We start from the raw sequence: 53539 nt of genomic DNA on the forward strand, positions 1-53539 counted from the left end.
CTCATGGAGCTTGACCAACGTGCTATTCATCCAGCCAGCGACGACAGCAAATGCTTTACCGAATAGACTTCGAGGCATTAAACCCGGAGGTGCCATGATCGACCCGTCTTTAATCGACCCACTGTGCCCAGTCGTTTCAGATCTTGACCCTGAAGAGCAAGCCGCGAGCTATGACCGCTGGTTAATCGCCAAAGTGCAGGCTTCAATGAATGATCCACGACCGAGCATTCCAAATGATCAGGTTATGGTCGAGATGCGTGCCCTGATGGAAGCAAAGCGTAAAAAATACGATGCAGGTTGAGTGGCAGCCCGAAGCTCGGGCTGAACTCCTGAAAATCCTTGATTACATCAGTGACCGGAACTTAGTAGCGGCTGACAGACTTTCCCAAGCTATCGAAGGCGCTACGGTTACCCTTGCTCAACATCCACACCTCTATCGAATAGGTCGAGCGCCCGGCACTCGCGAGATGGTTGTGCACCCCAATTACCTGATCATTTATCAAGTGGTGGGTCGGATAAATATTTTGAGCGTTTTGCATGCGCGTCAGGAATATCCATAACGCAGACCGAAAAATGCCGGCAGACCAACGTAATTATTTTGTTAACGACAAAAACGCGACCTTTTCGAGGGTCGCGTTTTTTGTTTCCCATCCTTCCTGAGTTATGGGGAACTCTTGGATGGTGATTCCGAGCAACTCAAAGAGTCAGCCCAGTCCTGCACTGCTTGATCATCAATAAAGCGACCAGCATCCACATCGGCCAACGCTTCCAAGGTCAGACGGCGCTTTTCTACTTCCTGATCGTTTTGGATCTTCGGGGAATTAGCCATCCTTCAACTCGACGTGATCCAGCGCTTGATTGACTGCCAGTTCACCCAGCATCACGACTTGTGCGATACCGAGCGCGGTCTTGCGGTGTGAGGGCGGCAGCGAGGCGGCGAAGTTGTTGAGCATTTCACTGGCCGAACCGAGGGTTTCGCTGGCATTGGCCAGTAGAGACTCGGTGTTGTACCTGGGGTTGGCGAAGTACATGGGCTCCGGCTCGTTAGTGCTGGACATGATCGGAGCGGAAGGATTGAGGTAGTAATCGAGCGCACGGTCGGCAGCATCGTGGAGTTTTTTGCTGTCGACTGAGGCGTAGGGGGATGTGGTGTCGGTGGTGATTTCTGATTCTGGCGGATTGGGTGTTGGTTTTTTCATGATTATTTACCCTGTATGACGGTTATAGCTGGCCCCCCATTCGGTTTCCAAGCGAATAGGTGGCAGCTGTACGCAGGTTGGAAACCCGGGACAGAGGCAACCCGGCAGACACAAGGTCTCCCACGCACAGCCGCCATAACAAAGTGCACACAGTGAAGGTGCGCAAGGATACGTTATGAATGGCGCTTGTGCGCTCTGTAGTTACTCGGGTTTCCATGCCCGGCCGCTGAATTGGCAGCGACGAACACAGGCTAGAGACCGGACGTCCGACGGACAACCTGAAAACATTGTGGGAAGGTTCCGCCGATTCAGACACTTTTTTAAACAAACTTCAGATCGTAACCCTCACCCTAGCCCTCTCCCGGAGGGAGAGGGAACTGACCGAGTGGTTTGGTGGAAGTACGCCGACGTGCGCTATCGCGTTGAACTCGGACTTTGAAAAGCACACAAATCGGCCCCCTCTCCCTCCGGGAGAGGGCTGGGGTGAGGGGCAAATCCACCACAAATCCAAAGCCGACCACCCTGTGCTCCTCACCACTCAACAGGATGAGCGTTAGCTCGGCTGCTGCTTTTGATCTTGATCCACCGGCCCCGTCGGCAGGCTGAGTGGAGGGATTTATCCGGGGGGGGGAGCGCAGCGACTGTTTGGCGAAGCCAAACACATCGAGAGGAGGTGCAGCGAAGCAAACCGGAGGCGATGCCCCCGGATCAATCCCGGAGCGAAGGAACCCCGAGCCTCAGCGAGTGGGCCGAACGTTGGGGCAAGCCTTTTTTTGCTTACTTTTTTGAGGCGTTTGTCAAAAAAGTGAGTCGCCGTCAGGGCGAAACCCTAAGCAGCCGTTACCGCAGCAACGGATATGTACTCAATCAACAAGAACCTGGTCGGCCCAAAGGCCGCCACGTTCACTCAACGTCAGCCTCAGCCTCAGCCCCCGGATCAACCTTGTTCTGACTCAAATACCGATTCAAAACATCATCCTGAGAAGGCGAAGAACTATCCCCCGCCACCTGCCACAACCGCCGCTCAATCCCCTGCGCCACCATATGCCCCACCGCCGCCTCAATCGCCGACAACACACACAACTGCGCCGGCTCATTCGTCGTATAACCCACCTCGGCCTCGAGCAACTTCTTGAACTCGATAAACTTGAACACCCCGGCACTGCGCGCCACCGAATAAATCGTCTTGCTGGTCATCACATTCGACAACACCTGCCCACTGCGCACATCCACCGCACGCAAGTTGACGGTCACCTGATCCACCCGATACTCCCGGGAAATATCAATCCCCAGATACCGCGCCCCTTCCCCACCGCTACGCACATTCGTGTCGTAAGCGATGATCCCGCCTTCAAGCATCATGTTCGCCGCCTGCAACGGTGGCAGCTCACCCTGAATATTCACCGGCGTATTCGGCTTCTTCTGCGAGGCGCGAATAATCTTGCGCTCGGTCAGAAGGTTCTGCAGCCCTTCGCGCTCCAGCACCACAAACCAGCCACTGGCCTGCATCGCGTCCATCAACATCGAGGCCGCGCCCTGGGTCACGCTGGTGGAAAACGAACTCGCCGGCGTCGGCTTGTACTGCCCGGTCTGGTCACGGAAGCCGTACACCACCGCCATCAAACGCCCCTTGGGTCGCGGCATCTTCAGCAAGTCGTAGTAGGTCGAGGCCCTGGGGGTCAGGGTCGGGGTTTCGGTGTCCTGCTCGGCCGACATCGGCTCACGCAGACTGCACCCTTGTAATGTCGCCAACATCAGCCCTAGCGCGATGATCTTTTTCATGTCCGTCTCTCCCCGGAACCGTCAGCCCGTCATGGGTTGAGGCCGTTCACCTGAATTTCCGAAACTTCACCAGTCGCTCGGTCGGTCACTTCAATGCTCAGTGCCCCGGAGTCGTCGATGACGTTGACGATAAAAGTGTCGGTGGACAGGCTCCCCGTGTTGCCGGTGGAGATGTTGTCCAGCAACTGCCCTAGCAACCGCGATTGCAATTGACTGGTGAAGCGCTCCAGCGCCGAGGTGCCGGCCACGGTCGAGCGGCTTTTGAGGTCCGGATCGTCGTGATCGTTTTGCGCCTGGGCGTTGTTAAGCAGCCATGTGCCGTTGAGCGGGTTGCCGCCGAATGACGGGTTGACCGGCGTGTAGACCAGTTCGGTGGCCTGGACGGCGGCAGCGCTGGCAAGGCCGATCAACAACCCCGAGATCCAGAATCCGCTGCGCCGTGAGAACGTTGTGGTTTTCATAGTTCGTCCTTCTCAAGGTCGGTGGTGTCCTGCAACAGAGCCTCCAGCTTGCGCTGGACAACCTGGCGTCGAACCCAGTCAGCGGCCGCGTAGGCCTCTTCCTTCAGTTCCACGGTGTTCGGCGGCAGGAAGCGCCGATACACCAGGCGTTGCTGATATTCCACGGTCACCAGGCTGCCCCAGCGCGCGTCGGGCCGCTCGCGCACCACCAGGTTGAAATCCATCCGGCTGGTGTCGCGCAGGCGTTCACTGAACGAGTAGTAAAAATCGTGGCCGATGTGCGAGATCGTGTCGTCGACAATGAAGCCCATCAATTCATCCTCTTCAGCGGCGTGAGCGCAGCCCACCACGACACTGAGGATCAGCGCGCACATCCACTGGCGGCTCATGGCTGCAACGCCTGCGGCAAGACCGACTGGCCTTTGGCCGGGCCGTTGGTGCCGTCGAGGAAGGCTTTTTCGGCAACGAACTGCCAGTCCGAATAACGCTGCATGCCTTGAAAATCCGACCACTGCGTGGGGAAGTCCGCCTGCTTCAACGGCACCTCGGTCGAAGGGCTGTTGAGGCCGGTGATGCGTCCGTCAAAACCCCGTTGCAGTGCCCATTCACCTTTACCGATCGGGTCCGGATAGAGCTGACGCAGATGATGCCGAGCCTCCGGAAAACGCTGATCGTCGAGCAGGTCAGCGAGCTCTTTCGGGTACTGCGCCAGCCCCGGCGAACTGCGGTAGTAGCTGCGCAGCGCCTGGGCATATTGCGTGCCGACCCAGAGCAATTGCTTCTCGCGGTCGCGGCGCGAGGCGGTCGACCACAACTCGCCGGCACTGGCCAGGCCCATGCCCATCACGACGATCAGGAACAGCACGCCCAGGTAGGTGAAGCCACCCTGCTGCGCGCGGTTACCACTCGGAATACTGGCTGCCATCACGCGCCCTCCCGTTGGCACCGCTTTTGATATCGGCCACGCCGCCCGCGACGCCTTCCGGTGGCGCGATCAGCACCCACAGGTCTTTGCGTTCGGTGATCGGGTCCAGTGGCGCGTTGCGCAGGTAACGTTGTTCGATCAATTGCTCGATGGAATCGGGGTAGCGCCCGGTGTCGCCGTAAAAGTGATCCAGCGCTTCGCGCATCGCCGACAGGCTCTGGCGCAAAGTGGTTTCCTTCGACGCTTCGAGGCTGCTGAAGTAGCGCGGCAGCGCGATGGTCATCAGCGTGGCGATGATCGCCATCACCACCATCAACTCCAGCAAGGTAAAGCCTTTTTCCCGGCGCATGAGGTTCACCACTCGCGGTAAGCGATGCCGTTGAGGCCCTTGCCGCGCGCCGTGGAGTAGACGTCGAACACGTCCTCGCCATCGCGCGGGTTCTGAGCCGAACTGTTGTAGGCGCGCACGCCCCAACCCCCTTCGTCATCACGTTTGGCCGGCACCAGCGGGTCACGCGGGATACGGCGTAAAAAGTAGAACTTGGCCCCTTTGGCGCTGCGCACATCACGCACGCCTTCGACCAGCACTTGCAGGTTCGGCGGGTAGCCGCTGCTGTTCATCGACTTCTCGATATAACCGGCATCGAAGGCACGTTTGTAGGCGTCGATGCCATCGCGAATCTGATACAGCGCGGTGCGCAAATCCTGCTCCTTGCCGCGCCGCACCACGGTCTCGGTCAGTGGCGCGGCCATGCTCGCCAACAGGCCGATCAGGGCCAGCGTCACCACGACTTCGATCAAGGTAAAACCGCGCTGGGAGGCGTTCATGATCAAGGCTTCTCGACGGTGACACGGGTGGTCGCCACGGCCGAACTACCGACTGCGCGAGGCTGCACAACAGGCGCTGGCGCGGAGTAGGTCTGCATCGAGCGGTCCGGGGCCTGAATGTGCATGCTGGTTTCGGTGCCGGTAGAGAACTCCATGTCCGACGGGCTCTGATACGGCAGGTTGCGCACGATCCGTGGGGTGATCGACAGCACCAGTTCGGACTTGCCGACGGTGTCCTTGTTGCTGCCGAACAGCCGGCCGATGCCAGGTATGTCGCCAAGACCCGGAATCTTGTTGCCGGTGGCGCCGTGGTCATTGCGCATCAGGCCGGCGAGGATCTGGGTTTCGCCGTCATGCAGGCGCAGCGAGGTCTGCGCGTTGCGGGTGTCGACCTGTACCGGGATCGTGCCCTGGCGGGTCGGTTCCAGCGGCGTGGCGTTACTCACTTCCAGGGCAATCTTGATCGCCACTTCGTTGTTCAAATGCACGGTCGGTTGCACTTCGAGTTTCAGACCGACATCCAGATACGTGACGCTTTCAGTGATCACCGGGCCTTGGGTTGAAGGCACTGAGGTGGCGCTGATGATCGGCACGCGCTGACCGATGTGGATGCGCGCCTGCTCACGGTTGCTGACCCGAATCACGGGGCTGGCGAGGGTGTTGATGTCGTTGTCCTGCGCGTTGATCTTGGCCTGTGGCGATGGCGAGATGCTGATGCGGCTGGAGTTGATGCCTTTGAGTTGATCAAGCAGGGTCACCGCCGAACCGTCGCTGTTGACCACACCAAAGGTGTTCGGCCATTGCAGGCCAAGGTCGAGAATGCGCTGGGTGGCGACTTCCATCACTTCCACTTCCAGCACCACTTCGGGGTTGGACTGGTCTTGCGATTGCAGGAGTTTTTCCGCCATGCGCACGGCGTCTTCGGTGTCGCGCATGGTCAGGGTGTTGAGGCGTTCGTCGACGAACACGTCGCGGGTCTTGAGCATGGTTTTGACCATGTTCAACGCGGTGTTGGCATCGATGCTGGTCAGGTAGAAGGTGCGCATCACCAGCTCTTGATAGTCCTTGAGCTTCTGTGGCGAATCCGGGTAGATCAGCAGCGTGTTTTCGTTCACCACTTTCTGGTGCAACTGGTTCTGTTGCAGCAACAGTGTCACCGCGTCTTCGATGCGCACGTCACGCACGAAGATCGTCGCTTTCATGTCCGGGCGCAGGTCTTTGTCGAAGATGAAATTCAGGCCGGCGACCTGCGACAGCACTTCGAAAATGGTTTTGAGGTTGGCTTCGCGAAACTCCAGGGTTACCGGGCGGTCGAGCTTGGTGCGCAGTTGCGGATACGGGATCACGTTGCGGCTCTGCACCAGGCGAATGTTGCCTTGCAGCTCCAGCGCACCTTCGTTGGTCGGGTCGAGTTCGAGGATCTGTTTGACCTGGCGGTCGGCACCGTAGATGTCACCCCGGCGCAAGTCGCCACGGGCCAGTTCAAGCTTCTCGTCCATGCTGCGCAGGTAGTCGAGTTGGCGCAGGGCATCCTGGGCGCGGCGGTTGTTCGGCTCGATGGTCAACACGCGGTTGTAGGCGGTGCGCGCCGAGGCGAAATCGCGGCGTGAGCGGTCGGTGTCACCGGAGGTCAGCAATGCAGTGATCGCCTTGGCCCGGCCGCTGTTGAGCAGCAGGTGCAACTCGGTGTCGCGAGGATCCTCGCGCAAGCCTTCCTCGACCCGGGCCAGCCCGGCCTCGTATTGGCCCTGCTCGATCAGGTCGGCAGCTTCCTTGTTGGCCACCTGCGCAGAACTGCACGCGGCCAGCCCGGCGCAGAGGCCCAGGCTCATCAGTAAAAGGGATCTGTTCATTGCGTACTCCCCACAGACAAGGTCTGCGACAAATGCAAAGGCAGGTAGACCAGACTCAATTCCAGTTCGGAAATGCCGGTGATCTTCCAGGTGTCGTCGATCACATCCCCGTTGCGCACGACGTAGATCTTTTCGCCGCTCTGCAAAAACACTTGCAGGTCGCTGCGGTCATGCAGCTTGCCGACGAACTGAAACGGCACCGGTGGCAGGCTCGGGGCAGGCACCACCGGGGTTGGCGTAATCGCTTGTTCAGTGACCGTGGCCAGGGTTGGCGCGGCCTTCCAGCTCTTGGTGGCGAACAGATCACCGGCCGGGCTCAAGTCCTTGATCGGCGCCGCTTTGACTTTGCCGCTGCTGGCCGGCAACGCACCACGGCTGGCGCTTTTTGCAGGCGTCGCTACGGCCACTTCAGCCGAATCGGCGTCTTCGCTCGGCGAGAGAAATTCCGGCAACCAGGCCAGCGCCGCCGCCACGCCGAAGAACGCCACCCAACCTGTCACGCGCTTGGTATTCATCACGACCTCGACAGGTAAAGGGTCATACGGATCCGGCCGTTGAGGTCGGTGTCGCCAATCTTCTTGCGTTGAAACTCGACGTCTTCCACCACCACCGCCGGCAACTGGCCGAGCAAGGCGTGCAGGAAGCGGCGCAGTTGCGGATAGCTGCCGCGTACCGGCAGCAGAATCTGGTAGCGCGCCAGATGGGTTTTCGGATCGACGCCGAGGGCGTATTCACCGCGTGCCAGGGTGATGTGTTCCTGGGCGGCGAGCGCGTAGATGCGGTCGATGGCCACGGTGGCTTGCGGCTGCGCCGGCAGCTTGTTGCGGAAATCGTCGAGCTGACGCTGTGGCACCACCGGCGGCGCGATGCTGCCGTCCTCCACCTTGGCCAGATACTCGCTGGCTTCCTGAGTCTGCTGGCTCAGGTGCTGCAACGATTGCCAGCCCGGCAGCAAGCCGCCCAGCGCCCAGATCAGCGCGATCAACAACAGCGCCAGCCCGGCCAGACCCGGCAGGCCAAGGCCTTGCAGGTATTCGTGGACGATCAGTCTAGGGATTCGCATCGCCAATCTCCCAAGTCGCCGACAGGTTGAATTGCACCGGTTGTTCCGGCGACTTGACGACAATTTCGTGGCTCAGCAGCGACACGTCGGACAGCTCGTCGCTGGCTTCCAGACGCTTGTGGAAAGCCAGCATCGCTGGCAGATCCCGCGCTTCGGCGCTGATGCGTAATTGGCCCTTGCGCGCATCCGGGGTCAGGGTCAGCAGCGCGATGTCCTCGCGGGGCATGGCCTCAAGCATGGCGAACAGGCGTTCCCACGGGCGGCGCAGTTGCTGCGAGACCTTGCGCATTTCCGCAAGGTTTTGCGCTTGCTCACGGGTTTCGGCCGGGCTCAAGGTGCTTTTGCTGGCGCTGTCGCCGGTGAGCTGGCGTTGTGTGGTTTGCAAATGACCTTGCTGTTGTTCGGCCTGGGCATCGAGGTGCTGTTGCACGCCGAAGCACAGCAGCGCCAGCAACGCGCCGCCGCCGAGCAGGCTCCAACCCAACAGGCCGGAGCGTGGACGTGGCTGAAAGTCGAGGTTGAGGGCGCGCATGTCAGGCCACCGCCTGGGACATGACGTACAAGCCGTCACGCACGGTCATCGAGTCGTCTTCAAGGGTGCGCAGTTGCACCCCGGCCACGTCCGGATGCGCATCGAGGCGCGCCGGGGCATGCAGATAAACGTTGAAGGCGCGTTCGCTGGTCGACGCCTGCAACTGCCGTTCGCGACCGATCAAGGCACTGAGCGCTGCATCGCTGTCGCTGCCACCCGCCGAGCGCACGCCGGCCCAACGCCCTTCCCGGGCCAGCAGCAACACGCTGCGTTGCGGCTCGGCGACCACGAAGAGGAAGTCGCCGGCGTCGAGGCTTTTGTCGAAACGGTTGAACGCCGTCATCAGGTATGGCTGCACCGAGCGCAGGCGCACACCACGGCCGCTGACCAGTGCCCGCAGGCGATCGAGCAAGTCTTGCGGCAAGGCGCTGGCGATGCGGTCGTACCCGGCAGGCTCGGCAGACAACACCAGAGTCCAGGCCTGCGTCGGCACGCCGAACAGGTCTTCAAAGCACAGTTGGGCGAAGCCCCTCAGCTCATCCGGGCTGCTGATTTGCGTGCTCCACGGCACCAGACAGAAACGGCTGAAGTGGCCGGAGATCACCACGCTCAATTCGGCACCGGCGCGGGCGTGTTCACCGAGCAGACGGTCGAGGGTGTCCAGCGCCACCGCGTAGCTCTGGAAGCCTTCGTCGATGTAACCGACGCTGCCCAGCCACAGGGTTTCACTGCCCCGCCGCTGCCCCAGGCCAACACCGCTGGCGCCGAGCACGGCGACAAAATGTTCACGAGATAAAAGTGACACGATTGATCTCCTCCAGCGTGGTGCGACCTTGTTCCACCAGCTCCAGCGCCGATTCGCGCAGCAGGCGCAAACCACGGGCACAGGCCAGGGCTTTGATTTTTGTGATGGGTTGACGCTCGACGATCATCTGCCGCAGCTCGTCGTCCAGGTGCAGCAACTCGGCAATCGCCGTGCGCCCGCGATAACCGCTGCCCCGGCAGTGGCCGCAGCCTTTGCCGTGAACGAAGTGGTAGTGGTCGACTTTCTGCGGGTCGAGGCCCGAGGCGCGCAGTTCTTCATCGCTGGGGTTGACCGGCGCGCTGCAACTGCTGCACACCAGCCGAATCAGGCGTTGGGCGAGGATCGCGTTGAGCGCCGAGACCAGGCTGTAGGGGTCGATTTCCATCTGGGTGAAGCGGCCGATCACGTCGAAGACGTTGTTGGCGTGGATGGTGGTGAACACCAGGTGCCCGGTCAGTGCCGATTGCACGGCGATCTGCGCGGTGTCCGGGTCGCGGATTTCGCCGACCATGATCTTGTCAGGGTCGTGACGCAGGATCGAGCGCAGCCCCCGGGCGAAGGTCAGGCCTTTTTTCTCGTTGACCGGGATTTGCAGCACCCCCGGCAACTGATATTCGACCGGGTCTTCGATGGTGATGATCTTGTCCACGCCGTGGTTGATCTCGGTGATCATCGCGTAGAGCGTGGTGGTCTTGCCGCTGCCGGTCGGGCCGGTCACCAGGACCATGCCGTAGGGTTCGGCGGCGAGGCGCCGTAACTGGCGCAGCGTCTCGTCTTCAAAGCCCAGCGCTTGCAGTTGCACGCCGCAGACCTTGTCGGCCAGATCCTGTTTGTCGAGCACCCGCAGCACCGCGTCTTCGCCGAAGATGCTCGGCATGATCGATACCCGGAAGTCGATCTGCCGGCCACTGATGCCGATCTTGAAGCGACCGTCCTGCGGTACGCGTTTCTCGCCGATATCCAGTTCGGCCATGACTTTGACCCGCGAGATCACCTGTTCGGCAAACTCGGCGCCCTGGACTTTGCTGATGTTGTTGAGCACGCCGTCGATGCGGTACTTGATCACCAGACCGTGGCCGGTAGTACCGAGGTGGATGTCGCTGGCGTGCATTTTCAGCGCGTCGTAGAGGGTCGAGTTGACCAGCTTCACCACGCTGCTGGCGTCTTCGCTGATGCTGGTCAGCGACAGGCTTTGCAGGGTGTCGATCTCGCTGTGGGTGTCGCCCTGGGCGTTCAGCGACTCGACGGCGTGGAAGCTCTCTTCGTGGCGTGCCAGGTAGGCCTTGAGGTCGTCTGCGTGTACCAGATGCAGCGGCGCGCCGTGCAGGCAATCGTCGATCCAGGCCAGCCGCGCCGAATCAAAGGGGTCGGCAAACACGCCGATGACTTCGTCGTTGTGGCGCAGCAGGATGAACTCACGTTTGAGGCATTGTGCGAGGGTGACCCGGTCGAATACCGGCGTCGATTGAAACAGGCTGTCGGTGTCGAGCACCGGGTAATGCAGGGTGGCGCCGAGGCAATCAATGAACGGCATCGGCGCCAGTTCGCACAGCACGCCGAGCGCATCCAGTACGCGTTCCCCGGAACTGGCGGCCCGCGCCCGGGCCTGGGCCAACTGCTCACTGGAAAAGCGTTGCGGTGCGCTTTCCACCACCAGCGGTTCGACGACAACGGACAGACGTTCCATGGTTTGCTCTCCAACCGGGGCTTAAAGCCCTGTCGGCGCGACAAACCCTGGCGGCAAATGCCGGAACGTCTGATCGCGCCACTACTCCCCGGTGAGCATTTGATCGTCGTCCGGTGCCTTGGATGGCGACTGTCGTCGTCGATCCGCCAGCACCCAACTGCCATCGTATAACTGCAACGGGAAGCTCTCGGTCCTGCTCTGGCGTCGTTCGACGAAACCCTCGGAAGGGTTCGCACCGGGTTTCGCTTCGCGCTTGAACCCCAGAAGGTCGCAGACAGCTCGGGCCAGTTCCGCCAATGGAAACGGTTTGAACAGGATGTGGCTGACTTCCAGTTGCCGTGCCCGCTCACAAACTTCAGCGGTCGGGTGACCCGTTATCAGCACAAAATGACACGCCCTGTTCTGGCGGACCGCGTCGAGCACCTCAAAGCCTTCCATATCGGGCAAGCGGTAATCGAACACCAACACGTCGGGGGCAAACGTTTCGGCTGAACCGATACCCGTCGCTCCGTCATGTGCAATCCGGACGTCCAGCCCCTGCGCCGACAGATAATCCTGAAGATTCTGTGCAAGCAGCTGTTCGTCTTCGACAACCAGTACTTTGTTAACCAAGGTCGACTCCTTGAAACCCGCAAGTCCGAAAACTGAACCCGCTGGAGTGCGCCTTACCATGGGTAACGCACACTTCATGCCAGGCTGAGTGCCGGTAAATTTTAGTCTTCATGTCCTTGAATTTCATGACAATGCCCGCTCGTCCCGGTACCCCGTTCCCCAAAAACGGGGAAGCACCTGAATGGGCATCGAAGCCATTCCCCACTAATGGGGGGGAACCTTCAATCGTCGTCAATTCGTTCGATCCTGTTCTGCGCCCGCAATTGCGCGAGCACTTGGCGACGAGCCTGGGTCTGTTGCTGTCGGGCAAACTCGCCCGTGACTGCTTCCAGCCCCTCTGATTGTGGGACATCGCTCGCCTCCAACTGGTTCTGCAAATAAATCAGATGCCAACCAAACGGTGATCGCACCGCACCGCTGGCAAACCCCGAAGCGCTGATGATAGACGCTCGCATCTGATTTAAGCGTAGACGTGCCTGAGCCTGCGTGGCGGCATCGGCGTTCGGCGCGACTTTGATCAAGACGTGCCTCGTCTGGGTGAACCGCTGCCGGATCAGGTCGGCGAACATCTGCTGCGCGGCCAGTTCGCGACGCATGTACTCGACGTACGAGGCTTCATCGAAACCCGCCTCCTGCAAACGCCGGTTGAAGTTCTCGGTGCCGCCGATTGTAGTGCGAGTCTGTTCGACCTGTCGGCGCACGCTTTGCTCGTCAATCACCACGCCACGTTTGCGCGATTCCTGCCACAGCAGCTCTTTGTCGATCAGCGCATCGAGCGCGGCCTGACGCAGCTGTTTATAGGCTTTGGGATTGCGAATGCTCGCCACCGCGCGGCCCTGATCTTCCAGGTACTCGGCGAAGAACCGCTCAAGGCGAAACTCGGAGATTTCCTCGCCATTGACCCGCGCAGCCGCTGGCCCATTGTTGGCCAAGGCTACGGGCAACCAGCATGTCAGCAACAGCATTAACGTTCTGAGCTTCATGATCAGAGCCTCCGTTCAGGGGCTGGCAACAATCGGTTTATAGGGTGCAACCAGATAAAAGCGCTGATCCGGTAAATCCACCGTGACGACATGCGCGCCGCTCAACCCCAGGCGTCGTCCGGGGCCGAAATTGAGGCGCGGGGTCAGACCGGTGTCGAAGTCGTGCAGGCCTTCCAGCGCGGCCACCAGCTTTTCGCGGCTGGCATCGCGTCCGGCCTGTTTCATGCCTTCGCTGAGCAGCAACATCGAGGCGTAGGCGCCGACCTGCAGCACTGCGTGCTGAGCGCCAAGGCCTTGATGCTCGCGCAGCAAAGTCAGGGCCATGCGTCCGCTCTGGGTCCAGTCGCTCGGTACGAACGGATAGGCGAGGAACACCCGCCGGGAAAAGCCGTCCGGCACCTGCATCAGATCCCCGGCCACCTGGCTCGATGCGGCGAACAGGTACGGCACCTGCCCGGCACTTTGCAAGCGTGTGGCCAGGCGGCTGAAGCCAGCGCCGCTGCCCAGATAGAAGACTGAACGCGAGCCCAACGGCAGCGCATCCGCCGCCGGGTCATAGACGTGTACCTGGACGTTCTGCCAGCCGTGACCCTGCAAATACTGACCCAGGGTTTGCGCCGCTTGCGTCTGCGTGGGGTCGTCGGCACAGGCAATCAGCGTCGGCCCTTGCAGCACGCGCAGGCTAGCCGTGGCGTAATCGGCCAGGGCAATCAGTTGCTCGCGCAATCCGGGCAACGGTTCGAAAATCTGCGCACTGGCCTGCACCGAGCCGAGCAGCGACAACGGCCCGATCAGCGGCACGCCGGCCTGCTCCAAACGGGTTGCCAACGCGCTGTCGAGGGCCGGCGCCAGCGGCGCGATCAGGGCGAACACCTGTTCCTGCTCGATCAGTCGCTGCAACGCCTGTTCGGCACTGGCGCGATCCGGGCCGGGGTCGATCACCGTCAGGCGCAACTGCCGGCCATGAATGCCGCCCGCCTGATTGATCCGCGCGACACTGCCGTTGAGCACCGCCGCCACCGTGGCGCCCTCCTCGGCTAACGGTCCTTGGCTGGGCAGTAACGTACCGAGGCGCAAGGTCTCGGTATCGAGACCGGGGTCGCGCTCATCGGCCAGGCGTTTAAGGTAGGCGGTGAGGTTGCGCTGATCCTTCATCGACAGCAGAAAGCGCGGCATGCTCGGGTCGAGACGGTTGTTGCCGGGGTCACGTCCCTGCTGAATCACCCTCGCCACGCTGCTGTCGGTGTAGGCCGGATAGTGGCGGCCGTTGACCTGTTGCTGGCCATAACTGCTGGTCAGCCGCGACCAGTTCAACGCCGGCGGACGCACCCCGCCTTCGGGCCGGCCGAGGCCATCGGCGCCGTGGCAGTTACTGCACGGCAGGCTGGTGGCCGGCAGCAACACATCCGCCGCGCCGACCCGAGCCATGATCGCCTCGCCACTGGCCGACAGACCTTCGCGGTACAGGCGCTTGCCCGCCGCTTCTTCGGGCGTCAGCGGCAGCGCCGTCGCGCCAAAGCTGACGCTGGCGAGCAGGAACAGGGCGAGAACGCGGCAGCGCTTCATGGTGCGTGCTCAGCGGCCAGCCACGGGCATTGTCAGCAACTGCAAGCGCTGGGCAATGGCAGCGGCCGGGGCATCGGGGCGGATTTTGCTCCAGCGTTTGTTGGCGACATCGCCGACGATCAACTGCGTGGAGTGTTGTTCCGGTGTCGGAATGATCTGGCCGATACGGCTCAACACCAGGTCCATCTGCGCCTTGTCGCCGGTAAGAAAAAGCCAATGAGGGTCATCGGAACCCTGCTTCAAGGTGTAAGCCTTGAGCACCGCCGGCGTGTCGCGCAGCGGGTCACTGGTAAGGGAAATAAAGGTGATGTCCTGAGCCTTGTCACCCAGCAACTCGCGCACTTCCTTGAGTTTGCGGGTAATCAACGGGCAGGCATCGTTGCAACTGGTGAAAATCACGTTGAGCAGCACCACGCGGTTTTGCAGCGCGTCGCTATAGAAGCGCAGGGTTTCACCGTTCTGATCCTGCAACGGCGTATCGGTGAACCAGGTTTTAGCGTCGCGGGTGCCTGTGGCCGGTGCCGCCGCAACGCTTTCAGTTGCGGTGGCAGAAGCCTCGGGAGCATGGCCTTCGTGGGCAACGGCGACGTTGCCGAAAATGCACAAGCACGCGGTCAGGGAAATCCAGTCGAGGGCTCTCATGGCTGTTGCTCCATGGCAATGGCGGTGTGTTTGGCGTGGGTGCGCAGGCCGCTGAGCTTTTCCACTTCCTTGGACAGCAGCGCCGGATCGGTGAAGCCGTAATAGCGGGTCCAGTGGCGGCTATCGCCGTCGCCGACGAGGATCAGCGGTTGATGATTCTTCAAGTCGCCGCTGAAACTGCCCAGCCCCTTGAGGGTTTCGGTGATCGATTGAGACGAGCCGGTCAACCAGCTCCAGCCCGGGCCGCGCTGGAAGGCGCGGGCGTATTCCTGCAAGCGTTTCGGGTCATCGCGTTGCGGATCAACGCTGATCGACACCAGTTGCACTTCGGTGCCGACCCGTGCGCCCAGCTGCTTTTGCACCTTGCCCATGATCGAAGAAACCACTGGGCACACCGTGGTGCAACTGGTGTAGATGAAGCTCATGACAACGATTTTGCCCTGCACCAGATCCTGCTCCAGGCGCACGGTTTTGCCGTTTTGATCGAGCAACGAGACGTTGGCGAATTTGACTTGAGCGTTTTCCTGCGAGTTGCTGGGGACGGCTGCTTTGTGCCCGGCATGTTCGTCGGCTGAATGGGCCTGAGCCTGGTGAATGCCCACGCTCAGCAGGCACAGGGTCAACAGGCCACGGGATGCAAATCGGTTCATGTCGAAATTCCTCTTCATGAGAACGGATCAACGCGTCTGGCCCGGGGCTACCCGAACACTGGCAAAGGTCTTGTCATCGAAACCGGCACCCAGCGATGCCGCACGCACATGCAGGTACCAGGCGCCGCTGCGATCAAGGGTCACCGGCGCTTCGTACACGCCATCGGCGACTTCTCGTGCCGCCACTTCGCGGGGGTGCGAGGTCGGTGCGAGGAAGTAGCGCAACTGCACGTCTTTCACGCCGCTGCGCTGGACTTTCTGCTTGCCCTGAACGATGCGAAAACGCACCACGTAGGGGTCATTGAGCGCCACGGCAGTCTTGTCGAGCAGGAACTCGACCTTCGGCTGCCCGAGGTGTTTTGCCACCGTGCCATCGGCTTCGATTTGCGCCGTGAAGCAGTGAATGATGTTCGGTTGATTGAGCAGGAACGCCACGTCGAAACGCCCCGCTGGCGGCAGTTTCACCCGCGCGCTGTACAGCCCCGGCGACACTTCGCGCAGGCTGCGGTCGATGACCATGGCCGCCCGCGCAATCTGCCCCCGGTTGGGGTAACCGGACATTGGCGCGTTCATGCCTTCGGCGTAGAAATAGGTGGTGTTGTCCACCGGGTTGACCACGAACACTGCGTTGTCATCGCGCGATACCGCCAGGCTTGAGGCCAGCGGCAAATCCCCGGCCATGCGCGGCGGTTGGGGGCCAGCTTGAAAACCCTGGCTGATCGGCTGGCGGCCTTCACCGAGCGAGGCCAGATTGATCATGGTGACCTTCGGCGAGGCCAGTCCGCGCACGTAGGCATAGGCCTTGGTGAACACCACTTGATAGGGTTCGGCGGACACGTCGAGGTCGTGGATCGCCGAGTCGTTGGCCGCGTCGATGATCGAGGCGCGGTTTTCCACGGTGTTGAGCACTACGCCGAAGCGGCCGTCAGCGCTGAAACCCATCGGGCCGAGGCCTTGCTGGAGCGGGATAACCCGGCGCACGGCATGGCTGTTGCCGTCAATCACGGTCACGGTGCCGTCCTTGCCATCGGCCACGTAAACCGCGCCGGACAATGGCGAGTACGCGACCGACAGCGGGCTGGAGCCGGTTTTGACTTGCTTGAGGATGTTCAGGCTGGCGATATCCACCACGCTCACGGTGCCGTCGTCACGGTTGCTGACAAAGGCAAAACGGCTGTCCTTGCTGAAGCTGATTTCGTGATGGCCACGGCCGGTGGCCAGATGCTTGAGGGTTTTGAGGCTCTGAGTGTCGATCACCGTCACCCCGGACTCTTCGGCCTTGCTCGCGTTGTTGCCGACCCACAGCAGACGTTCGTCCGGTTGCAGTGCCACGCGCACCGGTTGGCTGCCAGCGGCAATCGAGTCGAGGACTTTGAATTGTTCGCTGTCGATCACCGCCACTTCGCCGGCCGTGGGCATCGACACGAATACGCGTTTGTTGTCTTTGGGCGTGACCCAGTCCATCGGCGGTTGCTTGAGTTCGATCCGCGCCATGGTGCTGGTGATGCCGCCGACCGACACCGAGGGATCGACCACGGCAATGCTCGCGTCGCGGTTCATCACCAACAGGTAATAACTGTTGAGATCGAGCAGTGGCCGCGCGCCGATGTTGGATTTGAGGAACACCCCGACCCGGGATTTGCAGCTTTTTTCGCGACCCTGGGCCAGATCGGCGGCGACGGTTTCAGGGTCGACCCACGCCCCCGGCGCCACACCGGACAACGGCTGGCCGGAGGCGCTGTCGGTGATGCGGAACTGCACGTCGGCGAACTCGCCTTCACGCAGTTTGCCGTCAGCGGCCAGCGGCTGGAGCTTGAAGTCCACCGCCACGCCATCGCGTTTCAGCACCTGGCCGGTCTCGGGTTGCGCCAGCGCCATTTCGCTGAGCGTGAGCAACGCCCCCGCGACTGTCAGCAGACAAACTCCCGTGATGTTGATGATCCTGTTCATACCGCACTCCCCTTCAAATCCAATCCAGACGATACGGTTCCTGTAGGAGCGAGCCTGCTCGCGATGGCATTTCAGCTACACCATCCAAAACCGAGTTGCTCCCAATCGCGAGCAGGCTCGCTCCTACAGGTTTTGCATTCACAGATCCATTGCTTTGCAGCTACTGGCCCTGCGGTGCCGGTTCCGGCTCATTGGTCACCCGCAGCAATCCCCACAACCCGGAAATGTTGCCGTAGGCGCCGTAGTCGCGGAACAGGTAGTCCCCCGGTATCGCGTTGCTGCCCCCTGCGCTCGGCAGCATGAAGCTGAAGTGCGCTGCCGGCAGGATGCTTTCGTGGGCACCGATGTACATCGACATCGGGTTGTAGCCGTAACGCACCGAACCCACGCCCGGCGTACCCAGCGGATAGCCACTGGTGTCGCTCTTCTCGGCCTGGAACGGGTTGACCGACCAGACATGACCGTCGAGTTGGAACGTGCTGCCACGGCTGCCACCGCTCGGCATCAGGATGTGCGTGCGCAACGGTTGCCCCGGTTTGGCGTACAACACCGGCGTCTGCGGATCACCGCCGACCAGCGCATTGCTGTAGGCCATGTGCGCGTTGGTCATGTCGCCATAACCTGCGCCATCGGCATGCCCGAACGGTGCATCCGGGGCGAGGCCGAAGCGATACCACAGCGGCTCGGTCTTGTAGTTGATCGCCATGCTCGAGTTGTCCTGCGGATCGGTCGGCAAGCCGAAGCCTTCGGCGGCAATGCCTTCGACCGGCCGGCCGTTGGCCCAACGGGTGTTCAACGCTTTGTGCCAGACCATCGCGAAGTCGCGGTAAGTCGTTTGCCCCGGCGCGGTGACCGTAGCGTTGACCTTGCGCGCATCGTCGACCCAGGTGGCGCCGATCGGCAGGATGCTCATCGCCCCGCCAAGGCCTTTTTGCGGCTGCTTGATCACGTCCGCCGGGGTGAAGTTCAAACCGCCGAACTCGACCGCCGTGGCATTGATGTTGTCGACGCTGCGACCCAGTTGGGTCACCGGTTTGCCTTCACGCTCCAGGTGCCCGGCGTAGTACTGATAAGTACGGGTCGGGTACGCGCCGCTGCTGCCAACGCGCGGCGGCACGGTCTGGGTCGGATTGACGCCGACGTTGGTGCCGTCGGATTTGGTGATGTCGTAGGCCAGCAGTTGCGCGTGCAGGCCGACGTGGCTGGACGGACGCATCAGGTTGTTGCTGAAGGTGGTCGAACCGAGGCCGCTGTTGCGGTCGCGCTTGACCATGCCTTGCATCACGGCGGTCTGGGTCAGATCCGGCATCACGCTCGGCAGACGGTTCTCCAGAGTGATGTTGATGCAGTCCCCGGCAGCCGCGCGCAGCACCAGCGGTTCGACTGGAATGCCGGGCTTGAGCTTGCCGCTGACCGGATCAAGGTCGGATTTGCGCACGTACAGGATCGCGGTCGGATCATGCAGCGGCCCGCTCTGCCCGCCGATGGTTATGGTCTCGCCATTTTCAGGGTCGGTCACCGTCACCTGTGGAATGCTCACCGTGCGCGAGTTCAGCACCAGGGTGCCGCCCGCCGGGTTTAGCGGCCCGCCGACATGCTGGCCGAGGCCTTCGGGATCGCCGATGGTCAGGCCCAGCGTATTGCCGAGGATGTCGTTGGCCAGGGCTGCGACCACTTCATAGTTGCGCTGCACAGTCGGCCGGGTGCCGATGCCGTTCGGGTTGGCGCCGTAGCGTGGGCAACTGCCTTCAAACGCGACGGTGTTGCGCATACCGGCCGGAGTCGGGTTGTTCGGGATGGCGAACAGGTCACTGCGTTTGGCGGTGTAGTTGCGCATCACGCCCCAGATACCGCTCCAGTAGCCTTCGATCGAGGCGTCCATCGAGTACAGATAGTCGCCCGTCGTTGCCGCAGAACTGGAGAGCATCGACACCGGCGCAATGAAGCCCATCTGCTCGGAGATGCCGATCATCTGCGACGCGCGCCAGCCGGAGTTGGAGCTGTTGCCGAAACCGGAACCGCTCTGCAGCCATTTCACGCCGTGCAAGGTGACGTTGTGCTCTTCTTCGTGGCCACCGGCATGCACCCGCAGCCGCACGTTGTCGCCGGTGTAGGTGCGCAGCATTGGCGTGAACGGGTCGCCCGGTTCTGCGCCGCCCTTGTTGATGTGCGGCGGGAACAGCGTGGTGCCGCCGGTAGGCCCGGTGGCCGAGGTGAGCAGGTTCGGCGCCAGGTTCATCGCCGGGATTGCACGGTCGGTACGGCTCTGCATGGCATACGCCAGGTCACCGCCGAGGCCGTCGGCCTGCATGCCGCGCTTGCCGTCCGGGCCGACCTTGTTCGGGTCGTAGACGCGCAGGGCCAGCGGCTCGTTGCGGTAGTTGACGACGAACATGCCAGGGTCATCCACCGAGATCGCCTGTGGGCATGGCCGGCTCGGGCAGCCCGGGACCTGACCACCCTGCACTTCCACGATACCTTCGAGCAGGTTGCTGGCGTTGTTGCGCACTGGCGGGTTGATCGCGTAGCGGAAGCTGTCGGCCGTGGCCGGGAACGCTTGCGGATTCGGCACGCCATTAGGCCCGGCGCCGACATACACACCGGCTTCATAGGCGTGCTGGAAGTCGCTGTATTCGAGGAAGAACTCACGGAAGCTGTCGTTCTTGCCGTCGCCATCGAGGTCGCCGGTGTTGATCACCGCCTGCCATGAAGTCGGCCCGCCATCCTGACGTGCGCCGCTGTACAGAGGCTCGCCGGTTTCGGCGTGCAGCCAGGTGGAACCGGCAGGTTCGGCCAGCACGGTGGCATACAGACCGATCTGTTGATGCGTCGATGGGCCTAAGTGGTCGTGAGTGAAAATCGTGCCGAGGCCACGGTCCACGCCTTTGATATTGACCACCGGATCGACGAACCAGCGCTGCATTGCCGTGCGCGCACCGATCCAGTCGGCACGACCGAATTGACCAAAGTACGGATGCGCCTTGGCTTTCGGGCAAGTCTGCGTGCCGTCACGCGGGTCGGTACCTTCGCACTGGTTGAACTCGCGGATCGCGTGGATTCGTTCCTGCACGGTGCCTGGGGAGAGCACGCCGTCCTCGTAGTTCCAGCCGTTGGATGAGCCGTCAGCCGAGGTCAGATCCCATTTCGGCAAGTGAATATGCTGGCCGATCACGTCGGTTGGCGTGCGGACTTGATAGTCGTCCATTTCATAGGTGGCCGGCACCAGGTTGGTTTGCTGGTATTGCACGCAATCGAAGGTGTTCATGCGCATCACCAGAGGCTCTGGCGGACGCTGCTTGGTGATCACCGGCCAGGCGTCTTCCCACAGCGCCAGAATGCGCGCCTGCGGGAAGTGGTAGCCGACTTTGTTGTACACCGCGTCGAACTGGATGTTGGCGGCTTTGTAGATCCGTGGCCGGTCGGCGGTGAAGGTCGAGGCGCCGACAAAGGACATGCCGTCAACCCGCTCGCCGCTGGCGAACTCACCGCTGCCGGCGCTGCTGGTCAGGCGTTTTTGCCGGTCATCCATGCAGGGCTCGTAGTACGGCGCGCCGGCAATCGGCAAGGCGCCGTTGGTGCGGAAAGCCTTGGCCACCACCTGATTGCCGGGCAGCAAGGCATAGCTTGGGTGATCCTTTTTCGCGTGGAAGGCCATGGCCGCCTGTTCGACTTCAGTGCCCTCTTCCGGCATATAAATCGGTTTGGCACGGGTGACTTCCTTGGAGAAATCCAGCGACGTGGTCACGGTGCGCGCCTCGCCTCCCGCCGACACGCCATCGAGTGTATGGCGCTGCAAACCACCGTCCCAACCACCGGATTGCGCCGGGTCGAGGTTGGCCCACAGCGCTTTGCCGCTGGCCTTCAGGGATTGCGCGGTGGCGGCGTCGAGCATGTCCAGCGGTGGGGTTGGCGGACGTTGGCCGACCGAGCTTTCCATGCCGCCGATCCAGAACGGATAACCAGGGTTTTTCAGGCTGCCGTCAGCATTACGGTTGGCTTCGCTGCGATCCACCAACGCCAGGGAACCGATGGCTTGCCCACCCGCGTTGTCGCCTTGGTGCTCGCCGTCGTCGTCGCCCTCTTCTTCGTCATCGTCGTCATCGTTGCCGGCCACCAGGGTTTCACCGATTTTCGGCACCACCACGACTTTGCCGGGCATCGGTGCCATGGCTTTGCCAGGCAGCGGCACTATTGCAGGAATCGGTGTGCCGGCGATGATTTCGCCATCGGGCAATGCCCGGGCACCGACCGCCGGTTTACCGCTGCGCAGCGCAAACGGTTCGCTGTGATAACCGTCCGCGCCTTGCTGCGAAACATCGAGCCGGGTGCCTTCTTCGAATACATCGTGAACCCGCCACATGGCCCACATGCCCTGGGCAAAGTGCGGATAGAAGTGGCAGTGATAGATCGCATCCCCCGCCACCCGGTTGCGGTTACCCGAACCGCCGTTGGCGATTTCATAGGTATAACCGGCGCCCGGCCCAATGCCTTGAGCATCGACGTAATCGGAGTTGTCGTCGTTGGGGTTGAACAGCCACTGATGGCCGTGCAGGTGGAAGATGTGCTGCTCGTGACCATTGTGGGTATTGCGGAATTTGACGAAGTCACCAATGTAGCTGTGGTTGACGTTCGACGGCTCCGACGGATAGAGGGCCATGGTCGCTTTGACACCGATCTGATCGGCACGAGGCGTTTGGCCCGGAAGAATATTCTCAAGTCCCGCGTTGGCCGGTACGTCCACCAGCATTGCCACGTCGCCGACGGTGTGCGAGCTGAGGAAGAATTCTTCGTAAGCGCAGGACAGGCAGTCATGCATCGGCCCTACGCCCAATCGGTTGGCAACCACTTCGGCGCCCATGCCGCCGGAGCCGTAGTTGATCATGAATGAATCGCGGGTCGGCTCCAGCACATGGGCCATCACCGGGTCTGCCCAGTAAGCGGGAAATGCTTGCGTGGCGGCGGTTTCGTCCTGGAACTGCGAGGCGAAATCGCGGAACGGTTCGAGTCGGTTAGGGATCGCCGGGTTGCGTTTGCCGACCGATTCCAGCGGATAAGTGCTGGCCGGGAAGCTGCCGTCGGCGTTGCTGCCCATGACAATCGCGTCGCTTTCGCTGGAAATGATTTCACTGCCGTCGACCATGTTGATGATCGGCGTGCCGGCCTTGCCTTCGCGCAGCCACGGTTCGCGCTGCGGATAACGCGCCTGGTAGTCGACGATGGGCTGACCGGTCGGTGCACGCCCTGTGGTGGCCAGGCGCATTTCCTCTTCGGTCAGGGTGTTGCGATAGCTGCGGCCGCCCTTGGGCACCACCACGACCTGGCCGAACAGGCCGTTGGCAACGTTACCCGCCGCGCCTTCGCCGCCAAACGTCGCACCGCGGCTGCTGACCGCAAACGCGCCTTCGCGCTCGGCGAACAACGTGTAGGAGCGGCTTGCGCCCGGCACCACCAGGGTGTTGGCGTTGCGCCCGGTGAACGAGGAAATGTCGTCGATGCTGTTCACCGCTTGCAGGCCGTTGACCTGGAAACCGACATGACGATCAGCGACTTGCTCGTCGACTTTGAATTCTTCGGCGCCGTTGGCGTTTTCACCGCCCTCTTCTTCGCCCTCGTTTTCGAAGTGCTTGTTCGAGTTGGCCTGATAGTCGAGCAGGTTCTGCAGATTGATCGTCAGGCAATCCCCCGCCGCCACCCGCAGCACCAATGGCCGCGGACGCTTGTCCGCACGCAACGACACCTTGCCCGGCACCGCCGCGCCGCCGTAGGCCAGCGACACGTCATGCTCATCGACCACATCGCGGCGCAGGGCGTACATCATGCCGTTGGCATTCTGCGCACCGAGGCGGTTGAACATCAGCGGCTGATCGAAGGCCACGACATTGGCCACCAGGTTGCGCTCGCAGCGCACGGCCGCGCTGGCCAGGTCGATGCTGAGCATCGAGGCCAGTATCAGCAACCAATTGAATGAGCGATGAGCGTGATGAAAGCCGACCATGATCGCAAACCTCGTAGTGGGTGCTCACGGGAATGATTCTCGTAAACCGGTGGAGCAATCCGCGTGCCACAAAAAATTTCATTACCGTTCAATCAGTTACCGCAACGACTTGAGATTACGGGGGATATTCCCCACCGCTTTTCCCCACTTTTCGGGCCAGCCCGATTTGCCCCGAAAGTGGGTGAACCGGGTGGGCCTACAACGGCGCATCCATCGCCAGCCCCTGCAATCGCCGGTATTGGCGCAGCACGTTGGGCACATAACGCTGGGTTTCAGCGAACGGCGGAATCACCCGGCCACGGCTGAGCACGGCTTCCGGCCCGGCGTTGTAGGCGGCCACCGCGAGCGCGATATCGTTGTCGAACAGGGTCATCAGACGCTTGAGGTATTTGGCCCCGCCCTGGATGTTGGACTTGGGGTCGTAGACGTCCTTCACCCCCAACTCCCGTGCGGTGTCAGGCATCAACTGCATCAACCCGCCTGCCCCTTTGGGCGAGGTCGCGCCGGCGTTGTAATGCGACTCGGCGTTGATCACCGCGTGCAGCAACGCTTCAGGTAATTGATGGGCTGTCGCCGCCGCCGAGACCAGTTCGGCATAGGGCTGCCTGGCGATCATCTGCGGCTGCTGATCAAGGCTGACCAGCGGTTTTTCGGCTTCCTGAATCACCCGTTCGTAAGTGCGTCCGGGACGGTGAACATTGGACAGAACGTAGCTGCCCTTGGCGTCCACGGAGATGAACACATCGGCTTGCGCGGTGCCGCCAAGCAGCACACAGCCGAGCAATCCGCTGGCAAGAAATTTCATGTCGGGCCTCCCCGGATCAGCCCCGATAAATTGGGGGAAATGCCCCAATGGCCGATCACGTTTGAGCCATACGCAAGCACTGTGCCGTTTCATGGAAAGCCCGAAATACAAGGGCTTCAGCCAATCAACCAGGTTTAAGCGGGGGCTGAGCATGGCAATTGCATAAGCCCTCCTGGCGACACGGCTGCCACTCACGGGAGGTCATCATGAAGCTGCAAATTCGTCCGCGTAGCCAACGCGGATTCACCCTGCTCGAATTGCTCGTGGTGCTGGTGGTCCTTGGCCTGTTGGCCGGGATCGTCGCGCCGAAATACTTCGCCCAGTTGGGCCGCTCCGAAGTGAAAGTGGCCAAGGCGCAGATCGAAGGCCTGAGCAAGGCGCTGGACTTGTATCGACTGGAGGTAGGCCACTATCCGTCCACCGAACAAGGCCTACAGGCATTGGTACTTGCGCCTAGCGATGAAGCGAAATGGACCGGCCCGTACTTGCAGAAAAAACTTCCGCAAGACCCATGGGGCCGAAATTACGCCTACCGCTATCCTGGCGAAAACAGCGAGTACGACCTGCTGTCGATGGGCAAGGACGGCCAGCCCGGCGGTGACGGCGAAAACGCCGAAGTGACCAATTGGCAGTAAGCGGAGCGCGGCCCATGCGATTTAATCTGAAAGCGGTCGGCAAGGCTGGCGTGGTGTCTATGAGCATCGAGGCGCCGGGGCACAGCGAGGCGCGGCACATCGCCGAAGACCAGGGTTTGCGCGTGCTCAGCCTGCACGCGGAAAAACACTGGCGCTCACTGCGACTGCGCCAGCGCGAAACCTTCAATCTGGTGTTGTTCAGCCAGGAACTGACCACCCTGATCAACGCCGGCTTGCCGTTGATCGATGCGCTGGAAAGTCTCGCCGAAAAAGAAACCGCCCCCGCTGCCCGCAAAACCCTGAGTGAGCTGGTGCGCCTACTGTACGAGGGCAAATCGTTCTCCCAGGCATTGGGCCAGTTGTCGGCAGTGTTTCCGCCGCTGTACGTGGCGCTGGTGCAGTCCAGCGAAAAGACGGGTGCGGTCGGCGAAGCACTGGGTCGTTACGTCAGCTATCGCCAGCGTATGGACGAAGTGCGGCAGAAGATCGTCAGCGCCTCGATCTACCCGCTGTTGTTGCTGGTCGTCGGCGGTGGCGTGGTGTTGTTTTTGATGGGTTACGTGGTACCGCGCTTCAGCCTGGTGTTCGAAGGACTGGGCTCGAACCTGCCGTGGCTGTCGCAGATCCTGATGAGCAGCGGGATGTTTCTGCATGCCCATCAGCTTGAGTTCTTCGGTGCGTTGGCGGCGATTGTCGTGGCCCTCGCCCTGCTGCAAAAACAGCCGGCGTTTCGCCGATGGCTGGATCGGCTGGTGGAGAAGCTGCCCGCCGTCCATCAACGGATTTTCATGTATGAACTGGCGCGGTTTTACCGTTCGCTGGGGATTCTGCTGCAAGGCGGGATTCCGCTGGTCACCGCCATGGGCATGGTCCGCGGCTTGCTCACCGTGGCGTCGCGGGCGCGGCTGGATCAGGCCTGCGAGCGAGTGCGCGAAGGCCAGTCATTGTCTGCTGCGCTGGAGCTCAACCGGCTGGTGACGCCAGTGTCCCTGCGGCTGCTGCGAGCGGGCGAACAATCCGGCAACCTCGGGCAGATGATGGAACGCAGCGCCGATTTCTACGACGAAGAAATCAGCCGCTGGATCGAGTGGTTCGTGCGTTTGTTCGAACCGCTGCTGATGACCTTCATCGGCCTGCTGATCGGGGTCATCGTGATCCTGATGTACATCCCGATTTTCGAACTGGCTTCGAGTATTCACTGACCTCGGGAACGGGTCGGATCGACGCAACATCGCTCATCGACGTTCCCAACCAAATCACAAAGATGGAGAACGATATGCACATTCAAAAGCTCATGCTCGCAATGGCCATCGGCGCAGTTCTTTCAGCGTCTACCGTATTGATTCCGGACAGCCTGTCGGGAGTAGCCACTGTTCAAGCCAAGGAAGGTGGCAGTGGCGGTGGCGGTGGCGGAAACGGTGGCGGCCATGGTGGTGGGGGCGGTGGTAGCGGCGGCGGAGGAAGTGGTGGCGGCGGCAGCGGCGGTGGCGGGAATGGTGGTGGCCACGGTGGCAGCGGTAGCGGTCATGGCGAAGGCGGCGGACACAGTGGCAGCAGCGGTCAGGGCTCGGGACATTCCGGCGATCACTCAGCCTCGGGTCGCAGCGGCAATCACTCCGAACCGGGGGATGATCACGGCGTACACCGGTCAGGTGAAGTCGGTGATGATCGCGGTGTTCACGTCGGCGGCGAACCTGGCGATGACAAACGCGCCAACTGAATCGAGATAACACCTCGATACCTGTGGGAGCGAGCCTGCTCGCGAATGCTGTGGGTCAGCCTATGATGCTTTGACTGACAGACCGCTTTCGCGAGCAGGCTCGCTCCCACATTTGAATGGGTGCAGGGCTCAGAGGTCTACGTTGCTTTTGTCCAGGCGTTCCCGCAAAAACTCCACCAGCGCCTGCACCGGCCGGGAAGCCTGACGATGTTGCGGATACACCGCCGACAACGTCAGCGGCTCCGGACGCAAGTCATCGAGCACCGGCACCAGTCGGCCATCCTTCAACGCCGCACCGACAATGAACGTCGGCAGATAGGTAATCCCCATCCCCTGCACCGCAGCATCGCGCAGCAAATCACCGTTGTTGACCCGCATCCGGCCACTGACATTAACCAGCAACGGCTTGCCCTGCCCGGCGTTGAACCGCCATTGCACTGAACGACTATGGCCGTAAGGCAGGCAGTCGTGACCGAGCAAATCTTCGGGTTTGAGCGGCGTACCGCGTTCGGCCAGATAGGCCGGGCTGGCGCAATACACCCTTTCGATAGAGGCGATACGGCGGGCGATCAAGGTCGAGTCTTCCAGCACACCAATGCGCAGCGCCAGGTCATAGCCTTCGCCGAGCAGGTCCACCGGGCGGTCGTTCAAGTCGACTTCCACCGTGACCTCGCGATAGCGCTGCAAGAACATCGGCAGCAGACAACCGAGATGTGCCACGGCAAACGACAGCGGCGCACTCAGGCGAATGGTCCCGCGTGGCTCGGCGGTTTGCCCGGCGATGCCCTGCTCGACCTGCTCCACCTCACTCAACAGGCGCAGGGCCGATTCGTAATAGCTCTGGCCCAGTGGCGTGACGTCCAGCCGGCGGGTCGAGCGGTTCAATAAGCGCACGCCAAGGCGCTCTTCCAACTGCATCAACCGGCGGCTCACGAACTGCTTGGACAGGCCCAACTGATCGGCTGCTGAGGTGAAGCTGCCGGAGTCCATGACCTGGCAAAAAATACGCATGTCTTCGAACGGGTTCATTGTCACTCTCTGGTGGACAGTTAAACGCTTTATAGCCGCTTTTTCACTTTTCGGCATCCCACTAATCTGTGCTCACGGTGTTGCTGAGGCCTGAACCCCAGCGCCACAGCAGCCCGCAACTCAGGCATAAAAAATCAAACGGATTAAAAGGAATTGCACATGAACATCGTCAAAAAAACCCTGACCGCTTCCCTCCTCGCCCTGTCCATCGGCAACGCTTTCGCCGCTGGCAGCCCGGGTGTCGAACACAACACCCAAGCCTTTCTCGAAGCCCTCGCCGCCGGTGGTGGCAAGCCGCTTGAGCAACTGAGCCCGAAAGACGCCCGTGCGGTGCTGACCGGCGCGCAGGCTTCGGTGAAGGTTGATCTGTCCGGTGTGGAAGTCAGCGACAAGGCGATCAAGGTCGACGGCCAGACGATCAACCTGAAAGTGGTGCGTCCGGCCAAGGTCAAAGGCGAGTTGCCGGTGTTCATGTTCTTCCACGGTGGCGGCTGGGTATTGGGCGACTTTCCGACGCACCAACGCCTGATTCGTGACTTGGTGGTGGGTTCTGGCGCTGTGGCGGTGTACGTCGATTACACGCCGTCGCCGGAAGCGCAGTACCCGACTGCGATCAACCAGGCTTACGCCGCAACCAAATGGGTGGCTGAGCACGGCAAGGACATCGGTGTCGACGGCAAGCGTCTGGCGGTGGCCGGCAACAGCGTCGGCGGCAACATGGCGGCGGTCGTGGCACTGATGGCCAAAGAACAGAAAGCCCCGGCGCTGCGCTTCCAGTTGCTGATGTGGCCGGTGACCAACGCACAGTTCGACGATGGCTCGTACCAGCAATTCGCCGAGGGTCACTTCCTCACCAAAGGCATGATGAAATGGTTCTGGGACAACTACACCACCAACCCGGCCGAGCGTGCGCAGATCCACGCCTCGCCACTGAACGCCAGCGCCGAACAGCTCAAAGGCCTGCCCGCCGCGCTGGTGCAGACCGCCGAGTTCGACGTGTTGCGTGATGAAGGCGAAGGTTATGCCCGACACCTGGATGCGGCAGGTGTACCGGTGACCGCGGTGCGCTACAACGGGATGATCCACGACTTTGGCTTGCTCAATCCGCTGAGCCAGATTCCCGAAGTGAAAGCGGCGGTACGCCAGGCAGCGGCTGAGCTGAAAACCCACCTCAACTAAGCCCAAGCCCTTCCCCACGCAGCGATGTGTGGGGAAGGGCTTTTTTGTGGAAGCGCTCCCATGAACTTCATGCTTGCTCACCTGCTGTCCGGGAGTGCCGTGTTGCTGGTGCTCGATGGCCTGCTCTGGCACCTCGCCCCCTTCACACATCGCGCTCCGCGCGTGGGTGTGCGGCTGGTGCTGTTTCTGGCGTTCACTGCGCTGGTGATCAACGCCGGTGTCAGCCCTTTGCAGGCGCCGCAGTTTGCCGATGACCAGGTCGCGCAACTCGGTGCAACCGCGCTGGGCATTATCTGGTGGTTGTACGCCGCGCGAGTCCTTACCGAAGTCATCGGCCTGATCCTGATGCGGCGCATCGGCCACAGCGGTCGCTTGTTGCAGGACGTCATCGGTGCGCTGGTGTTTCTGGTGGCCATCGTCGCTGCGGCCGGCTACGTGCTGGAGCTGCCGGTCAAAGGCTTGCTGGCGACGTCCGGTGTGTTCGCAATCGTCGTCGGTCTGGCACTGCAAAGCACCTTGGCCGATGTGTTTTCCGGGATCGTTCTGAACACCACCAAGCCGTATCAAGTGGACGACTTCGTGGTGATCGACGGCGTCGAGGGCAAAGTGCTCGACATCGATTGGCGCGCCACGCACCTGCTGACCAGCGCCGGCACCATGGCCGTGGTGCCGAACTCGGTGGCGGCCAAAGCCAAGATCGTCAACCTTAGCCGGCCGAATAACATGCATGGCGTGTCGATCAGCATCAAAGTGCCGAACCACATCCGCCCACGCCGCGTGCTCGACGCCCTCGACCGGACGCTGCAAGGCAGTAGCAGCCTGCTGCTGAGCCCGGCGCCGAAAGTGGTGTTGAAAGAGGCCGGCGAAGAAATGTCCGAATACGTGGCCAGCGGGTTTATCGCCGAACTGGGCAAGAAAAGCGAAGTGCGCAATCAACTCTTCGACCTCGCACACCGCCACTTGGAAGCCGCCGGGATTTCGCGGCATCCGGACGGCGTGATCGAACCGTCGACCCGCGCCCGCGCGTTGCTCGATGAAGTGAAAATCTTCCGCTCGCTGAGTGCCGACGAACGTGATCGCCTCGCCGAATCGATGGTCGCGCAGCAGTACAGCGCGGGCCAGGTGGTGCTGGATCTGGACGAAGTGCCGGACAGTCTGTTCGTGATTGCCACCGGGGTGGTCAGCGCAACGGTACCGGATGGCGCCAGCCAGACAGAGGCCGGGCGCATGGGGCCGAGTGAGGTCATGGGCGAGCAAAGCATTCTGGCGGATACCCCGTCGCAGGCTACGTTTACGGCGCTGACGTCGAGCATCATCTATCGCCTCGACAAGAACCTGACGCGCCAGTGCATGGAGCAGCGCAAGGAGGTTGGGTCGGCGTTGAACAAGTTGCAGGCGGTGCGGCAGCAGAACAGTCGCCTCGCGTTGATGGTTAAACCGGTGGTGGTGAGGAAAGGCGGGTTTCTCGGTTGGCTGCAAAAGCGCTGATGCGAAGATTTTAAGATCAAGAGCTTACCCCCTCACCCCAACCCTCTCCCCCAAGGGGGGCGAGGGGGAAAGGGAGCTGATCTTCAAGCTTTTCAAGACCGGAGATCGACTCGATCGCTCAGGTCGGTGCAACTCGAAAGAACCCCTCGGTCAGTCCCCTCTCCCTCGGGGAGAGGGCTAGGGTGAGGGGCTTTTCAGGCGCGATCGATTACTTGGCCGTGAACTTGGTGTAGCTGTTGATCAGGTTGCGGTAGTTCGGCAGACGCTCGGACAGCAGATGCGCCAGGCCTTCCATGTCGTTGCGCCAGTCACCCTGCAGCTCGCAAGCCACAGCGAACCAGTTCATCAGATGAGCACCGGCCGCCGACATGCGTGCCCACGCCGCTTGTTGCACGGTGGTGTTGAAAGTGCCGGAAGAATCGGTCACCACGAACACTTCGAAACCTTCAGCGATGGCCGACAGCGTCGGGAATGCCACGCACACGTCAGTCACCACACCGGCGATGATCAGTTGCTTGCGACCGGTAGCCTTGATGGCTTTGACAAAGTCTTCGTTGTCCCAGGCGTTGATCTGGCCTGGACGCTGAATGAACGGCGCGTCCGGAAACTGCTCAAGCAGCTCAGGTACGATCGGGCCGTTCGGGCCGGCGTCGAAACTGGTGGTGAGGATGGTTGGCAGCTTGAAGAACTTGGCGATGTCGCCCAGTGCCAGCACGTTGTTCTTGAATTCGTTTGGCGAGAAATCCTGTACCAGCGAGATCAAACCGGTCTGGTGATCGACCAGCAGCACAACCGCATCATCTTTGTTCAGACGCTTGTATGGAACGCTCATGGGAAACTCCTGGGTGGATGGTTGTTGCGTGAAGCGCCGACCGTCGAGGCCGGCGCTTTTGGGTAAGAATCAGAACGCGAAGCAGGAACAGCCGAACGCACCCCAGAAACCGGCGAAATCGCTGACCGGGGCATTCGACAGGCGCGCCTTTTCATGGCTGTGCGAGTGCACGGCGCACGCGCCGACGCATTGGTGCACCTGAGCCTGCATCGGCGCGTTCTGGCGCCAGTGGCCCGGGACTTTTGCCACTGGCGACCAGTCCGGCAGCACCGGCACGCTGGCTGGCCCGAGGTCCTGGAAGTCGCCCGCGGCGTAAACGATCTTGCCGCCAACCACGGTCAGTACGGACTCGATCCACTTGATGGCTTCTTCTTCGACGTGGAAGAAGTCCGCGCTCAGCGCCGCCAGATCTGCCAGTTGCCCGACTTTGATCTGGCCTTTCTTGCCCTGCTCGGACGAGAACCAGGCACTGCCGTGGGTGAACAATTCCAGCGCGGTGGTGCGCGGCAAACCTTCTTCGTACAGCGCCAGACCACCGACCGTGCGGCCGCTGACCATCCAGTACAGCGACGTCCACGGGTTGTAGCTGGAAACCCGCGTGGCGTCGGTGCCTGCGCCGACCGGCACACCTTCGGCGAGCATGCGCTTGATCGGCGGCGTGGCTTCAGCGGCTTTCGCGCCGTAACGGTCGACGAAGTACTCGCCCTGGAACGCCATGCGATCCTGAATCGCGATGCCACCGCCCAGCGCTTTCACCCGCTCGATGTTCTGCGGGGTGATGGTTTCAGCGTGGTCGAAGAACCACGGCAGACCGTTGAACGGAATGTCACGGTTGACCTTCTCGAACACGTCGAGCATGCGGCTGATCGATTCGTTGTACGTGGCGTGCAGACGGAACGGCCAGCGCTGTTCAACCAGATGGCGCACCACCGGTTCCAGCTCCTGCTCCATGGTTTGCGGCAGGTCCGGGCGCGGTTCGAGGAAGTCTTCGAAATCCGCTGCCGAGAACACCAGCATCTCGCCGGCGCCGTTGTGGCGCAGGAAGTCGTCGCCCTGGTGCAACTTGACGCTGCCGGTCCAGTTCTGGAAATCGGTCAGCTCTTCTTTCGGCTTCTGGGTGAACAGGTTGTAGGCGATACGCACGGTCAACTGGTCATCTTTGGCCAATTGCTCGATCACCTGGTAATCGTCCGGGTAGTTCTGGAAACCACCGCCGGCATCGATCGCGCTGGTCAGGCCGAGGCGATTGAGTTCGCGCATGAACTGGCGAGTCGAGTTGACCTGATACTCCAGCGGCAGCTTCGGCCCCTTGGCCAGCGTCGAGTAGAGAATCATCGCGTTGGGTTTGGCCACCAGCATGCCGGTCGGGTTGCCATTGGCATCACGGACGATCTCGCCACCCGGCGGGTTCGGCGTGTCACGGGTGTAACCGGCCACGCGCAATGCGGCGCGGTTGAGCAGCGCACGGTCGTACAGGTGCAGGACGAACACTGGCGTGTCCGGCGCGGCCTGGTTGAGTTCTTCGAGGGTCGGCATGCGTTTTTCGGCGAACTGGAATTCGTTCCAGCCGCCGACCACGCGCACCCACTGCGGCGTCGGTGTGCGGTCGGCCTGCTCCTTAAGCATGCGCAGCGCATCGGCCAGCGACGGTACGCCTTCCCAGCGCAGTTCGAGGTTGTAGTTCAAACCGCCACGGATCAGGTGCAAGTGCGAGTCGTTGAGACCGGGGATGACGCAGCGGCCGTGCATGTCGATCACTTGCGTGGATGAACCGCGCAGGGCCATGGCTTGGGTGTCGTTACCAACGACCACGAAACGGCCGTCCTTGATCGCCACGGCACTGGCCAGTGGTTTAGTGCGGTCTACGGTATGAAATTGGCCATTGAAGAGAATCAGATCGGCGTTCATCGCAGTTCCTTCGACAAAAAATGAATGGTTTCAGCGTGACGGGTGTTCTGTGGATTCGACGTGTGTATGGGCCTGACCGGCTTCCAGCCAGGGCGCAAACAAACGGGTCACGGGCGGCATGAACACGTACACCACCGACAACACGATGGTCAGGGTGATCAGGAACGTGGCAATCACGTAGTTGGAAAGCAGTGGGTGCAACCCGAGCAGCGGCCCCCAGATCAGCGGTACCAGCAGGGTGTGCGGAAAAATCACCAGCAAGGTGACCACCGCCTGCTTCCAGCGCGGCGGCGGCGAGGCGGCATCGGCCAGCGGCGCGAACCAGAATTCATTGACCGGGGCGACCTCAGTCTGGTCGCCATCAGCGAGCATCGGAGCGGCTTCATCGACCAGGGCCTGACGCTGCGGTGACTCCAGCCACAATTGCATCGCCTCGGTCGAGCAAAAGCGCAGCACACACGTGTAAGTATCGAGGCCGGCGCGCTTGCCGCGCACCACGTCGACGCCCAAGTGCCCTTCGCGCTGCCCCGCCACCCGTACGATATTGCGCAACCAGGCTTCATAGGCTGCTTCAAAACCGGCCTTGACCCGGTGCTTGACGATCAGCGTGACGGTCTCATCGGCCCCCGGTGCTTTTTGACTAAGGACTTCAGGCATAACGCAGTACTCCGGGTAAACGAACATTGAGCGCCAGCCGTCCCGGCCCGGCGATAAACACAGTGGCAAACAGGATCAACAGCAACCAGCCGAACTGCCCTTCAGCCACACTCCATTGCGGATGCACGACTAACAGCGCTACCAGCAGCACAAACAGAATAGGCAAGCAGGCCAATCGCGCCAGCACCCCGCCGACGATCAGTAGCGGACAGAGGACTTCGGCGAAGATCGCCAGACATAAGGTCAGTTGGGCACCGAGGTGGAACGGGTCTTCGATCATTTGCAGTTGGGCTGTAAAGTCCAGCAGCTTGGGCAAGCCGTGTACCCACAGCAGAAACAATCCACCGCTGACCCGTAAAAACAGTAAACCGAGGTCGCGCGCCCGTTCGTCTCGTTGCAAAGCATTCATGACCCGACCCTTTAAATGTCATTGACCTGAATAATGCCAATGCAGGGCGGGGAGAAATTGGATGGATGTGCTCTCTTTCTTTCAGTCACCTAAAACCAATGTGGGAGCGAGCCTGCTCGCGATAGCGGTGTGTCATTCAACATTGAAGTCGACTGACCGGGCGCCATCGCGAGCAGGCTCGCTCCCACAGGGGATTTACGTTTTTCTTCAGGCTGGCGGAATATCCAGCGATGCCGACATGAACTGGCTGATCCGCGAGCGCAACCACTTCTCCGCCGGGTCGTTGTCATGCACCCCGCTCCAGGCCATCGACAATTGCGCCGCCTCAATCGGGAACGGTGGATCTTCGGCGCGCAGGGCGCAGCCTTCAACCAGCGCACAGGCGGCGTAATCCGGCACGGTGGCGATCATTTCGGTGCCCGCCAGCAAAGCGCGCAAGCCGCTGAACTGCGGCACGCCAAGCACCACGCGACGGCAACGGCCAAGCTTGGCCAGATCCAGATCGATGTTGCCGCTCAAGTCACCGGAGAAGGACACCATCGCGTGCGGCCGTTCGCAGTATTCGTCCAGCGTCAGCGGCCCCGGACGGTCGTCGCCGCGCAGGACTTTGCAGGGAATGTCGCGCAGTTTCTTGCGTTTGGCGTTGGCCGGCAGATCGGTGGTGTAGCTGACGCCAACCGAGATTTCTCCGGAGGCCAGCAGCGCCGGCATCAGCAAATAGTTAGCGCGGCGCACCACGACCACAATCCCCGGCGCTTCCTCCTGAAGTTGGCGCAGCAGCGGCGGAAACAGACCGAATTCGGCGTCATCCGACAGACCAATGCGAAACACCTCGCAACTGCTCGCCGGTTCGAATTCCTTGGCCCGGCTGACCGCCCCGGAAATAACGTCCATTGCCGGTTGCAGCTCTTTGAGAATCGCCAGGGCGCGGGCGGTCGGCTCCATGCCGCGACCGTTGCGCAACAGCAACGGATCATCGAACAGATCCCGCAAGCGGCCGAGCGCCGCGCTCACGGCGGGTTGGCCCATAAACAGTTTTTCGGCGACGCGGGTCAGGTTCTTTTCGAACATCAGTGCTTCGAAAATCACCAGCAGGTTCATGTCGACGCGACGCAGATCGTTACGGTTCATGGGCTCGTGTTCCTTGCCTGGAGGTCTTGTTCAGTCATGCGAAAGCGCCGTACTTTACTCGATCAACGGTACTTTGGCCGCGCGTTTGTAAGGGCCGTATTCCACCGGCACCCATTGGAAATGCTTGTCGATGGCGGTGACGTGACCGATCCCCGGAAACGGCAGGTGCGCGGCGGTCACCCAGGTTTTGCTGGCGGCAGCAGCGCTGAACACGGCGTTACGGCTTTTGATGGCCTGCTGACTGTTGACGTCAAAACTGATCGACACTTCAGGGTGTTCGAACTGCACGGCAAGGTTATGCACCAGATCGCCCACGAACACGATGCTCTGGTTCTGCGAGGTAAATCGGTAAGTGGTGCTGCCTGGCGTGTGCCCGCTTTCAAGTTGCGCCTCGACCACGCCTGGCAGGGGTGATTGCCCTGGCGTGAAGGTTTTGAAGCGGCCGGCGGCCACGTAGGGCGCCGTGGAATCCTGAGCGATTTTGAAGAACTCTTTCGCCCCGGCCGGTGCCTTGGCCAAGGCCTGCGGATCAAGCCAATAGTCAGCTTCAGCCTTGGCCGCATACACCGTGGCGTTGGCGAAAATCGGTTTTTGCTGAGCGTCGACTAATCCGCAAACGTGATCCAGATGCAGATGGGTCAGCAGGATGGTATCGACCTGTTCCGGTTTGTAGCCCGCTGCCTGCATGTTCGCCGAGAGCTGGCCGGCAGTCGCGCCAATGCACTGCCCGGCGCCCGTGTCGACCAGGATCAACTGTTTGCCGGTGTTGACCAGAAACGCGTTGAACGCCGTTTGCACACCCGGGGTTTCAATCGAACGGCGAGCGAGCAATGCACGGATCTGCCCCTGACTCATGCCCTGAAGCAGTTTGGGCGACAGATCGTTGTAGCCGTCGAACAGCGCGGTCACTTCATAGTCGCCCAACGCCAAACGGAAGTAACCGGGCGCCTGCGTACCGACCTGCGGCGCTTGTGCCACAGCACTACCGGCCGCCAACGCGAGTGCCAAACCGAGTGTGCCCAATGCAGCGTGCAACGAACCTGTCATGCGAGTCCCCTTGCTTGATCGATCTTCGACGGCACCGAACGTGTGCCTCTTATTAGTCGTCATCCTCGCCGATCCGCCCCGTCGCCGACTTGCAGCGATGTGCTGAGTTCAAAGTTTTGCGGCGCAATTAACAACGTTTAACTCGTCAGTCCTCCGGCCCCGTCCAACAATGAAACCCACTGCGAAACATTGTTTTCTTGACCAGAGGGGAAAGCACCCAGCGTGCGTCCCCTCCCCCGACACGGACATTGGCCATGGCTCACTTACAACAAACAGTCGCCCTCGCCCCCGCCAGCGAATCCCGCACACCGCGCATCGGCGGCCTCAGTCCACAGCGCGAACGGCGAGTCAAACAGTTGATCCTCGATCGCCTGGGTGAAAGCCTGGAGGTCACCGAACTGGCAGAGGCATGTTCGTTGTCACGCAGTCATTTTTCCCGAGCGTTCAAGTGCAGTACCGGGCTCTCGCCACAGGACTGGATCCGGACTCAGCGCATCGCCCGCGCCAAGCTGTTGATCCAGCACACGCACTTGAGCCTGACGCAGATCAGTCTGGAATGCGGTTTCTGTGATCAGGCGCACTTTTGCCACATCTTCACCCGTAGCGAAGGGATCAGCCCGTTTGCCTGGCGCTGTCGTGAAGTGCCGGATATGAAGCTCAAAAGATCGCAACCTTCGCCAGCGTCTGCCGGCATGCGCCTTGCAGTGTAGGCGCCGATCCTATCGCCCCTTCCTCACTTGTACCTCAACCGCTGCGCCACTTGTGCCACCCGCTCACCCAGATGGGCCGCCGTGCGCCGGTCTTCGAGCGGCGGCGCCTGCTCGGGCGTCTGTTCGACATTGGATTGGGACATCGCACCGAGCGAGCTGCCCAGACGGTTCAATTGCCCATCAAAGAACCCGGCCGCCGAGCGCGCCGGGAGCAAATCGAGCCCAACCCATATCATCGAATGTTGCGCGGCGAACACCGCCATTTGCAGCAACGTATTGAGCTTGTCGCCGCACAGACTGCCGGAATTGGTGAACCCCGCAGCGACCTTGTCGCGCCACGGTTTGGCCAGATAGAACGCCGCGCTGGCCTCCATGAATTGCTTGAAGCCCGCCGACGCGCTGCCCATGTAGGTCGGCGCGCCGAAGATGATCGCATCGGCGCGGTGCAACTCATCCCAATAGCGTTCGACTTCTTCTACCGCGACCAACCGACAGGTACTGCCCAGGTGCCGTTCGACGCCCTGCGCCACGGCTTCGGCCATGACGCGTGTGTGGCCATAACCGCTGTGATAGACCACCACCACGTTGCTCATTGCGCCGTCCTCCGGACGAGTGCATTCCATTGCAGCCATCAGGTCTGTGCCTGAGGTTGAACTTGTTTGATCGGAGTTTTGAGGCTGGAGCGGACGCAGACGAGTTAATCGTTGTTAATTGTCCGTGGCGCAGAGCGGTGATTTGGGCATTGCAGTGTGTAAAAACGGAAGTTACGCCATAGCGTTTCGAGTGTTGACGGCAATCTGCACGTTGCACTGGCGCCAGAACCTGAGGAATATGTCCGCAAACTGCGGATTAGAAGGCTTGCGTGCAACTGACGCCCTGATCCGCCCTGCCCTTCACGGAGGCTTCACAAGCCTGGGGCAGGATGACAAGAATTTCGCAGGAGTGAGCGGTTGAGTCTTTCCCCGAATCAGGCCATCGGTTTCGGCCCCTATCGGATTCATCCTGGACAACGGCTGGTGCTTGAGGGCGACCAGCCGTTGCGCCTGGGCCGACGCGCCATGGACATTCTGCTGATCCTGCTGGCGCATGCTGGCGAAGTCGTGAGCAAGCAGCAATTGATCGCCGGGGTCTGGCCGGACAGCGTCGTGGAAGACATCAACCTGCGGGTTCACATGGCCGCCCTGCGCAAAGCACTCGGCGATGGTCAGGCCGGACAGCGATACATCGTCACCGTGGCACAGCGCGGCTACAGTTTTGTCGCACCGCTCGTGCTGCAATTGATCGAACAACCCACCTGCGCCGGGACCGGCACGCGGCATAACCTGCCGCTGCGCCGCACGCGAATGATCGGCCGGCAGCCGCTGGTCGACAGCCTGATCAGGCAGTTGCCGCGCCAGCGCTGCATCACGCTGGTCGGCCCCGGCGGTATCGGTAAAACCACCGTGGCCCTGCGCGTTGCCGAACAGATGATCGGCCACTATCGGGACGGTATTCGGCTGCTGGATCTGTCGCCCATCAACGACGCGCGAATGATCTGCTCGCACCTGGCGGCCCTGCTTGATGTGCTACTGCATGACAACGAGCCGCTGACCAGTCTGGTCAACGCCCTGCGCGAGCGCCAGATGCTGCTGGTGATCGACAATTGCGAACACCTGATCGACGCCGTGGCGCTGATCGGCGAGAGCATTTTGCGCGGTGCGCCACAGGTCCACATTCTGGCCACCAGCCGCGAGAGCCTGCGTGCCGAAGGCGAGTATGTGCAGCGTCTTGAGTCCCTTGATTACCCGCCGCCGATTGCCGTGCTTGATCGCGTACAGGCGTTGAGTTTTTCTGCACTGCAACTGTTTGCCGAACGCGCACTGGCGGCTCACGAGGGCTTCGAACTCAGTGACGCCGAGTTGCCCGATGCCATTGAAATCTGCCGTCGTCTGGACGGTATTCCGCTGGCGCTGGAGCTGGCGGCGGCACAGGTCGCCGAACTGGGTCTCAATGGTTTGTTGAGCCAGTTGCAGGGCCGCTTGCCGGCATTGGCCGCCGGCAATCAAAGCAGTGTGGAGCGTCATCTCACTCTGCGTGCCACGCTGGACTGGAGCTTCAACCTGCTCACCGATTGCGAACAGACTTGCCTGCGCCGACTCGGCGTGTTTCGTGGCGGCTTCACGCTGGAGTCCGCCGCTGCCGTGATCGGTGGCCAGCACATCAAGCCCGGCGAAGTGTTTGGCTCGATCACGCAACTGGTGGCCAAGTCGTTGCTCAACGTCGAAGTCGGTGATGAAGAGGTGTTCTACCGGCTACTCGATACCACGCGCCGTTATGCCCTGGAAAAGCTCGACCAGTGCGCCGAACTCGCCGAAACCCGCGAACGCCATGCTGAACGCTGCCTGGCACTTATGTATCAGGGGCAGACCGATTGGGAAAACACCCCAACCGACCTCTGGATCGAGCGTTATGCACGCGGCCTGGAAGACTTGCGCGCGGCGCTGGACTGGAGCCTGAACGGTGTCGGCCCCAATGATGTAGGGATTTATCTGGCCGCGACCTCGGCACCGCTGTGGCAAGAGCTGTCGCTACTCAAGGAATACGGTGGTTACGTGCGTCAGGCGCTGGCCCTGCTCGAAAACGCTGATGAGGCTTGCCCTCGGGTGAAAATCGCCTTGAAACTGGCGCTCGGCAGCGCCTGCTACCACACCTGGGGCGGCACCCCGGAAACCATCGCGGCCTTCGTCGACGCCCACGCGCTGGCACAGGAACTTGACGATGTAGCCGGGCAACTGCGCGCGGTGTCCGGCCACATGGCAGTCAACCTCAGCTGTGGCCACTATCGACTGGCGCTGGAACAGAGCGAACAGTTCGATCGACTCGGCGTGCACGGCGATCCGCTACTGTCGCTGAGCACGCATCGTTTGCGAGTATTGGCGCTGCATTACGCCGGCGACCAGCCGCAGGCGCGCCTGCATGCAGAGCAAGTGATTCAGCGCATGGCGCAAAGCGGTAATCTCAACCGCTTCACCCATGGCTTCGGCGTGCAGTACGACCAAAGCGTCGCCTCATTGACGGTGCTCGCCCGGGTGTTATGGCTGCAAGGCTTCCCGGAACAAGCCTGGCGTACGGCACGGCAGGCACTGGACATCGCCGTGCAAATCAATCACGGCACCTCGATCTGCTACACCCTGGCGTTGGCCAGTTGCCTGATCGCTCATTACAACGGAGACCAGCAAAACGCCCGTGCTTTGCTGAATCTGTTGCTGGAGCAGGCACAGAAGCATTCGGTACTGCTGTTCTATCGATGGGCACGGCACTACGCGCAGGTCATCGACGCCGATACCGCCGCGCCGATGCCAACCGATGACAGCGGCCTGATCAGGGAAATCATGGTGACGCTGGACAGTGGCTTTGTTGATGATGCGTTGCTTGAACGGGCACAGAGCGGTGCAGCAGGCTGGAGCGCGGCAGAAATTTTGCGCGCTCGGGCGGATCGATTGTTGAATGAAGAATCGGGTTGCCCTAAAACCAACAACACTCAGCAAGCAGAAGATGTATTGCGCCAAGCGCTGTTGATCGCTCAAACCCAAGGCGCTCTGGCCTGGGAATTGCGCAGTGCCACATCGCTGGCCCAACTGTGGCAACGGCAGAACCGCTATCGCGAAGCGCTGGACCTGTTGAGTCCGATATACCAACGCTTCACCGAAGGCTACGCGACACCGGACTTGCGCAAGGTGCGCGTGTTACTCGACGAGTTGGGCGGTCAACTGCGAACCTGAAGCCAAACGACTGCGACTGACTTGGCGCGCATGCCGGCGCACGTAGTCGCTGGACTCACCACTGCGCTCCAGTTGCTCGCGGGCATAACGACGGGTTGTGTTGAGCATGCGATAGCGCACCCCGGCACTGCCCCGTTCCACCGTCAGCAAGGACTTCTGCGCCAACCGCTCAATTATCAAGGCCAGCGTCGACGGTGGTAATTGCGCGCAACTGATCACCCCCATCGCGGCATCAATGGCAAACGCCATTTTGAACACTGACAGGCGTTGCAGCACCCGTTGTTCCTGATCGTTCAGGTGCTGATAACTCCAGTCCAGCGCAGCTTTCAAGGTTTGATGGCGGGGCACGGCCGTACGCCGGCCATGACTGAGCAATTGCAGACAATTGTCGAGCTGTGACTGCAACCCGACCATCGCCAACGCATCGATGTGCGCCGCCGCCAGTTCAATCGCCAACGGCAGCCCGTCGAGTCGTCGACAGATGTCACGCACGGCATGGAGATCCTGTTCGCGCAGGGTAAAACCCTGCTGCCGGGCACGGGCACGACTGACAAACAACTGCACTGCCGAATAGCCCATGGTCTCCTCGACACTGCTCAACGCCGAGGATTTTGGAATGACCAGCGGCGGCAGGATCTGCACCGTCTCCAGACTGGCCTGCAATGCTTCACGACTGGTGGCGAGAATCGACAGCCTTGGCGCGGCCTCCAATAAACGTTCAACCAAAGTCTTGCAGGCTTCGCGCAGGTGCTCGCAGTTGTCCAGCACCAACAACGTGTGGCGGGCAGACAGCGTGACAAGATCGGTATCAAGGGTTTGCAACAGATGATCGAGCAGTGGCGTCGCGTCGTTGACTACCGCCAAATCCACCAGCCATACCCCGTCACGAAAGTGCTGTAACAGCAATTCCGCAGCGCGCAACGCCACCGTGGTTTTACCGACACCCGCAGGCCCCGTCACGGTCATCAACCGGCACAGCGGCAATTGCCGCACCATCGAGCCCACCACTGAGTCGCGACCGGTGACCGGCGTCAGCCGCACAGGCAAGTTGTGTTGCGGTGCCTGGAGGTTTTCCAGGGCCACTTGCGCGGTACTGTCGCCGTGCACCGGAGCAACGAAACAGTAGCCGCATTGCGGCACGTTGACGATGTAGCGTTGGCCGTTCTCACCATCACCGAGGGCCCGTCGCAGGGCAGCAATGTGTACGCGAAGATTGATCTCCTCAACCACCGACGTGGGCCAGACCCGCGCAATCAACTCTTCCTTTCTGACCACTCGACCCGCGCGCTCGACCAACACCTGCAGAATGTCCAGCGCACGCCCGCCCATGCGCAGTGGCCGATCCCCTTCGAGGATCAGCCGTTGGCGCAGATGAAAGGCGTAGGGGCCGAAATGCAGCACGGTCGCCTGGTTCAAATCGTTGAGGCTGTTCATGCCAACTATCTTGGCAGCCTGCGATGACGGCACAACCTCCGTACAGGGCGCATCACGGACATCCGGGTGCGCGTAACGGACAGAACCGCTCTAGCTGAACTGTTCGCGGTACTGCACGGGGGTCAGGCCGAGTTTTTCAGCGAACAACAGGCGCATGTGCCGGACACTGCCAAAACCGCTCTTGTAGGCCACGGTTTTCAAAGGCAGATCACTGGTTTCCAGCAGATTTCGTGCGCAGTCGATGCGTGCACTTTGCAGGAACTCCATGGGTGTCATATTGATGTCGCGGGCAAAAATCCGCGCAAAGTGCCGCGCACTCATGTTGGCCAACCCAGCCATGCGCTCGACGCTGAAAGCTTCGTCGAGGTGCTCCAGCACGTAATTCTGTACTCGGGTGACCGGTGTTTCCAGAGGGGCGACCGCTGCCATCAAAGGGCTGAACTGAGCCTGTCCGCCCTGACGCTTCATCACCACCAGCAACACTTTGGCGACGTCCTGGGCCAGCTTCTTGCCGTGATCCTGGGCGACCAATGCCAGCGCCATGTCGATGCCGGCCGTGACCCCGCCTGAGGTGATGAGATTGCGATCCTCGATGAAAATCTGATCGGTTGCGACGCTAGCCTTCGGAAAAGCCTTGATCAGGCGTTCGGTGTAGTTCCAGTGGGTAGTCACCCGATAGCCATCGAGCAACCCCGCATGTCCGAGCACGAAGGCGCCAGTGCAGATCGAACCGTATCGCTCGGCACAGGGTACGGCTGCTTTCAGCCAGGCAAGCAGCGCCGGGTGTCTTTCGTTGTAAGCCCCCGGCCCTCCCGGCACCAGCAGCAAGTCGTAGCGCTCAGGGGCATCTTCTATATGCCGGTCGGTGTGTACCAGCACACCATTGGATGCCCGTAACGGGCCGCGCTCGGTGCCAAGGGTGGTCAGTTGATAGTGCAACTCCGGTTTCAAATAGCGATTGGCCACCGAAAACACCTCCAGCGGCCCAGCCATATCGAGCAGAAGAAAGTCGGGGAACAACACCATTGCCACGGTTTTCATGAGGTAAACATCACTGATAAAGAAGGGTAAACGGACAAGACAGGCTGAGCATTATGGCCAACTGCGGCGCAGTCGTCGGAAAAAAATACGTGATCGACCGCACACAACTGTCAACCAAAACAGGACAGTATTTCAATTTTCATCTACTTATTGCCTTGAAGAGTAAACAGTAACCTTCTCCTCACTCGGACGAATTCACGTCCCCCAAGGAGATTTCATCATGCTGACTCTTCGCAAAGCCTCCGATCGTGGCCTCGCCAATCATGGCTGGTTGAAGTCGTTCCACACCTTTTCCTTTGCCAGCTACCGCGATCCGCGTGAACAGGGTTTTTCCGACCTGCTGGTGATCAACGATGACCGCGTTGCCGCCGGCAAGGGTTTCGGCCAACACCCGCATCGCGACATGGAGATCTTTTCCTACGTGCTTGAAGGTGCGCTGGAACATAAAGACACCCTGGGTACAGGCTCGGTAATCCGCCCAGGCGACGTACAACTGATGAGCGCCGGCAGCGGCGTGGCGCACAGTGAGTTCAACCATTCGGCCACCAAGCCTGTGCACTTCCTGCAAATATGGATTGTGCCGGACGTCGGCGGCGCCAAACCGCGCTACCAGCAGGAGCACTTCAGCACGCAGAAAAAACGCGGTCGTCTGCAACTGATCATCTCGCCGGAGGGTAGCGATGGTTCGCTGACAGTGCGCCAGGATGCGCGGGTCTATGCTGGGCTGTTCGACGGCAAAGAGAGTGCCACCCTGAAGCTGCAAGCCAACCGTTACGCCTACGTGCATGTGGCACGCGGTAGCGTTGAACTCAATGGCCAGTTGTTGCAGGAAGGTGACGGCGTGCGGGTTCGCGAGGAACAGGCGCTGACCTTGAGCAACGGCGTGGATGCCGAGGTATTGGTGTTTGATCTGCGGCCTCAGGAATTGCCGCAGATGCCATGAGGCAGGGTTTCAACGCCCACAAGAACGGCCTTCATTTGAAGGCCGTTCTTTATTGTGGCGTGCTCGGTAATGGCGACACGGCAGGTTTAGGCGGATGGGTGTCCTTGCCTGCTTGAACCGCCGACAAAGTCGTTTGAATCGCTACATAGACGTTGGCTTGATTGGCGTAATAAGTCGCCACGACTATGCCGACGATCCCGAGAAAATACACAGCGGTTGCAGCCCAATAATTCGCCTTGATCGTAGAGGCCTGTCGGACTGCCTCTTTTGACTCTAGAGCGATTTGCTGCACATTTGCAGAAATGGAGTTGTAGCGGTCGAGCAGCGCCTTGTCTCGCTCGAGCTGAACATCCAGAAACCCCTCGATTTTCGCTGACACAGATTCGACCCGAGCATCCATTCTTGCCTCAATGGTCTCGATCCTGGCGTTGAATTCTTCACGACTGATAGCGTTCATGGCTTGAATGTTATGCCCTTTGCTCAATGTGATGGTGCTTTGACATTGCTCAAATTCCCTGGCGTTCAATCCGATTCCCTTCCTTGGGTTACCGATACCTTCCCTGGCGCATCACTCACAAGCGAATTTTCTGTTGCTGCGAGTCACATCAACAATAGGGCCGGTCTCCCAAGCCCACAAGCCGGCAGATTCTGCTGTGGATGTAGGGCGTTTCGTCAGACGACGTAGCTTCTCCAAAGCGCTTTAAGCCGTCACTCATTCTCCAGCGCAAATGCCTCGACAATCTGTTCAATCACTGCCCGAACCCGCGCGGTATGGCGCAAGTCCGCGTGGGTCACCAGCCACACCTCATACGGTTGCGGACGATTGCGCTCCGGCCAAAGCCTGACCAGGCCGTCACGCTCGCCCATATACACCGGGATTTCTCCTACACCCAGACCCGCCGCAATCGAGCGGCGCACCAACAGACTGGAACTCAGGCTGGCGACAATCCGCCCGCGATGCAGCGGTTCGGAAACCAGCGTCATGTCTTTGTTCGTCTGCAAATACGGCTGGTAGACCACCAGGTCATGGCCTTCGAACGCCGTGCCCTGCGGTGGAGCGCCCTTGGCGTCGATATACGCCTGTGACGCGAACAATCCTACCGGCCAGCGGGCAATCCGCCGGGCGATGAGGTCCGGATTGTCAGGCCGGGTGTTGCGCACGGCGATATCCGCCTCGCGCTTGGCCAGGCTGAGGATCTGCGTGGAGGCATCCAGTTGCACGCGCACGTCCGGGTGTTGCTCGTGCAGACGGGCGATGGCCGGGATCAGGAAGTCGATGGCCAGCGAATCGGTGGTGCTGACGCGCACGATACCGGTCAGGCGATCATCCAGCCCCTGAATCTGCCGCTCCAGCTCCAGCGCCGAGTGCTCCATTTTCTCAACGCTTTTGAACGCCGCTTCGCCGACCGCCGTCAGCGCATAACCGTCGGACGTGCGCAGGAACAACGTCGCGCTCAGGGACTTCTCCAGCGCCGTGATCCGTCGCCCGACGGTGGCCTGATCCACGCCCAGTAACCGCGCCGCGCCGCGTAATGTCGACTCCCGACATACTGCGAGAAAAACCCTTGCATCGTCCCAATTCATTCTGTCCCCACCCAATGCAAATCTGCATCACTAGAAAGCTAAATCGCTGCATTAACGCAGCAAAGATAGCCGATATGCTGAGCGCCATAAACCTTCCTCAGGATTGCTGTCATGCGTACATCAACCTCAGCGTTACCGATCTTCGCGGGACTCTGCGCCAGCCTGGTCAGCATCGGCCTGGCGCGTTTTGCCTATACACCGCTGATTCCATCACTGATTCAGGCGCAGTGGTTTTCCGCCCACGATGTGGTCTACCTCGGCGCGGCCAATCTGGTCGGCTACCTGATTGGCGCCCTGCTCGGCCGACCGATAGCGCGGCACCTCGGCAATAAAAACGCCCTGCGGCTAATGATGCTGCTGGTTACCGCCGCGTTTTTTGCCTGTGCGTTTCCGATATCAGTCAGTTGGTTCTTTGGCTGGCGTTTGCTCTCGGGGATCACGGGTGGCGCGATCATGGTGCTGGTGGCGGCGACCGTACTGCCTCATGTGCCAGCGTCCCGCAAAGGGCTGGCCAGTGGAGCGATTTTTCTGGGCATCGGTCTGGGGATTGCCGGTTCCGGGACAATCGTGCCGCCGCTGTTGAGCCTTGGCCTGCAAGCCACCTGGTTGGGGCTGGGCGGATTGTCGTTGTTGCTGACGGCACTGAGCTGGTTTGGCTGGCCTTCCGATTTACCGCACCCGACTGCGACCCACGAGGTTGCGGCCGTTGAGCCAACGCCGCCCGCCGTCTATCTGCTGTTCGCCCAGTACGCGTTTATGGCCGCAGGTTTGGTGCCGGCCATGGTGTTCCTGGTGGATTACGTGGCTCGCGGGCTCGGTGCGGGGGCGCATATTGGCGCACTGGTGTGGGTCATGTATGGCCTGGGTGCAATCGTCGGGCCGGTGAGTTATGGCTTTCTGGCGGATCGGCTTGGCGCACGGATGGGCATCCGACTGGTATTGGCGGTGCAGGCGATTGCGCTGGGGCTGTTGGCGATTTCCCAATCCTTTATGGCGCTGGCCGTGCTGGCAGTGATTATCGGTTCATTCCCACCCGGCATCGTGCCACTGGCCCTGGCTCGCGTGCATGAGTTGGTGCCGAATCATCATCGCCAACAAATCGCCTGGAGCCGCGCCACCGTATCGTTTGCCACGTTTCAGGCGCTGGCCGGGTTTGCCTATTCGGCGTTGTTCAATGCCACGGGCGGCCATCATGCATTGCTGTTCGTGATCGCTGCCGGCGCGATTACAGTGGCGCTTTTGCTGGAGCAGGCCCTGAAATGGCTGCCCTCCTCGACTGAACAACGCTACTGCGCAAATTGAAGGGAATCATTGCCTGCGGGCCGTGCTCCGATCTACAGAACCTCTAGCAACAGGAATCGACATGTCCTTACCCAACGAAATGACCCGAATCGAAATCACTGAACCCGGCGGCCCTGATGTCCTGCAAGCCAAACGCGTGCCGCTACCGGTGGCCGCAGCAGGTGAAGTGCTGATCCGTGTGCATGCCGCCGGAATCAACCGCCCGGACGCCTTGCAGCGTGCCGGCAAATATCCGATGAAGCCCGGCATGAACCCGATTCCCGGCCTGGAAGTCGCGGGTGAAGTGGTGGCGCTCGGCGCCGGAGTCAGCCAGTTTGCCGTGGGCGACAAGGTTTGTGCGCTGACCAATGGCGGCGGGTATGCCGAATATTGCACAGTCCCGGCGGGCCAGACGTTGCCAATCCCCGATGGCCTCGACTGGGTGCAGGCCGCCGCGATCCCGGAAACCTTCTTTACCGTATGGGCCAATCTGTTCAGCCTCGGCGGCGCCAGCCGGGGGCAACGTGTATTGATTCATGGCGGCACCAGCGGCATCGGTACCACCGCTCTGATGCTCTGCCGCGAATTCGGCATCGAATCCTTCGCCACCGCCGGCAGCCCTGAAAAATGTGCGGCGATTCGTGAACTGGGTGGCGAGGCGATCAACTATCGCGATCAAAATTTTACTGAAGTCGTCGCCGAAAAAACCGCTGGCCAGGGTGTGAATGTGATTCTCGACATCATGGGCGGCTCGTACTTCAACGGTAACGTTAGCGCCCTGGCGATGGACGGGCGGTTGGTAATGCTCGGTTTTCTCGGCGGCGCCAAGGCCAACGACGTGGACCTGCTGGCAATCCTCGGCAAACGCGCGGTAGTCACCGGGTCGCTGCTGCGCGCACGAACCACTGCGGAGAAAGCCGCCATCGCCGACGCATTGCGCGAGCACGTTTGGCCAGCACTGAACGCCGGACGCTGCCTGCCGATGATCGACAAGGTTTACTCACTCTCCGACGCGGCGCAGGCCCATGCGCACATGGAAGCCGGCGACCATATCGGCAAGATTGTGCTGCGGGTCGACTGAGCCGTTGCAGCATTTTGTAATCGTTGCGCATGCACGGTGGTCGAAAATATCGCGCGCAGACCGAGGCATCTGGTAAAAAGCGTTCTTTGTCTGCGCCGTGGTGAAACGTTTAATGTTCCTTTCCTTCATGACTCGTCTGCGCCGTCGCCGCTTGGCGTTTGCCTGCATGGCCGCCTTGATTATCGGCGTGCCGACGAGTTGTGCCGTGCTGGAACATACCGAACGCAAACTGCTGTTTCGCATCGAACCGGGCACGGCCGGCTGGTATCGCGGCCTGCCCGGCAGCGTGCAGGAACTCGATCTGCAACCGAAGAGTTTCAAGGCCGGGCAAAACATTCATGCCTGGTGGTGGCCGGCGGAAAAAGCCAACGCACCGGCGATTCTCTATCTGCACGGCGTGCGCTGGAACCTCACCGGGCAGTTGTTCCGCATCGAGCAATTGCGCGCGGCGGGCTACTCGGTACTGGCCATCGATTACCGGGGGTTCGGCAAGAGCAAGGGTGATCTGCCATCGGAAAGTAGCGTTTACGAAGATGCCCGGGTGGCCTGGGAGCGTTTCAAACTGCTGCAACCGGATCCGCAAAAACGCCTGATTTACGGTCATTCCCTCGGGGGCGCTGTGGCGATCGATCTGGCGGCCGAACTCGGTCAGGACGCCACCCGCAGTCACTCGCCGCTACCGGTGCGCGGTCTGGTGATCGAGTCGACGTTCACGTCGCTGGCGGATGTCGCTGCCGCCGTGGCCAACACCTCGCTACCGGTGCGCTGGCTGCTGTCGCAGAAATTCGATTCCGTCGACAAGATCGCCGATATTCATATGCCGCTGTTGGTGGTGCATGGTCTGGCAGATGCTTTCGTGCCGTCGCGCTTCAGTGAGCAACTGTTCAACGCCGCGCAACAACCCAAGCGCCTGCTGCTGATACCGGGCGCCACGCACAACAACAGCATGGCGCTGGGCGGACAGAATTATCGCAAGGCAATCGATGCGTTGATGCAGACCAAACCTGCTCCGCGGATTGCCGGGCCAGCGGCGCTGCGCAGCGCACGGGACTCCTAGCGATAGCCGCGGGCCTGCAAATCGAACAGTTGGGCGTAATGCCCTGAAACGGCGATCAGATCTTCGTGGCCGCCCTGCTCGAGTATCCGGCCCTGCTCCAAGACAATGATGTGATCAGCATTGCGCACACTGGAAAAACGGTGCGAGATCAGCAAGGTCATCCGGCCATCCGTGTGTTGGCTGAAATGCTCGAACACTGCCGCCTCTGCCGCCGGGTCAAGGGCTGACGTCGGTTCGTCGAGGATCAGGACGTCGGCATCACGCCGCATATAGGCCCGGGACAAGGCAATTTTCTGCCATTGCCCGCCAGACAACTCCTGACCACCGGCAAACCAACGCCCCAGTTGTGTCGCATAACCACGGTCAAGGGCTTCGATAAAGGGCGCTGCCATGCCTTCGGCTGCGGCCTCTTTCCAGCGCTGTTGATCGTTGAACGCAAGCGTGTCGCCGACGCCGATGTTTTCTCCAACGCTGAACTGGTAGCGGATGTAATCCTGGAAAATCACGCCAATGCGCTGCCGTAATGTGGTTTCCTCCCAATCCTGCAAATCGCTGCCATCAAGCAGAATCCGCCCTTGATCGGGACGGTAGAGCCGGGTCAGCAACTTGATCAGCGTGGTCTTGCCTGAGCCGTTTTCCCCGACCAGCGCCATGCTCTTGCCCGGCACCAGATGCAAGTCAATGCCTTCCAGTGCCGCACGACTTGCACCGGGGTAACGGAAACCGACGTTTTCGAAGCGCAACCCATCGCCCGGTCGTGCGCCGGCAGTCAGGTGACCGCTGTCGGCGAGAACCGGCTCGGCCAGGTATTCATAAAGACTCGTGAGGTACAGGCCATCTTCGTACAAACCACTGATTGCGCTCAGACTGCTACTGACTGCACTTTGCCCTTGTTTGAACAGCACCAGGTACATGGTCATCTGACCCAGGCTGATATTGCCATGCACCGCATCAATCACCACCCAGGCGTACGCCACGTAAAACGCCGCCGTGCCCAGCAAGCCGAGACCGAAACCCCAACTATCGCGGCGTAACGTCAGGCGCCGGTCTTCGGCACAGAGTTTGGCGAAGGTGTCGCGATAGCGTTGCAACAGCAGCGGAGCGAAACCGAAGAGCTTGACCTCTTTGATGTAGGCCTCGTGGGACAGCAGGGTTTCGATGTAACTCTGCTGGCGGCTCTCCGGCGCGCGACGGGTGAACAGCCGAAAAGCATCACCGGAAAAATGCGCCTCGGCGAAGAACACCGGCAACGCACCGATCACCAGCAGCACCAATGCCCACGGGGAAAAATGCACCAGCAGCACACCGAAGCTGATCAGCATGATCAGGTTCTGGATCAGCCCCAGCGACTTCATGACCAACGCCAGTGGCCGTGTCGAGGCTTCGCGGCGCACGCGCACCAGTTTGTCGTAGAACTCAGAGTTCTCGAACTGCACCAATGACAGAGTCTGAGCTTTCTCCAGAATCAACGTGTTGACCTTCTGCCCCAACTGCACCCGCAACAACGACTGCTGCACCGACAACGCCCGTTGTGTAGCGGACAGCAACGCCAGCACACCCGCCTCCAGCAGCACATAACGCAACACCGGCCATAACGGCGCATCACCCTGCTGCGCGTGCAACTGCATGGCTGCGACCACTGCATCGACAATCCGCTGCCCCAACCATGCCGCGAGTGCCGGCAGCACACCTGCAATCAATGTCGCCAGCACCAAGCCCAGAAACAAACCGCGCGACGTCCCCCAAACCAATCGCAAGGCGCGTTGCGCCTGGTCGAGTAACGAAGTGACGCGGGAAAATGCAGGCATGGGACATCGGACTCGGCAGGTGAATAGAGCGCGACATGGTACTCCGCTGCTCCTGCTACGACTTATTCAAGGTATTAAAAAGCCCAACCTGAAAAGGTTGGGCTGATGGCTGACTTGCGCTCAATCAAAGGCACCATTGAGCACTTCATAGATAAGACCCGTGGCGAGTGCGACCAGAATCAAATCCGTACCCGCCTGCTGCCATTCGTAGCCGTCATAGCGCGGGAGGTGGCCAAGCAGGCGATTGTCGAGTTTTTTCGCGATACCCGGCGGCAGCGGCTTGCCGCGAGCCAGGTTTTTCTGGATGCCCGGAGGCAGTGCAGGGCCTGGGCTCCAGTAGTCGCGATAGCCGCCAATCACACCGATCACATTACCTCGGTCGACAGCCGGGCCATGACTCCAATCGTCACGCCCCGCATTTTTGCCTTTGTTCCCTTGGCCCTGGCCCTGGGAATTGTGGGGATTGCCTTTACCATTGCCCTGCCCTTTACCGTTACCGGGATCGGCCAGCGCCACCGACGAGCCGGCGGCCAGAACAAGTGACATCAAACCTGCAACCCATCGAGTTGATCTGAACATATCCGTACTCTCAGACAGTGGGATCATCCACTGAACTGTAGACCGCGATTGGCCAATTGGTTCTGGATGTCGAGTAGTCCCCGTCTATCGCTGGGCCAGTTCATGTCGCACGCACTGCTCGTAGTAGGTCTGCTTGACCGCCGCCGGTTTGAGCTTTGAGCTGCTGTTGTAGGTCTGTTCGGTAATCCCCATTGCAGTCATGCGCATCCATGGCTGCTGAAATCGACGTACCTGCAATTGTTTACGCGCACCATACAAAGACATCCCTGAGAGCTTGGATCGCTGCGCTCCTGCGGCGATATCCGAGCCCCAGGTACAGGCGAAACGATGGCTTTTGCTTAACTCTTTTGCCTGTACTCCCGAGGCAAAGACAGCCAGGGAAAGCGTTGCAACGGTTATGACAATCGTCCGCATATAGCCAACCTAACCTTTTGAAAAAAGGCGAGTTTGACGATGAAAGGACAACTCGGGGGCCAGCAGTTTGCCGCTTTTTGCCAATATCTGGCGACAACTCGCCAAGCCAAAGGCTCAGCCAAATGACGCGGGTTGCAAGTCGGTAATTACTACCACTCGTCCATCGCCGCGCACCTTTTCCCGACTCACAATTCCAATGCAGTACACCCCATCGCGTGGAAGGTTTGGATGATGAACAAGAAAATTATGGCGGTATCGTTTGCCAGTCTGTTGCTCATCGGGCCGGCATGCGCCTTGGCAACAGAGAAAACCAGCGCTGACTCCGCCGCGCCACCGAATGCCCTGCCGGGCGTCAATCAATCGAAAAGCACGCGCGCCAATGATGAGAAGGCGAACAAAAAGGGAGAGGAGTCTTCAGGGGGAAATGCGGGTGCGCAAGCCCATGAAACTGAAAAAGATGCGGCGACGTCGAGTGACTCGGAAGATATCGAGAAAAAACCCGATCAGTAAATACCCGAACAGCATGACCGATATCGAGTCTTTCCCTATTAGCGACTAGCGAGGCCTGGCGCGATAGCAATATGATGCCACCACTGGAATCCCAAGAAGGGTAACCAGAGGAAAATCTATCCAAGGAATGCACATAAAGACTTCGTTATCAGCGTCAACAACACCGTTCTCTACATTGCACTGGCAGTCATCTGGATTGCTGCACTGGTAATGCTGAGCCAGAGTTTTCTCGCAGCCATCAGCACCTTCGTCATCGGCACTTTGAGCTGGTGCATCATCTCAGGCTTCTGGTTCGTTCAATCCGCGACCTACGAAGAGCTTCGCAAGCTAAACGCAAAAAATGGCTGATTTATCGAGAACGCTCGACTGCGCGGCACCGACGGAGAAATATCGGGCAACTGCAATCCATTTGCGCAGCCCGCCCTGATAAACACCAAATTCAAACAAGTCCGGAAAAACTCACACGCATGAAAAAGGCCAATGCTGTGAACATTGGCCTAAGTCATTGAATTATATGGTCGGGACGGAGTGATTCGAACACTCGACCCCTAGCACCCCATGCTAGTGCGCTACCGGACTGCGCTACGCCCCGACTGGTTTTGCAACTCGCTCTTCACCTCGAAGAACGCTCAAGAATATATCGCAAGCTTTTGAAAACTGGAAGTATTCAAACGCTGCTTTTTATTTCTTGAGTACCACCAGAACATCTTCGAGCTCAGCGATCATCTGGCGGATCATTTGCTTGTATTGGGTGGTGTCGTCTTTGGCTTCATCGCCGGACAAACGCAAGCGTGCGCCGCCGATGGTGAACCCTTGGTCGTAAAGGAGCGCGCGGATCTGCCGGATCATCAGTACATCCTGGCGCTGATAATACCGGCGGTTTCCGCGGCGTTTGACGGGGTTGAGTTGAGGAAACTCCTGCTCCCAGTAGCGCAGCACGTGTGGCTTTACGGCACACAGCTC

The 53539-nt window shown here is 60.7% G+C and carries 52 protein-coding genes and 1 tRNA gene; 14 read left to right on the forward strand and 39 right to left on the reverse strand.

The window, feature by feature from the left end; all coding sequences use genetic code 11:
* Positions 1 to 94 precede the first annotated feature (94 nt).
* Positions 95 to 301 carry an antitoxin gene (locus ACIOVB_RS05995; RefSeq protein ID WP_401265770.1) on the forward strand — a complete coding sequence of 69 codons (207 nt, stop codon included), beginning with the start codon at positions 95 to 97 and terminating at the stop codon, positions 299 to 301.
* On the forward strand, positions 291 to 560 hold the full coding sequence (locus ACIOVB_RS06000; protein ID WP_083368636.1) for a type II toxin-antitoxin system mRNA interferase toxin, RelE/StbE family: 270 nt from the start codon (positions 291 to 293) through the stop codon (positions 558 to 560). The genes ACIOVB_RS05995 and ACIOVB_RS06000 overlap by 11 nt, the downstream gene beginning before the upstream one ends.
* 101 nt (positions 561 to 661) lie before the next feature.
* Here the strand turns inward: ACIOVB_RS06000 and ACIOVB_RS06005 are convergent, their stop codons facing one another.
* The 22 genes from ACIOVB_RS06005 to ACIOVB_RS06110 form a co-directional block, all read right to left on the reverse strand.
* Entirely contained in the window at positions 662 to 829 is a 168-nt protein-coding gene (locus tag ACIOVB_RS06005; RefSeq protein ID WP_401265862.1) for a hypothetical protein, read from the reverse strand.
* A complete protein-coding gene (locus ACIOVB_RS06010; protein WP_401265772.1) occupies positions 822 to 1199 on the reverse strand; it encodes a DUF6124 family protein in 378 nt (125 codons plus the stop codon). Before ACIOVB_RS06010 ends, ACIOVB_RS06005 begins: the two co-directional genes overlap by 8 nt.
* Positions 1200 to 2102: 903 nt before the next feature.
* Complete coding sequence (locus ACIOVB_RS06015; RefSeq protein ID WP_187677014.1) at positions 2103 to 2981, reverse strand: CsgG/HfaB family protein; 879 nt, start codon at positions 2979 to 2981, stop codon at positions 2103 to 2105.
* A gap of 29 nt (positions 2982 to 3010) precedes the next feature.
* A complete protein-coding gene (locus ACIOVB_RS06020; protein ID WP_187677013.1) occupies positions 3011 to 3442 on the reverse strand; it encodes a curli assembly protein CsgF in 432 nt (143 codons plus the stop codon).
* Positions 3439 to 3831 carry a curli production assembly/transport protein CsgE gene (gene csgE, locus ACIOVB_RS06025; RefSeq protein ID WP_187677012.1) on the reverse strand — a complete coding sequence of 131 codons (393 nt, stop codon included), beginning with the start codon at positions 3829 to 3831 and terminating at the stop codon, positions 3439 to 3441. Before csgE ends, ACIOVB_RS06020 begins: the two co-directional genes overlap by 4 nt.
* Positions 3828 to 4367 (reverse strand): type II secretion system protein, encoded by a 540-nt coding sequence (locus ACIOVB_RS06030; protein WP_401265775.1) that lies wholly within the window; start codon positions 4365 to 4367, stop codon positions 3828 to 3830. Before ACIOVB_RS06030 ends, csgE begins: the two co-directional genes overlap by 4 nt.
* Positions 4342 to 4716 (reverse strand): type II secretion system protein, encoded by a 375-nt coding sequence (locus ACIOVB_RS06035; protein ID WP_401265778.1) that lies wholly within the window; start codon positions 4714 to 4716, stop codon positions 4342 to 4344. Before ACIOVB_RS06035 ends, ACIOVB_RS06030 begins: the two co-directional genes overlap by 26 nt.
* Before the next feature lie 5 nt (positions 4717 to 4721).
* On the reverse strand, positions 4722 to 5195 hold the full coding sequence (locus ACIOVB_RS06040; RefSeq protein WP_187677009.1) for a type II secretion system protein: 474 nt from the start codon (positions 5193 to 5195) through the stop codon (positions 4722 to 4724).
* 2 nt (positions 5196 to 5197) lie between these two features.
* Positions 5198 to 7048, reverse strand: coding sequence for a secretin N-terminal domain-containing protein (locus ACIOVB_RS06045; RefSeq protein WP_401265781.1), 1851 nt, complete (start codon positions 7046 to 7048; stop codon positions 5198 to 5200).
* On the reverse strand, positions 7045 to 7563 hold the full coding sequence (locus tag ACIOVB_RS06050) for a hypothetical protein (protein ID WP_401265782.1): 519 nt from the start codon (positions 7561 to 7563) through the stop codon (positions 7045 to 7047). The genes ACIOVB_RS06045 and ACIOVB_RS06050 overlap by 4 nt, the downstream gene beginning before the upstream one ends.
* A complete protein-coding gene (locus ACIOVB_RS06055) occupies positions 7563 to 8111 on the reverse strand; it encodes a GspMb/PilO family protein (protein WP_401265785.1) in 549 nt (182 codons plus the stop codon). Before ACIOVB_RS06055 ends, ACIOVB_RS06050 begins: the two co-directional genes overlap by 1 nt.
* A complete protein-coding gene (locus tag ACIOVB_RS06060) occupies positions 8098 to 8643 on the reverse strand; it encodes a PilN domain-containing protein (RefSeq protein ID WP_187677005.1) in 546 nt (181 codons plus the stop codon). The genes ACIOVB_RS06055 and ACIOVB_RS06060 overlap by 14 nt, the downstream gene beginning before the upstream one ends.
* A 1-nt stretch (position 8644) precedes the next feature.
* Complete coding sequence (locus ACIOVB_RS06065) at positions 8645 to 9448, reverse strand: hypothetical protein (RefSeq protein ID WP_401265787.1); 804 nt, start codon at positions 9446 to 9448, stop codon at positions 8645 to 8647.
* The gene (locus ACIOVB_RS06070; protein WP_401265789.1) at positions 9429 to 11135 is read right to left on the reverse strand and encodes a GspE/PulE family protein; all 1707 of its coding nucleotides are present in this window, start codon (positions 11133 to 11135) and stop codon (positions 9429 to 9431) included. The genes ACIOVB_RS06065 and ACIOVB_RS06070 overlap by 20 nt, the downstream gene beginning before the upstream one ends.
* Before the next feature lie 81 nt (positions 11136 to 11216).
* Positions 11217 to 11747 carry a response regulator gene (locus ACIOVB_RS06075; protein WP_187677002.1) on the reverse strand — a complete coding sequence of 177 codons (531 nt, stop codon included), beginning with the start codon at positions 11745 to 11747 and terminating at the stop codon, positions 11217 to 11219.
* A gap of 221 nt (positions 11748 to 11968) precedes the next feature.
* Positions 11969 to 12730 carry a SurA N-terminal domain-containing protein gene (locus tag ACIOVB_RS06080; RefSeq protein WP_187677001.1) on the reverse strand — a complete coding sequence of 254 codons (762 nt, stop codon included), beginning with the start codon at positions 12728 to 12730 and terminating at the stop codon, positions 11969 to 11971.
* A gap of 15 nt (positions 12731 to 12745) precedes the next feature.
* Entirely contained in the window at positions 12746 to 14296 is a 1551-nt protein-coding gene (locus ACIOVB_RS06085) for an ABC transporter substrate-binding protein (RefSeq protein WP_401265793.1), read from the reverse strand.
* Positions 14297 to 14305: 9 nt separating this feature from the next.
* The gene (locus ACIOVB_RS06090) at positions 14306 to 14938 is read right to left on the reverse strand and encodes an SCO family protein (protein WP_401265794.1); all 633 of its coding nucleotides are present in this window, start codon (positions 14936 to 14938) and stop codon (positions 14306 to 14308) included.
* Positions 14935 to 15588 (reverse strand): SCO family protein, encoded by a 654-nt coding sequence (locus ACIOVB_RS06095; protein ID WP_401265797.1) that lies wholly within the window; start codon positions 15586 to 15588, stop codon positions 14935 to 14937. Before ACIOVB_RS06095 ends, ACIOVB_RS06090 begins: the two co-directional genes overlap by 4 nt.
* 27 nt (positions 15589 to 15615) lie before the next feature.
* Complete coding sequence (locus ACIOVB_RS06100) at positions 15616 to 17538, reverse strand: YncE family protein (protein WP_401265800.1); 1923 nt, start codon at positions 17536 to 17538, stop codon at positions 15616 to 15618.
* Between the two features lie 160 nt (positions 17539 to 17698).
* Positions 17699 to 23533 (reverse strand): manganese-oxidizing multicopper oxidase MnxG, encoded by a 5835-nt coding sequence (mnxG, locus tag ACIOVB_RS06105; protein WP_401265801.1) that lies wholly within the window; start codon positions 23531 to 23533, stop codon positions 17699 to 17701.
* 196 nt (positions 23534 to 23729) lie between these two features.
* On the reverse strand, positions 23730 to 24338 hold the full coding sequence (locus ACIOVB_RS06110; protein ID WP_401265803.1) for a lytic transglycosylase domain-containing protein: 609 nt from the start codon (positions 24336 to 24338) through the stop codon (positions 23730 to 23732).
* A gap of 206 nt (positions 24339 to 24544) precedes the next feature.
* Between ACIOVB_RS06110 and gspG the strand changes: the two genes are divergently transcribed.
* The 3 genes from gspG (at position 24545) to ACIOVB_RS06125 (ending at position 26693) form a co-directional block, all read left to right on the forward strand.
* Positions 24545 to 24973, forward strand: a complete 429-nt coding sequence (gspG, locus tag ACIOVB_RS06115) for a type II secretion system major pseudopilin GspG (protein WP_401265805.1) — start codon at positions 24545 to 24547, stop codon at positions 24971 to 24973.
* Between the two features lie 14 nt (positions 24974 to 24987).
* Positions 24988 to 26175 carry a type II secretion system F family protein gene (locus tag ACIOVB_RS06120; protein ID WP_187676993.1) on the forward strand — a complete coding sequence of 396 codons (1188 nt, stop codon included), beginning with the start codon at positions 24988 to 24990 and terminating at the stop codon, positions 26173 to 26175.
* 74 nt (positions 26176 to 26249) lie between these two features.
* A complete protein-coding gene (locus ACIOVB_RS06125; RefSeq protein WP_401265808.1) occupies positions 26250 to 26693 on the forward strand; it encodes a hypothetical protein in 444 nt (147 codons plus the stop codon).
* 129 nt (positions 26694 to 26822) lie between these two features.
* Here ACIOVB_RS06125 and ACIOVB_RS06130 read toward each other — a convergent pair whose 3' ends face one another.
* Positions 26823 to 27722 (reverse strand): LysR family transcriptional regulator, encoded by a 900-nt coding sequence (locus tag ACIOVB_RS06130; protein WP_401265811.1) that lies wholly within the window; start codon positions 27720 to 27722, stop codon positions 26823 to 26825.
* Between the two features lie 159 nt (positions 27723 to 27881).
* Here ACIOVB_RS06130 and ACIOVB_RS06135 point away from each other — a divergent pair, with 159 nt between their 5' ends.
* Positions 27882 to 28901 (forward strand): alpha/beta hydrolase, encoded by a 1020-nt coding sequence (locus ACIOVB_RS06135; protein ID WP_187676990.1) that lies wholly within the window; start codon positions 27882 to 27884, stop codon positions 28899 to 28901.
* A 60-nt stretch (positions 28902 to 28961) separates the two neighbouring features.
* Positions 28962 to 30389, forward strand: coding sequence for a mechanosensitive ion channel domain-containing protein (locus ACIOVB_RS06140; RefSeq protein ID WP_401265814.1), 1428 nt, complete (start codon positions 28962 to 28964; stop codon positions 30387 to 30389).
* Positions 30390 to 30597: 208 nt separating this feature from the next.
* Here the strand turns inward: ACIOVB_RS06140 and ycaC are convergent, their stop codons facing one another.
* The 6 genes from ycaC to ACIOVB_RS06170 all read right to left on the reverse strand — a co-directional run bounded on the left by ycaC (position 30598) and on the right by ACIOVB_RS06170 (position 36373).
* On the reverse strand, positions 30598 to 31221 hold the full coding sequence (gene ycaC / locus ACIOVB_RS06145) for an isochorismate family cysteine hydrolase YcaC (RefSeq protein WP_016774080.1): 624 nt from the start codon (positions 31219 to 31221) through the stop codon (positions 30598 to 30600).
* 69 nt (positions 31222 to 31290) lie between these two features.
* On the reverse strand, positions 31291 to 33129 hold the full coding sequence (locus ACIOVB_RS06150; protein WP_401265817.1) for an amidohydrolase: 1839 nt from the start codon (positions 33127 to 33129) through the stop codon (positions 31291 to 31293).
* Positions 33130 to 33159: 30 nt separating this feature from the next.
* Entirely contained in the window at positions 33160 to 33786 is a 627-nt protein-coding gene (locus ACIOVB_RS06155; RefSeq protein WP_187676986.1) for an antibiotic biosynthesis monooxygenase, read from the reverse strand.
* Positions 33779 to 34195: a DoxX family protein gene (locus ACIOVB_RS06160; protein ID WP_401265819.1), complete on the reverse strand. Its 417-nt coding sequence runs from the start codon at positions 34193 to 34195 to the stop codon at positions 33779 to 33781. Before ACIOVB_RS06160 ends, ACIOVB_RS06155 begins: the two co-directional genes overlap by 8 nt.
* Positions 34196 to 34402: 207 nt before the next feature.
* Positions 34403 to 35326: a LysR family transcriptional regulator gene (locus tag ACIOVB_RS06165; RefSeq protein ID WP_187676984.1), complete on the reverse strand. Its 924-nt coding sequence runs from the start codon at positions 35324 to 35326 to the stop codon at positions 34403 to 34405.
* A gap of 54 nt (positions 35327 to 35380) precedes the next feature.
* Positions 35381 to 36373: an MBL fold metallo-hydrolase gene (locus tag ACIOVB_RS06170; RefSeq protein ID WP_401265823.1), complete on the reverse strand. Its 993-nt coding sequence runs from the start codon at positions 36371 to 36373 to the stop codon at positions 35381 to 35383.
* A 254-nt stretch (positions 36374 to 36627) separates the two neighbouring features.
* Between ACIOVB_RS06170 and ACIOVB_RS06175 the strand changes: the two genes are divergently transcribed.
* A complete protein-coding gene (locus ACIOVB_RS06175; protein ID WP_187676982.1) occupies positions 36628 to 37083 on the forward strand; it encodes a helix-turn-helix domain-containing protein in 456 nt (151 codons plus the stop codon).
* A 23-nt stretch (positions 37084 to 37106) separates the two neighbouring features.
* Here the strand turns inward: ACIOVB_RS06175 and ACIOVB_RS06180 are convergent, their stop codons facing one another.
* Entirely contained in the window at positions 37107 to 37676 is a 570-nt protein-coding gene (locus ACIOVB_RS06180; protein WP_401265860.1) for a flavodoxin family protein, read from the reverse strand.
* Between the two features lie 357 nt (positions 37677 to 38033).
* On the opposite strand from ACIOVB_RS06180, the gene ACIOVB_RS06185 reads away from it, so the two are divergent.
* Entirely contained in the window at positions 38034 to 40844 is a 2811-nt protein-coding gene (locus tag ACIOVB_RS06185) for an ATP-binding protein (RefSeq protein ID WP_401265826.1), read from the forward strand.
* On the opposite strand, the gene ACIOVB_RS06190 is transcribed toward ACIOVB_RS06185, so the two are convergent.
* Positions 40809 to 42278 carry an ATP-binding protein gene (locus tag ACIOVB_RS06190; protein WP_401265828.1) on the reverse strand — a complete coding sequence of 490 codons (1470 nt, stop codon included), beginning with the start codon at positions 42276 to 42278 and terminating at the stop codon, positions 40809 to 40811. The two genes, ACIOVB_RS06185 and ACIOVB_RS06190, sit on opposite strands and share 36 nt — an antisense overlap.
* Before the next feature lie 90 nt (positions 42279 to 42368).
* Positions 42369 to 43319 (reverse strand): GlxA family transcriptional regulator, encoded by a 951-nt coding sequence (locus ACIOVB_RS06195; protein ID WP_187676979.1) that lies wholly within the window; start codon positions 43317 to 43319, stop codon positions 42369 to 42371.
* A 220-nt stretch (positions 43320 to 43539) separates the two neighbouring features.
* Here ACIOVB_RS06195 and ACIOVB_RS06200 point away from each other — a divergent pair, with 220 nt between their 5' ends.
* Complete coding sequence (locus ACIOVB_RS06200) at positions 43540 to 44262, forward strand: pirin family protein (RefSeq protein WP_401265831.1); 723 nt, start codon at positions 43540 to 43542, stop codon at positions 44260 to 44262.
* A gap of 49 nt (positions 44263 to 44311) precedes the next feature.
* On the opposite strand, the gene ACIOVB_RS06205 is transcribed toward ACIOVB_RS06200, so the two are convergent.
* Both ACIOVB_RS06205 and ACIOVB_RS06210 read right to left on the reverse strand, forming a co-directional pair.
* A complete protein-coding gene (locus tag ACIOVB_RS06205) occupies positions 44312 to 44788 on the reverse strand; it encodes a hypothetical protein (protein ID WP_401265834.1) in 477 nt (158 codons plus the stop codon).
* A 182-nt stretch (positions 44789 to 44970) separates the two neighbouring features.
* Positions 44971 to 45846 (reverse strand): LysR family transcriptional regulator, encoded by an 876-nt coding sequence (locus tag ACIOVB_RS06210; protein ID WP_401265837.1) that lies wholly within the window; start codon positions 45844 to 45846, stop codon positions 44971 to 44973.
* Positions 45847 to 45957: 111 nt separating this feature from the next.
* Here ACIOVB_RS06210 and ACIOVB_RS06215 point away from each other — a divergent pair, with 111 nt between their 5' ends.
* From ACIOVB_RS06215 to ACIOVB_RS06225, 3 genes are all read left to right on the forward strand, one after another.
* Entirely contained in the window at positions 45958 to 47148 is a 1191-nt protein-coding gene (locus ACIOVB_RS06215) for a YbfB/YjiJ family MFS transporter (RefSeq protein WP_401265840.1), read from the forward strand.
* A gap of 61 nt (positions 47149 to 47209) precedes the next feature.
* Complete coding sequence (locus ACIOVB_RS06220; RefSeq protein WP_401265842.1) at positions 47210 to 48208, forward strand: NAD(P)H-quinone oxidoreductase; 999 nt, start codon at positions 47210 to 47212, stop codon at positions 48206 to 48208.
* 112 nt (positions 48209 to 48320) lie between these two features.
* Positions 48321 to 49265: an alpha/beta hydrolase gene (locus ACIOVB_RS06225; protein ID WP_401265845.1), complete on the forward strand. Its 945-nt coding sequence runs from the start codon at positions 48321 to 48323 to the stop codon at positions 49263 to 49265.
* Here ACIOVB_RS06225 and ACIOVB_RS06230 read toward each other — a convergent pair.
* From ACIOVB_RS06230 to ACIOVB_RS06240, 3 genes are all read right to left on the reverse strand, one after another.
* A complete protein-coding gene (locus ACIOVB_RS06230; RefSeq protein WP_401265848.1) occupies positions 49262 to 51073 on the reverse strand; it encodes an ABC transporter ATP-binding protein in 1812 nt (603 codons plus the stop codon). The two genes, ACIOVB_RS06225 and ACIOVB_RS06230, sit on opposite strands and share 4 nt — an antisense overlap.
* A gap of 120 nt (positions 51074 to 51193) precedes the next feature.
* Complete coding sequence (locus tag ACIOVB_RS06235) at positions 51194 to 51652, reverse strand: anti-virulence regulator CigR family protein (protein WP_187677107.1); 459 nt, start codon at positions 51650 to 51652, stop codon at positions 51194 to 51196.
* Between the two features lie 84 nt (positions 51653 to 51736).
* Complete coding sequence (locus ACIOVB_RS06240; RefSeq protein WP_401265850.1) at positions 51737 to 52066, reverse strand: hypothetical protein; 330 nt, start codon at positions 52064 to 52066, stop codon at positions 51737 to 51739.
* Positions 52067 to 52297: 231 nt separating this feature from the next.
* Between ACIOVB_RS06240 and ACIOVB_RS06245 the strand changes: the two genes are divergently transcribed.
* Positions 52298 to 52576, forward strand: coding sequence for a hypothetical protein (locus ACIOVB_RS06245; protein ID WP_401265853.1), 279 nt, complete (start codon positions 52298 to 52300; stop codon positions 52574 to 52576).
* A 515-nt stretch (positions 52577 to 53091) separates the two neighbouring features.
* On the opposite strand, the gene ACIOVB_RS06250 is transcribed toward ACIOVB_RS06245, so the two are convergent.
* Both ACIOVB_RS06250 and ACIOVB_RS06255 read right to left on the reverse strand, forming a co-directional pair.
* A tRNA-Pro gene (locus tag ACIOVB_RS06250) sits at positions 53092 to 53168 on the reverse strand.
* 89 nt (positions 53169 to 53257) lie between these two features.
* The coding region (locus ACIOVB_RS06255) for a MerR family transcriptional regulator (protein WP_401265855.1) at positions 53258 to 53539 on the reverse strand (282 nt) is incomplete at its 5' end.

This window comes from Pseudomonas sp. NPDC087639 (assembly GCF_044743385.1).
Lineage (GTDB): Bacteria > Pseudomonadota > Gammaproteobacteria > Pseudomonadales > Pseudomonadaceae > Aquipseudomonas.

Excerpts from the sequence above, each read along its gene's own strand:
- ACIOVB_RS06085 (WP_401265793.1), bottom strand. The coding sequence starts at position 14,296 with ATGAAGCGCTGCCGCGTTCTCGCCCTGTTCCTGCTCGCCAGCGTCAGC.
- gspG (WP_401265805.1), top strand. The coding sequence starts at position 24,545 with ATGAAGCTGCAAATTCGTCCGCGTAGCCAACGCGGATTCACCCTGCTC.
- ACIOVB_RS06180 (WP_401265860.1), bottom strand. The coding sequence starts at position 37,676 with ATGAGCAACGTGGTGGTGGTCTATCACAGCGGTTATGGCCACACACGC.
- ACIOVB_RS06160 (WP_401265819.1), bottom strand. The coding sequence starts at position 34,195 with ATGAATGCTTTGCAACGAGACGAACGGGCGCGCGACCTCGGTTTACTG.
- ACIOVB_RS06195 (WP_187676979.1), bottom strand. The coding sequence starts at position 43,319 with ATGAAAACCGTGGCAATGGTGTTGTTCCCCGACTTTCTTCTGCTCGAT.
- ACIOVB_RS06230 (WP_401265848.1), bottom strand. The coding sequence starts at position 51,073 with ATGCCTGCATTTTCCCGCGTCACTTCGTTACTCGACCAGGCGCAACGC.
- ACIOVB_RS06080 (WP_187677001.1), bottom strand. The coding sequence starts at position 12,730 with ATGAAGCTCAGAACGTTAATGCTGTTGCTGACATGCTGGTTGCCCGTA.
- ACIOVB_RS06170 (WP_401265823.1), bottom strand. The coding sequence starts at position 36,373 with ATGACAGGTTCGTTGCACGCTGCATTGGGCACACTCGGTTTGGCACTC.
- ACIOVB_RS06200 (WP_401265831.1), top strand. The coding sequence starts at position 43,540 with ATGCTGACTCTTCGCAAAGCCTCCGATCGTGGCCTCGCCAATCATGGC.
- ACIOVB_RS06055 (WP_401265785.1), bottom strand. The coding sequence starts at position 8,111 with ATGCGAATCCCTAGACTGATCGTCCACGAATACCTGCAAGGCCTTGGC.
- ACIOVB_RS06010 (WP_401265772.1), bottom strand. The coding sequence starts at position 1,199 with ATGAAAAAACCAACACCCAATCCGCCAGAATCAGAAATCACCACCGAC.
- csgE (WP_187677012.1), bottom strand. The coding sequence starts at position 3,831 with ATGAGCCGCCAGTGGATGTGCGCGCTGATCCTCAGTGTCGTGGTGGGC.
- ACIOVB_RS06210 (WP_401265837.1), bottom strand. The coding sequence starts at position 45,846 with ATGAATTGGGACGATGCAAGGGTTTTTCTCGCAGTATGTCGGGAGTCG.
- ACIOVB_RS06190 (WP_401265828.1), bottom strand. The coding sequence starts at position 42,278 with ATGAACAGCCTCAACGATTTGAACCAGGCGACCGTGCTGCATTTCGGC.
- ACIOVB_RS06095 (WP_401265797.1), bottom strand. The coding sequence starts at position 15,588 with ATGAACCGATTTGCATCCCGTGGCCTGTTGACCCTGTGCCTGCTGAGC.
- ACIOVB_RS06120 (WP_187676993.1), top strand. The coding sequence starts at position 24,988 with ATGCGATTTAATCTGAAAGCGGTCGGCAAGGCTGGCGTGGTGTCTATG.
- ACIOVB_RS06000 (WP_083368636.1), top strand. The coding sequence starts at position 291 with ATGCAGGTTGAGTGGCAGCCCGAAGCTCGGGCTGAACTCCTGAAAATC.
- ACIOVB_RS06150 (WP_401265817.1), bottom strand. The coding sequence starts at position 33,129 with ATGAACGCCGATCTGATTCTCTTCAATGGCCAATTTCATACCGTAGAC.
- ACIOVB_RS06125 (WP_401265808.1), top strand. The coding sequence starts at position 26,250 with ATGCACATTCAAAAGCTCATGCTCGCAATGGCCATCGGCGCAGTTCTT.
- ACIOVB_RS06155 (WP_187676986.1), bottom strand. The coding sequence starts at position 33,786 with ATGCCTGAAGTCCTTAGTCAAAAAGCACCGGGGGCCGATGAGACCGTC.
- ACIOVB_RS06030 (WP_401265775.1), bottom strand. The coding sequence starts at position 4,367 with ATGGCAGCCAGTATTCCGAGTGGTAACCGCGCGCAGCAGGGTGGCTTC.
- ACIOVB_RS06005 (WP_401265862.1), bottom strand. The coding sequence starts at position 829 with ATGGCTAATTCCCCGAAGATCCAAAACGATCAGGAAGTAGAAAAGCGC.
- ACIOVB_RS06045 (WP_401265781.1), bottom strand. The coding sequence starts at position 7,048 with ATGAACAGATCCCTTTTACTGATGAGCCTGGGCCTCTGCGCCGGGCTG.
- ACIOVB_RS06060 (WP_187677005.1), bottom strand. The coding sequence starts at position 8,643 with ATGCGCGCCCTCAACCTCGACTTTCAGCCACGTCCACGCTCCGGCCTG.
- ACIOVB_RS06110 (WP_401265803.1), bottom strand. The coding sequence starts at position 24,338 with ATGAAATTTCTTGCCAGCGGATTGCTCGGCTGTGTGCTGCTTGGCGGC.
- ACIOVB_RS05995 (WP_401265770.1), top strand. The coding sequence starts at position 95 with ATGATCGACCCGTCTTTAATCGACCCACTGTGCCCAGTCGTTTCAGAT.
- ACIOVB_RS06040 (WP_187677009.1), bottom strand. The coding sequence starts at position 5,195 with ATGAACGCCTCCCAGCGCGGTTTTACCTTGATCGAAGTCGTGGTGACG.
- ACIOVB_RS06050 (WP_401265782.1), bottom strand. The coding sequence starts at position 7,563 with ATGAATACCAAGCGCGTGACAGGTTGGGTGGCGTTCTTCGGCGTGGCG.
- mnxG (WP_401265801.1), bottom strand. The coding sequence starts at position 23,533 with ATGGTCGGCTTTCATCACGCTCATCGCTCATTCAATTGGTTGCTGATA.
- ycaC (WP_016774080.1), bottom strand. The coding sequence starts at position 31,221 with ATGAGCGTTCCATACAAGCGTCTGAACAAAGATGATGCGGTTGTGCTG.
- ACIOVB_RS06235 (WP_187677107.1), bottom strand. The coding sequence starts at position 51,652 with ATGTTCAGATCAACTCGATGGGTTGCAGGTTTGATGTCACTTGTTCTG.
- ACIOVB_RS06100 (WP_401265800.1), bottom strand. The coding sequence starts at position 17,538 with ATGAACAGGATCATCAACATCACGGGAGTTTGTCTGCTGACAGTCGCG.
- ACIOVB_RS06135 (WP_187676990.1), top strand. The coding sequence starts at position 27,882 with ATGAACATCGTCAAAAAAACCCTGACCGCTTCCCTCCTCGCCCTGTCC.
- ACIOVB_RS06130 (WP_401265811.1), bottom strand. The coding sequence starts at position 27,722 with ATGAACCCGTTCGAAGACATGCGTATTTTTTGCCAGGTCATGGACTCC.
- ACIOVB_RS06070 (WP_401265789.1), bottom strand. The coding sequence starts at position 11,135 with ATGGAACGTCTGTCCGTTGTCGTCGAACCGCTGGTGGTGGAAAGCGCA.
- ACIOVB_RS06175 (WP_187676982.1), top strand. The coding sequence starts at position 36,628 with ATGGCTCACTTACAACAAACAGTCGCCCTCGCCCCCGCCAGCGAATCC.
- ACIOVB_RS06020 (WP_187677013.1), bottom strand. The coding sequence starts at position 3,442 with ATGAAAACCACAACGTTCTCACGGCGCAGCGGATTCTGGATCTCGGGG.
- ACIOVB_RS06035 (WP_401265778.1), bottom strand. The coding sequence starts at position 4,716 with ATGCGCCGGGAAAAAGGCTTTACCTTGCTGGAGTTGATGGTGGTGATG.
- ACIOVB_RS06245 (WP_401265853.1), top strand. The coding sequence starts at position 52,298 with ATGAACAAGAAAATTATGGCGGTATCGTTTGCCAGTCTGTTGCTCATC.
- ACIOVB_RS06215 (WP_401265840.1), top strand. The coding sequence starts at position 45,958 with ATGCGTACATCAACCTCAGCGTTACCGATCTTCGCGGGACTCTGCGCC.
- ACIOVB_RS06220 (WP_401265842.1), top strand. The coding sequence starts at position 47,210 with ATGTCCTTACCCAACGAAATGACCCGAATCGAAATCACTGAACCCGGC.
- ACIOVB_RS06165 (WP_187676984.1), bottom strand. The coding sequence starts at position 35,326 with ATGAACCGTAACGATCTGCGTCGCGTCGACATGAACCTGCTGGTGATT.
- ACIOVB_RS06225 (WP_401265845.1), top strand. The coding sequence starts at position 48,321 with ATGTTCCTTTCCTTCATGACTCGTCTGCGCCGTCGCCGCTTGGCGTTT.
- ACIOVB_RS06015 (WP_187677014.1), bottom strand. The coding sequence starts at position 2,981 with ATGAAAAAGATCATCGCGCTAGGGCTGATGTTGGCGACATTACAAGGG.
- ACIOVB_RS06140 (WP_401265814.1), top strand. The coding sequence starts at position 28,962 with ATGAACTTCATGCTTGCTCACCTGCTGTCCGGGAGTGCCGTGTTGCTG.
- ACIOVB_RS06090 (WP_401265794.1), bottom strand. The coding sequence starts at position 14,938 with ATGAGAGCCCTCGACTGGATTTCCCTGACCGCGTGCTTGTGCATTTTC.
- ACIOVB_RS06240 (WP_401265850.1), bottom strand. The coding sequence starts at position 52,066 with ATGCGGACGATTGTCATAACCGTTGCAACGCTTTCCCTGGCTGTCTTT.